The sequence below is a fragment of the Desulfofustis glycolicus DSM 9705 genome, assembly GCF_900130015.1.
GTDB lineage: Bacteria > Desulfobacterota > Desulfobulbia > Desulfobulbales > Desulfocapsaceae > Desulfofustis > Desulfofustis glycolicus.
Genome location: NZ_FQXS01000019.1, coordinates 56445 through 106344, shown reverse-complemented (window position 1 = coordinate 106344; position 49900 = coordinate 56445). Strand labels below are relative to the sequence as shown.

The following is a 49900-nucleotide window of genomic DNA, read 5'->3' as shown; positions in this document are numbered from 1 at the left end:
GAGAATGAGAATCTTGAAGAGGAGAATGGAATCGTAGCCCTTGGCCCCGGCGGGAGATTTGCGCGGCTTCTCCCGAGCTCGCTCGATGAGTTCGCGGAACTGTTCCCAGTCCACTGCTTCGTTAAGTTCGACCAGGGGATCACCGGCTTGATCGATTCGTGAGAGGCGTTTGTGATAATCGAAGAGTCCGAATTGAGTCATGGCGTTATCTCTGAAAGCTGAAGGGATGGAAAAATTTGTTTCAACATATTGATATTAATACATTTTCAGAGAGTTTGTCTGATTTTTTGGGGTAATTGGCCAGTTTTTTACCCGCTATTTTGCAAGGAACCCATAAGATCAACCCCACACAAAATGACGAGGATGCATATATGTTTATATCCTTTGGATAATCATCACTGATCGTTCAACGTTGAAATATCCAAGACTTCATCCATTAAAAAATCAGGTGTGTATTCTGGTATAATATCATGCAATTGCATTTTGATGTTTCGACTGCTATGATTTCCAGCTTCGATCAGTAACCGATTGAAGAGTGATTCCCTATCGAAGCTGTAATCAACATGATTCCTGAGCACCATGATCTTGTGATGCTCGGTCGGGACGATCCCCTCCCCTTCGGTGATCAATTCCTCGTACAGTTTTTCTCCCGGCCGCAGACCCGTGTAGACGATGGGGATGTCGCTATCCGGTTCCCGGCCGGCAAGCAGGATCATTTCCCGGGCCATGGAGTCTATCTTGATCGGGTCGCCCATCCTCAAGATGAAGATCTCGCCGTCACCGCCCATGGAACCGGCCTGGAGAATAAGTTGGGCGGCCTCTTCGATGGACATGAAGTAGCGGGTGATCTCCGGGTGAGTGATGGTTACCGGCCCGCCTCGCTCTATCTGTTGTTTGAACAGTGGGATGACTGAGCCGGAGGAACCGAGCACGTTTCCGAAGCGCACAGCCATGAACCTGGTGGTGTGATGTGGCGGTTCAGGTTGGTAGACGGGGTCGTCCGCCTTGTGGTTCACCTTCTGCCATTGCTTGCAGAACTTCCCGTCCCAGGTATTGCGGGCGTAGGTCAACATGAGCAGTTCGGTGAGCCGCTTGGAGGCGCCCATGACGTTGGTGGGCCGGACAGCCTTGTCGGTGGAGACGAGGACGAAGCGTTCGGCCTGGTGGCGGATGGTTGCTTCGATGAGCAGTTGGGTGGCGAAGATATTGTTGTAGACGGCCTCCCAGGGGTTACGCTCAACCAGAGGGACGTGCTTGTAGGCAGCGGCATGGAAGACCACCTGCGGGCGGTAGCGGTGGAAGACCTCATCGAGGAGGCGCACGTCCTGCACCCTGCCCAGAATCGGCTCCACCTCGCGGAATTGCCGTTCGTAGAGCAGTTCCATCTCCATGTTGTGCAGGTTCTCCTCGCTGCTGTCGAAAATCACCATCTGTGCCGGGGCGAAGCGGATGATCTGCCGGCAGAGCTCGGAGCCGATGGAGCCGCCACCGCCGGTGACGAGGACCGTCTTGTCCTTCAGGTAGTCGCCGATCCTGCTCTGGTCGAGCACCACTTCTTCGCGGCCGAGCAGGTCCTTGATGGAGATATCGCGGATCTTCTTGATGGAGACCTTGCCGTCGATGATCTCGGATAGGCCGGGGATAGCCTTGAAGGGCAGCCCGGTCTTGCGGCAGGTTTCCACGAAACGGTTCATCTGCTCCCGGCTGGCGGTGGCGATGGCGATGAGGATCTCGTCGGCACCGGTGCGCAGGATGTGCTCTTCCAGGTCGGCAACTTCTCCGAGGACCGGCAAGCCATGGATTTTCAGGCCGAATTTTTCCTTGCGGTCGTCAACCAGCCCGACCGGCAGGTAGGGGAGATCCGGGTTCGAACGGAACTCGCGGAGGACCTTCTCCGCCGCGTCGCCGGCCCCGATGACCAGGAGCTTTTTCTTCTTTGTGGGTTTTCTTGCACCAGTCAGCGGCAGCAGGGTTCGGTTCGAACCGTTGAACGAACTGTAGAAATAGCGGATTGCCACGCGATGGCCGCTGATCAACAGAAAGGTGAGAAGGGCATCGAGCACGAAGACCGAGCGGGAGAGCCCCCCCAGGCGATTGATATAGATCAGGGCAACCAGGATGAGGATGAAGGAGACGGTGATCGCCTTGGTGATATTGATCAGATCCTGCGTCGAGGTGTAGCGCCACATGCCGCGATAGAGACCGAACAGGTAAAAGACCGGGAGCTTGATCAGCAGCATCACCGGCAGGATGGCCGCGTAGGGAGCGAAGCTCCCCTTCACCAGGGCCGCGCTCTCGTAGCGTAGAAAATAGGAACAGTATAAGGCGAAGACAAGTAGCAGCAGATCGACGGAGAAGATCATCCAGAACTTGGGGTTGCGCATGAGCAGGCCGCCCAGCTGCAGGTGGTCCTGGACCGCCGCTTTCATAGAGGCAGGCAAGGTTTCCAGGTTGAGGGGAGGTGCTTTGCTGTTCACGATGTTCTCATCTCTTGGCCGGGAACGCTGTTAGTGTTCGAAATGGTAATCGAGCGTCTCTATCAGAAACGACGAGTCTCTTTCCTGCAAGCGAAAGGCTATGGGGCCGCTGCCGCTCACCTGGTGGCCGTCCCGGTAGTGGAGGTTTACCGTAAACCGACCGTTCACCTGAACACCTTGCGGTGTTTCCTGCCAATCCAGCTCCTGCAGTTGCAGGGAAGCGTGATCGGTGCTTTGAAACAGATCCAGGTAGGTCTGGACCATGGTGGCGAACGGCTTGTTGTTTTCCACCGCATAGGTGGTGAAAAAACGGCTGAACGACAGGATGTTACGCTCGGAGTAGGCGGACAGGTAAGAATCGAAAAAGGATTGCAGCCGTTGGTCGAGAGATTTTGCCTTCGTTGTAACTTCCCCGGGCCCGTCGGCGGGCAGGCCGGGTGGCAGGTCAGCAGACCGGGCGAGATCGGAGTGCTGGGAAGCTTCAGTATCTGAGGATATTTTTTCGGTCGGTTCGGGCAGCCTGACCTGAACGACGGTTGGCTCCCGCAGGGACGCTTGTTTTTTCTTAGTGTCAGGTTTTGCTTCTCCTTCGGATCTCCTCGGAGCCTGTACTTGTGGTACTTCTAGCGCAATGGGCTCGGTTTTCCCAGTTTTCGGTACCTCGGTCGATGTTGGTGCTATTGTTGCCATTTGACCGGCAGATTTAAGATCCGCATTTTTTTTCGGGGAGAGAGTTACTTCCGCCTGTTGGCGAACGGGAGTGTTGAATTGGTCGATTTTGGAGTCTACCAGAGAAGCGGTAGTCGCTGCTGCGCGGGATTCGAGCGGAGCATTTTTCGACTTGTATGATTCTGCAACAGGTGTTTCGGCGGGTTCAGGTAACGGTACTGCAGCGAATCGCTCTGAAGTATTCGGCTCACCCACCGACCTGGCTGGTTTCTGTTCCTGGTCACTGACAGTCGTTTTGGGTTCGGCTGTTGGAATGGGGTTACCAGCGGCAGCACTGGCCTTGGTCGGTGGAACGAAAGCACCCCGGCTTTGCTGCAAACCGGCAATCATAGTATTTTTTCGGTAGTTAGTGGCGGCAAAGAATGAAATGACAAGAAGCAGGATGAGCAAACCCAGGCTCCAGGCAAAGAGTTTTTTGCGTGGGGGAGAATGTCTGGCAGCCTGCTTCTTGTGGCGCCAGGTATTGTTTGGCGTTCTCTGCTTGATTGGCTGGAGCGGCTCTGTGTACTTGCCGAGCAGGGTTTGGTAGGCCCTGGTGATTTTTATGAATTGGTCCGGCTCGTTGCGGCTTTGTTCCGGCGCCGTGTCCGGGTGGTGTAGCAGGCTGAGTTTTCGGTAGGCGCGCTTGATCTGTTCGGGGCCGGCTTCCGCTGTCAGTCCGAGTACCTGGTAGGGATCTTCGTCATCGGTATGGGGGGAAAATAGCTCGATGATAGTGCGAATCTCTTGGAGAAAGGCCTGCTCGTCGATGGCTGCCTGTTCGCAGCGATGCTGCAGCCAGGTCTTCAGCTCGGTGGCACCGGCGTCGCGCTTATTCAGCAGGTTTCGACAGGCCCCGAGCATGCCGTCGGTAGTGGTAACGGTACCGATCAACGACTCGGTTGAGGAACCTCGGTAGGCCTTGATCAACCGGCTGATCAGTTCTTTCTGGCTGTCGGTCATTGTTATGGCCCGTCCTGCCAGAGCTGAAAGGGTTGTGGAGCGACGGCGGTGATTGCGGGCTGTTTGATCCAGAGTCGACCGGTGATTTTATTGTCAAGCATGGTGCTTTCCTGGCGCCGCAGGCGGACTACCATGGCCGAGCAGCCGAGCGGGATGTGGAAATCAATGGTGTGCTCGGTCCAGTCCTGGTCGGCGGCGACCATCTCCGAGCTGACACGCGTTGCCTGGCATTTATAGCCGTAGACTTCCCAGAACGGTTTCTGGTCGGTGGTCAGTTTGGCGGATTTCATCTGCACGGTGAAACGGTAGTCGCTCTGCGGCTCGAGCGGGACGATTTGCAGCAGATGGTGGTAGCTCAGGTTCTCCCAGCCTTTGAAGCGAAGGTGGATGGCATGGCTGCCCGGCTGCGGCAGCGGCTCGAAGCGTTGGTCTACACCCTTGTGATCGGAAAGGCGCCAGCCGAAGGCGCGACCGAGCGGGCGGGCCTGGAAATCGGGATTGAAGATGGTGTCTTGGTCGTTGAATCGCTGCCGCCAGATGGGTACCGCGTCGGCGACGTGGTCGGTGCGCAGCAGCATGTCGATAAAGGCCAGAACTTGCTTATCGTCCGGGGAGATCTGTGATTGTGTGATGTGGTACCAGAAGCTCAGTGCCTCTGGGGCACGTTTGGTGCGCACGGCGTGGTTGAACAGGTGGGGCAGGTTTTCCGGGCCGGCTTGGGTCAGCAGATTGGTGGGATCCGGCCAGAGGGTGAAGGCCAGGTTGAGAGCGTCGGTGCGGCTCTTGCCGGGAATCTGGGCGATGATGTAGCGCAACTCGCCGGGCAGCAGGTCGGTCAGGCCAAGCTGGTAGGCGGTCAGGGTTTTGTCCCAGCGCCAGCGATTGATGTTTCTGGTCAGGCTGTCGGCGTAGCTGACGATGGCAACCGCACGCTCTTTGTCGCCCCGGTCATTGAGCAGTTCCGCCAGGCCCAGCCAGGCCGGTACGTAGAGCGGGCTGCTGATCAGGGCCTGCCGGAAGAGGCGCTGGGCGGTGTCGAGGTCGGCCTCGAAGAGGTGCTTTTCTTTGGCAAAATTGAGCAAGACGCGGGGGTTGCGGATGCGCTCATCGGCCAGTCGGTCGGTATTCTCGCTAAACTGCAGCTGCTCCTGGACACCAAAGCGCAGTTGGGCGACGGCTACGATCAGCAGCAGCAGGAAGAGGAAACTTTTCCGATATGGATGCCAGGGAACCGCCACAGTGGTCTATTCCTCGTCCTGTTGTTTGCCGTAGTTGTAGTTATAAGAGTAGTACTTGTAGCTGCCGTAGGAGCTGTACCCCTTCTTTCGTCCTGCTTTATTGATGATGGTGCCGAGTATCCGGCCGCCGACGTTACTCAGCGCCCGCCGGAAATGCTTGACGCCTTCTCGTGGCGTATCGCCTTCCACCGAGATCAGGATGACCCCATCCACCATGTGGGCGAGGACAAGAATTTCGGCAAAGCCCTGGTACGGCGGGCCGTCGATAACGACGCGGTCGTAATGGCCGGCGGCCACTTGCAGCAGCTGCCGCATCCGCTTGGAAGAGAGCAGTTCGGCCGGGTTCGGGGGGAGCGGGCCGCTGCTGATGAAATCAAGACCCGGATAATCGGTTTTATGGACGACTTCGGAGAGTTTGGCCATGCCGCTGAGTACCGAGGAGAGGCCTTTTCCCTTCATGCCTTGCTTGAAGATTTGATGCAGACTTGGTTTGCGCAGGTCGGCATCGATCAGCAGACAGCGCTCATCTTCACTTAAGTAAGAGAGGCAGGAGTTTGACGAAAGTGAACTTTTTCCGGCGCCGGGCAGAATGCTGGTGAACAGGATGGTCTTGGGCGGATCATCGGCCACCGATAGGCGCACCGAGGTCATGGTCGTGCGGAAGGCTTCGGCCACCGGAGAGCGCGGTTCGGCGTAGAACTTCAGGGCCATGTTGCTGCGGTCGTCGACGGCCTGTTTATCATAGGGGACCAGCCCGAGTACCGGGATGCCGAAGCGCTCGCTCATCTCATCGGGGTTTTTGATGGTATTGTCGAAAAATTCGAAGACAAAAGCCAGACCGACCCCTCCGAGCAGTCCGATGGCCAGGCCGAGCGCCAGGTTCAGTGCCACCCGGGGTTTGAATGGATAAAGGGGCGGCCGGGCATAATCGACAACCTGGATATTGGTGACCAGTGCGCCGACGGTGGCTTCGATCTCCTTGGCTCGCTCCAACAGGCTGTTGTAAATGCCCTTGTTGGTGGCCACCTCGCGTTCGAGAATCTTGTACTGGGTGGCCTTTTCTTCCTGGTCCATGGCCCGCTGTTTCTGTTCCTCGGTGCGCTCGGCCAGGTATTGTTCGGTTTTCAGGGCCGTTTCATAGTCGTTTTTGATCGAGTCGATAATGGCCTGCTGCTCTTTATAGATGCTTTCCTGGACTTGATCCATACGCGCTTTGAGCTGCTGCATCTTCGGATAGGCTGGCTTAAAGGTCTTGCCCAGATCCTGGTATTCCGCTTCCAACGTGGCGTATTGGTTCTTCAGGTTCTGGATCAGCTCGTTCTCCACCATCTGGTTGAGGTTTCTCGTATCGGCGGTGAGAATCTGCTGATATTTGGCCTCCTGGGTAATGCGGTGCGAACGGGCCTTGGCCAGCGCCTCGTTGAGTTCCTCGAGCTGCCGGGTGACCAGGTTGGTTTTCGAGTCAAGAGACACCACGCCAATCTTGCGGGCGAACTCTTGTAGCGCTATCTCGGACTGCTCCAGCTTGATCTGGACCGCTTCGATCTGTTTTTGCAAGAATTTACCGGCATCCTGGGAGCTGCGCAGCCGCGAGTCCATGTGCATGTTGATGAACTCGTCCATCGCCGCATTGGCCACATCGGCCGACAGGGCCGGGGACACCGAGGCGAAGCTGATTTCGATGAGTTCGCTGTTACGAACCGGACTGACGGTGAAAACGTTGGAAAATTTAGTCAAGGTGCGATCGACGACGATCCGATTCCGGGCATCTTCGTCGAGCAGGTTGAAGGTGTCGGTATTCTCTTCGGGTCGTATGAACGACTTGATGGTGTCGAATACACCCTGGGCATGGGCTTCACCGGAACCGGAGCGGGCCTGGCTGTTGAAGTCCGGGTTGTTGATCAGGTCCATCCGGTCAATCACCCGGGAAGCGAGCTGCTCGCTTTGCAGCAGTTTGACCTGGGTCTGCTGAAATTCCATGGTTTTTAAGGCTGAGGACTCGACATTCTCGAATTTAGTTAGCTTGTCGTCCTGGGCGGAGACGCGGAGCACGCCTTTGGCCTTGAACTGCGGGGTAACCGTGAAGGTATAGAGGGCGACCAGGGAGAAACAGGCCAGCAGCGTGATCAGCACCACCGATTTGCGGCGGATCAGGGTGTCGATCAGGTCGCGCAGGTCGATCTCGTCGCGAAATTCGGGGGCTACTTCACGGACCTCGGTGCTCGGCAGGTAGTTGGCGTGTTGAGTATGGTCTCGAACCACCATGTGGCGATCATTGGGTTGGTCCATATCCTGGTCGTTGAGGGAGCGCTTCTCTTTCATGGCTGCTGGTTCCTGAAAAGTGATGGGTCATGCGGTGCCTGGTCGTCGGTTGCGAAGATCAAGCGGGCGCTGTTTTGGCAACAGCGGTGCAACAATTCCGGGCCACCAGGCAGCTCAAGAATCTGCTGCCAGTCGGTGGCGGTTAGTGGTCCGCGGCGCGCGGCATCATGGGCATCGGAAGCAAGAAAGTGCAGGTGCCCCTGTTCTTTGAGTTCGGCGGCGATTCTGTGACACGTTGAGCCGAACCGCCCGAGCAGACTGCCGGTGTTGACCTGCAACAGGACGCCCTGCTCGGCCAGTTGCCCGAGCAGGTGCGGGCTCTGCTGAAAGCCCTCGATTCGCTCCGGGTGAGCGAGGATAAAGTGGAAACCGTCCAGTTGGAGTGCGGTGAGGAGGCTTACGCATTCCCCCTGATCGCCCTGGAAAGCGGGTTCTATCAGGTAGTAGGAGGAATCGGCCAGCGGTAATACGTCGCCGGCCCGGAGCCGTTGTTCCAGTTTGCGGTGGAAGGCAATCTCCATGCCCGCCATGACGCGCAGCGGGATAGACAGCTGATTTAAGTGGTGCTGGAGTTCATCGACCAATCGATGGACGGTGGCGGCGGGGGTGGCCCAGGAGGTGCCCGGTAGGAAATGGGGCGTGGCAACGACCGCAGCGATTCCGGCCTGCGTGTAGATCTGGGCCAGGGTGGTGCTCTGGGCCAGATCGGCCGGGCCGTCGTCTACGCCTGGCAGGATATGGCAGTGCATATCTATGAAGTCTGTTATGTGGCAGGTCATGGGGTTTCTCCCCGCTTCTCGGGAGAGAAAAAGGTGACTGGTTCATCAGTTCCCTTTTTCTCCGGGGTGGCCGCGGCATCAATCATTGCCAACAGGGTTACGGCATAGACGAGGTTGGCCGGCAGCCGCCAGCCGAAATCGACCAGGCCGTGAGCGAGAAAGCCGATCACCCCGCAGAAGGCGGCGACAACGACGATGCACCGGCTGCGCTCCTCGGCGGAACGGAGGGCCGGGGTTCTCAGTTTGCCGGCAACCCTGATCAGACCGGCGACCAGCCAGCAAAACAGCAGGATCGCCATCGGGATACCCAATTCCAGTGTCAGTTCCAGGTATTCGTTATGCGCCCGGTCGAAATGGATGTTTGCCGGAAACCCCTTCAGGTACACCGGGGAAAGCAGGGTGTACGACTCCAGACCGATCCCGGCCAGCCAGTGGTCAAACAAGATGGGCAGCGAGGCCAGGTAGAGCTCGAGCCGCGTTCCACCGGAGCCGCCGATGGAGCCGAACCGTGAAACAATGGTGTCCAGCCCGAGCAGGCTGCCGTAACCGCCGAGCACGGCCAGAAAAAGCGCGACGAAGATGATCTTCTTTTTCACGGTGAATGGCAACAACACGATCAACAATAAGGCAACCAGCGTCATAGCCAGGATACCGCCACGGGACAGGGAAAACAAGACCGCAAGCAGCATCGGCACGGTGGCGGCGAAAAATAAAATGGCCTCGGTGCGAGAAACGCTCAGGAAGCGTCGCTGCATTCGCATCTTGCGGGACAGCTGCTGCCCGCCCTTTTCTTCGCTTCGGCCGGCGAAGTGGGCGGCAAACCCGGCCACCGCCAACGGCCAGATCATGTTGAGCAGCGAGGCAAACTGATTTTTATAGATAATGGTGCCGTGCGCCGCCCGCCCGGGGATATCCAGCCAGAGCATGCCGATCGACGGGTTGATGAACTGCATCAGCCCGTAGATCGCCTCGATCAGGCCGACACCAATCATGCTGTAGAGCAGCCAGCGAAACACCCGGCGGTTCTGCCGGATCATCGATCTGACACTGTAATACAATACGAGCAATGCCAGCAGCAGGAAGGAGCGGTACAGTCCGACCGGGCCGTTCTCGCTGAGCGGCAGGAACCTGATATCGATACCGGCCAGTTCGTTTACTTTAATTATCCGATCAGCTCGCTGGGGCGAGATGATCTCGACCCAAGACAGGGGTAGCGGGAGAGCCTGGATCACCAGCCAGACGATCAGGATGAGCGGCACGATGCTCCAGAAATTGCCGATACACAGCTCGCCGGGTTCGGCGGTAAAGACCAGCCAGCCACCGAGGACGACCAGGATCAGCAAGACATAGCTACCCAGCACGATCGGGTGCACCGCCCCGAACAGGAGCGGGATGGTGCCGACAATGGTGCACAACAGCAACCAGACGAGTGTCTGGAGTTTTGCTCTGAGGTTGTTCACGAGCTTCAAGTGGGTAAGGGACGTGTGCGCCTAGTTGCCCGGATTCCTGAAACTGACTCCGGTACCCATGAAACCAAGGGTAAAACCGGCGCCGGAAAACAATTTACCACTGGCACTCGATTCAGCATAGATGATGTCCTGATCCTTCAGCATCAACGTATCACCGACACCGGCCTGCAGATCGGTATAACTGAGACTGACTACCTGCCGCTCCTGGCCCCGTCCCATATAACGGATCAGCTTGATCTTGTCGTCATCGGCCCAGCCGGCCAGGCCGCCGGCCAGCGAGATGGCTTCGGTGATAGTCATATTGCTGGTGATCGGGTAGGTGCCCGGTTTGCGCACGGCGCCGTCGACGAAGCAATTGCCCGACTCGGGGACGAAGATGACGTCACTGCCGAGAATCGGGTAGTTGTAGGCCATGTTGCCGTTTTTTACCAGATCGTCGAGATCGACCATATAGTAAGCGCTCTCGCCACTCCGAGGATCCTCTCTCGTGATATAGGCGATCGAGCCGGCATTGTCGGCCAGGCCGCTGCCCATGGCAAGCACGTCGAGCAGGCGGCGCCGGGAAACATATTCGTAGGTTCCCGGTTTACCGACGGCACCGACCAGGGTGATCTGCTTGCTCATGTGCTCCTTGATATAAATGGAGACATGGGGGTCGTGCAGGTAGTTTTCCCGGTACAGGTCCTCGATTTTCTGCTCCGCTTCGGCGGCGGTCATGTTCAGGACATTGACGTCCTTGAGCAAGGGGAGGTTGACAATACCGCGCGAGGAAACCCGCACCTCGGTGTGCAACTCTTCGGACTCAAACACCTTGATAGACAGCAGATCGCCGGGGCCAAGCAGATAATCGCCGCCTTCCGGTCCGGCCTTGATCACGGGCGGTGCTTCGGAGGCCTTGATCTTGGTCTTTGCCTCTTCCTCTTTCTGGAACTCTGATGACTCGCGGAATTGCTCCAAGCTTGTTGTTTCTTTAAAGCGTTCTTCACCACCGCAGGCCGATAAAACGACAGCGGTCACCAAGCAACAGAACAACAAAAGACTTCGTTTCATACTGTAATGATCTCGTGATCGGGCCGCTGAAACCACGCGGATCAAGGATTGATCATCGGGTCGGCGGCTGATGAACCGGAGTTGACGATACGATTAAAACATAAAAAGGGTTACCCCGCACAAGAATCAGGATAACCCTTCATGGTGTTCAACAACGAGCCAACCAGGAACTCGGGCTGGCCGATAATCAGGAGCTCGGGCTGGCCGTTGTGGTTTTGGTTTTTTTCACCGTCGGTGAAGGAGTCGGTGTTGGCGTCGGGGTCGGGGCCGGTCCCGGAGCGCCACCGCCGGAATCGCCACTGTCATTGGCGATCAGCAAAGCAGTGGCCAAAGCGCCGCCGCCAAGCAGGATCAGTCCCAAGGTCGAGTCACCATCCTGGCTGCCCGGTGCCACTGCCAGTACGATTTTATGATCGGCATCGACGGTTTTCATGCCATCGGCTGTGGCGAAGACCATGCGCCCCTCGGTGACGGAGATCTCTGTCTTGCCGGAAGCATCAACCACGACCGACCCTTTCACAACCGGATTACTGTCGGCGTTGAAAACGACTTCGGCAACGGTGTAAGTGCCCTGGGGGGTATAGAAGGCGATCTTGCGGGCGTTGCTGGTAATGACGTAATCGACACTGCCTTCCTGGACATACAAGTTGAAGGTGCTGTCGTCATTGGTAACTGCCATTTTCGACTGATCCTTAGCTACCAGCGAGATCCCTTCCGACTTGAGCATGCACTTGCCGTCACAGACCAGCAGTGCCCCGTCTTCCACCGGGTTCTGGCCGCTCAGCTTGCCGGCCAGCGTCTCGTTTTTATACACGGAGATATCGCCGTAACCAACGCTGCCACCGGCAAATGCCATCGGGGCCGTTGCCAGCGAGATAACCGCTGCCAGGGCGGCCGCTTTTTTCATGATTTTCTTCATCTCTCACTCCTCAAGTGATTTTATCTGCCGGACCACATACTGCATGTATCATTCTTCTGGCAAGGCTACCTAACCACACTGCTCCAGTCAAGTACTTTTTTGTAATTCTCTGGCTGAATTTCCTTGAAATATCGGGCCACCAGCAAATAATGTCATTAATTTTGCATCGTTCAATACCGTACGGGAGCCAATCATCCCCTGACAAACTATTTGCGGATCGGGCGAAGCAGTTGCGTACTGCCCTTGCGGGGGATGATGACTCTTGACCCGGTAGTCGGTTTGACGACCTGAGGTTGCGGCGGCTGTTCAACGGCTGCAGGCTCGGAGCCGACAGGACGGCCGATCACCTCCTCGATGGTGGTGACCGGCATCACCGGCGGCTCCGGGGGAGGTACGTTAACCTGGCGCGCCTGGGAGATATCGAGCATCTCGTCTCTGCCGTCGATATTGAGGATGACCTTGCCGCGCATGATATCTTTGACAGCCGCCTGCTGTATATAATCACCCTGCTGGTAGAGGTCCTGCCGGCCATTGGTTTTATCGTAGATGATGGCCCGTTGGTCCTCTTCGATACCGGCTGTTACCGTGCCCATCAGGACCACATCGAGTGACGAGAGTTCCATACCCTCAAGCGGGTCCTGCTGCTGAGGATTGGGACCATCGCCTACTCGCGAGCCAAACAGGTTGCGGCTGGTGATGACCGAGATGTCGGGATCGATCGGGGTTTGTTCTAATTCAGTGGTGGTGGGCCCGGTCGGTGGCTGGCTTTGTGGTGTTGGTTGCTCCGGTGCCGGTTGTTCTACGGTTAGGTGCTCTTTTGGGCGTATAGAGGTATCGAGAAGATAGTAAAAGCCCTCCACCGCCCCGATGCACAGCAGGGTGATGATCAGCAGCGTGCTGATTGGGATGATGAAGGAGGTTTTTGTTGCGGTTGGTTTGTTCATACTATTTCAAAAAGCGAGAAAAGCGGGGTCAGGCTTGACTTGTTGACAAATTGCGTGCAATTTGTCAACAAGTCAAGCCTGACCCCAGGTTACGATCGTTACGACAACGTCCAGCAGGTCTGGCTGCTGGCTGCTTTGCTGGATGGCAATTCGTTTGGTGACGACGACGTTTTCCACCGATTCCACCCGGGTCATAAAATCAACCAGTCGTTCCAGGGTTACCATGTCTATTTCCATCTCGACAGCGGACTCTCGGAAACCATCCTCGAATTCCTTGGTCGACGGTTTCATCGAGGTTACTCGGTCCCTGATGCCGGCCTCGGAGGCCTTGGTTTCGAGGTAGCTGAACAGGCTGAACGAGGCGGGACGCTGCTCGATCTGCCGGGTGATGCCGCCCTGGCGAATCTTGAGTTCCCGGTAGTCCTGTTGCAGCAGGGCCATATCGAGCGCTTCCTGTTTCTTTCTGGCCAGCGAACTCTCCAGTGCCGACCGGGCGCCGAGATAGGGCACGATAATACCCTGGATAATGATGAACCCGGCGACGAACACGATACCGGCCAGCAAGAACCATTTCTCCCGTTTCTCCAGGCGGTTAAAACCGCTCTTCAGTCGGAGACGGGACAGCTGAGCGCGAATCGAGCCGGTCATCAGAGCACGTTGAGGTCGAGTTTGAGTTCGAAGCGAACGAGCTGCTCCTTTTGCGACATATTGGCCGAACCGATGCTGACCTCCGAGTAGAGCGGCGATTGCTCCAGCGCCTGCTTCATCACGTCGACGGTGTTGAAGGTGTCGGTGAGGCCACGAATCCTGATGGTCTTGCGGTCATAGACAAAGCGCTCGAACGAGACCTTCAGCGACGGCTCGATCCGCCCGGAGATATCGGCGAGCAGTTTGACAATGCTCACCGAAGGGTCATGCCCGGTGCCGATAGTAGCCGTCTCCCTCAGTTCATTGACTTTGACCTGCAGCTCCTTGAGAGGATCGGGGCCGGGGCGGGCGTCGGGCAGCGTCGCCTCGTAGAGCGAGGCGATGAGCTTGGTCTGCTCTGCCAGTTGCTGCTTTTTGGTCTGATAGTCAAATACCTGGGAGAAGACGGCCACGCAGAGCAGCGCCGCCACAGCCAGCGCTCCGAACTTAAGCGGTCGCGACAGCCCGCCGCCCTGCCGGGCAAACTCGCCGGTCCTCAGATTGAGCCGCTCCCGATCTTTCGGCAGGCAACAGGCGAGCGCCAGGGCCTGATCGAGGGACCCCTGCGGCCACGGGCCGTCCAGTTTATTCTGATTGTCGATCTCGACAAAGGGCAGCCAGGCGGTGTCGAAGACATCGGCTTGGAGTTCCTGGGCGAGGACATAGCGCAGTTGCTGCTGGGCGGGTGTCGAACCGATCAAGCCGATCGACGGTTCGCGTCGCTGTGTATCAGGGACCTGGAGCGCTAGCAGGGTGTTGGCGATGTCGATGGCTAGGCGTTTGGCGGCGGATGGAAAAGCGGGGTCAGGCTTGACAAGTGGACTTTCTCCTTGAGAAAGTCCACTTGTCAAGCCTGACCCCTTGGTTGCTCCCAAGCCTGACCCCAAGATCCGGATGGCGCGGATGGTGCGTTTTTGCAGCAGGATCAGCAGCGAGCGATGGGAGGTTAGGTGGAGCAGGACGCCGTCGTCCGGGGCGGTCTGGTGTTTACGGCAGATCAGCTGTGCTGCGGGAATGCCGGTTACCGTGACCAGTTCCGGGTCGAGGCCGTGGGTAAGCAGCAGATCGAGCCAGGTGCGCATCGTCTCTTTCTTGACCAGGACCGCGACGACATCGGTACCCCCGTCTTCAGCGGCTTCGAGCAAGCAGTCGAAGACGAAATCTTCGTCGCTGGTGGAGCTGCTGTCTTCAAGCTCGTAGGGCAGGACGCTGCGCACCTTTTTCTGATCGCTAAACGGCAGGTGCAACAGGCGGTAATGAAAATGCGACGCGCCGAAGGATACCAGGCACCGTTTGCCGCGTGCCCCGCAACGGTCGAGCACTTCGGCCAGGGCCGTCCCCAGGTCGGTATCACCATTAAGCTGCCGGAAATGCGTTGCCAGGATCGCCGGCGCCGAGCGCTTGCCTTCGCTGTAGAGCACACCACCAACAGCGTCATCGCTGATATCGAGAGCCAGTATCGATGTGTCGGCCATGAATTAGTCGATCCTGAAAGAGAGAATTTCCATTTCCTGCTCGTTTTCTCGCCGGATGACCGTCTCGGCTATCATCCGCGCATCCCGGTAGACGGCCTCGGAGATGATCCGGAAAAAGCTGCCGCCGGTCGTCAACAATTGCTGATCGAGGACGATATCTCCAGGCCAGCCGGGTATCGTTTGGTACCAGGAGACATCGGCCAAAAGTTCTTCGTTTTCCGGCTCTCGCCGGAAGGCCTCGATCAGTTCCGCCTCCATATCGCCGAGGCGCTCGTCCAGGGCGAGCAGTAGCTCGACCGGGGCGGTATTGATATTAATCTGCCGGCCGTCACCATGCACTGTAATATACTCTGCCAGCGCGCTCATTTCATCATTTCCGTAGAGCAGCTCGGCGGTGATTCCTTTGACCAACAGCAACTCGTCGATGAATTCGACTTCGGTGTTGGCGGCCCCGTAAGGTTTCTCCAGCGACTCGTAGTAACTGCTTTCTGCCCCATAAGGTGACTCGTTGTCATCGCTGTCCAGCCAGTCAACCAGGCTGTCGACGATTTCCCGGGCCTGGCCTTCGTCCTCGATGGCAAAGCGACCGCTGAGCAGCAGCCGCTGCAGCATGTCGCGCAAGTGCTCCGGCGTGCTCCCCTGCCCTTCACCACCGCCGCCGGAAGGCACGAGGCCGTTGATCGGTAATCGGCCGTCGAGGTTTTCAATGGTCAACTGCAACTCGGTATCGCCGCCGAGGATGGTCAGCGATTCCGCACCGATCAGGGCCCACGGCTCGAGGAGCGAATCGACCTCACCGCCCACCCGGTCGGCCCGCAGCACCGCGATGCCGATATCGGTGCCGGACTGGACGGCCGCTGCGAGCACGGCGCGATCCTGATAATGGGACGACTCGACCAGGGCAGTGCGCATCGACCGCCCGAACTGGACGATAACAACCGTCAGCAGACTGATCACCGAAACGACGAGCAGCAGCGCGATCCCCCGGTTGCTTCGGGGCGGATATGTCAGCGCGGAACGGCCGACCATCTTACGTCCCCTCGAAGGTCAGCTGCGCCGGGCGCAGATAGACCGCGGCCGGGTAGCGCTCACCCTCGACCCCCTCGCCGGCCGGGTCGGCAAAGACCAGTTCCAGCTTGACCATCTCCGGGAACCGTTCGTCTTTTTCCTGCTGCTCGGCGGTACCGGAACTGCTGTCCCATTCGTCTCGCTCTTCCATGCCCCGGAAATAGCTAACCTCGACATCGCCAAGCCCCCGGCACAGCACTGTCTTGACACCTTCAACGTCATCATATTCATCCTGGCCCGGTAGGATCGGCGATTCCGATCGGAGCAAAACAGCCGTGTCCTCATCATCGTCCTGTAGATAAAAACGAATCAGGGTCAACGGCAGCGGCGGTTGCGAGGGATCGAACACGAGCCGGGTGGTCGACAGAAATTCGAGAAACGGCTCGTCACCTCGGTAATCGATGGATCGGCCGATCAGATAGCCGCGTTCGCCGCGATACAGACCCGCCAGATCGTGGTTGATCCGCTCCAGGGCCACCTGGATCCGATCGTTGTGCGCCATCTTCTCTTCGACCCGATCAACCACGGAGATCATCGCCCCGTAGAGAGCGTAAACGATGGAGACGGCAATGGCAAACAGGCTGATGGCAATCAGCACCTCGAGCAGCGTAAAGCCGGTTGGCCGGCCGATGGCGCCGCTTCTCATAGCCGCCCGCCTTTGACGACAACGCGCTGCAAGGTAAAGATCCGGTTATCGTCCGTCCGCTGCACCGTCACCGCGATGCGCCGCAGCTGCCCTGTGGTATCGGCCAGCAACTCCGTGTCGCCGACGTCGAGATCATCGATTTCCACGTCCCAGCTATAGCCGGGAAACTGCTCGCCGAAGTCGCCGGAAGAGACGGCCGGCAGGTCATCTTCGGCAATGATTTCTGCTAATTTCACGCGGGCCAGCAACGCCGATCGGGCAGAAAAATCGGCCTGCTCGGCGGCCAGCATGCTCTGGCTCTGACTGCCGAGCAAGGTGGTCAAGGCAATGGCCAGGATGGCGATGGCCACCATCACCTCGAGCAAGGTGAACCCTCTGTTCGGCAGGGTACAGCCGCGGCTCATTGGAACTCCCTGTCGTCCGGAACGATGACCTGGTCGGTCACCTCAACCGCCGGCAGAAACGGCGAAACCCGCAAGCCGACGGCCTCGTCGCCGTCGCTCAGATTGATGATCGACGGCTCCATCAGGCCGCGCCGATTGATCCAGAGGACCGCTGTTCCGGTCGTCACCCGTTCATCGTCGGCAGCGAAGATGGATTCGATCGCCACCGGTTCCGACACGGTGATCGACAAAACCGGCCCGTCCTCGGTATCGTCTGCATCCCCGTCTGTCTCTTCCCCCTCGGTGGTTCGGGTCGGAACGGGGCAGAACAGCTTGATCGCTCCACCTTCGATGTCAAGCTCGAGATAGCAGCCGAGATCACTGACGGCGGCGCGCTGCCGCGCCTCTCGGATCAGGGTGATCAGCTGGCGGGCCGCCTTTTTGAGAGGGTCGTCGAGAATCGTAGCCCGGAAGCGCGGGATGGAAAAGGCCAGCATGATCGACAACAACACCAACACGACCATCAGCTCGATCAACGTAAAGCCTCGCCGGCAATCATCTGCGCTGTCGGCGTGGCCGGGATGCAACAAGATCGGCAAAGCGGGTTATTCCAACTCCCAGTTGTTGATGTCGGCGTTATCCCCCTCGCCGCCGGCCACCCCGTCCGCCCCGTAGGAGCTGAGGTCGAAATCGCCGTTGAGACCGGGGCTGAGATAGACGAAATCGTTCCCCCACGGGTCCTTGGGTACCCGTCGCGCGTCGAGGTAGCCGCCGTCGCGCCATTTCGGCGGCAGTCTGCCGCTGGATGGCGGTTCGACCAGGGCCTGGAGTCCCTGTTCGGTGGTCGGGTAGACACTGTTATCGAGTTTGTACATCTTCAAACCGGTCTCCAGTCCGCCGATCTGCAGCGCCGCTTTGGTCCGCCGCGCCTCTTCCGGCCGGCCCATGATCTTTGGTCCGACATAGCCGGCCAGGATGCCGATGATGATCAGCACCACCAGCAACTCGATCAGGGTAAAACCCTTCGAGGGCCCGACCAACAACCGGCGGTGAAACCGGGAACACTCTTTTTTAACGCTTTCTTTCATGGCATCCAGATGCGCACACGATTGCGTGCGGGTTGATAGGAACGATGCAGCCACCAGGCAACGAGCAGATACGGCCCGACCACCGGCAGATATACAAGCAGCAGCGCGCCGGCCGCCAGCGGCAGCAGCAGCCATAGTGCGGCAAGGCGCAGCAGCGGTATGGCGGCGACCAACTCGGCAAGCGGCGGCGAGACTTGGTAGTAAACAGTAATCAGGGACTGTCCCCAGGCAAAGGGCTTGAGGTAGCGATCCCGAAACAGGCGCAGCGCCCTGACCGCGACATGATCGATCGAACCGAAGGCCGCCGTGGCGATAAAACAGGCGTCGTCGGTCTTGAAAAACAGCTCGTTGCCGTAGATAACCGATCCGTCGGACAGCACAGCATAGGCGCGGACGTAGTAGACGGTCTGCGGATTGACCTGCTCGATCTCGCTGGTAAAGACGCCAGCACCGCTACCGTCCTCGGTCTGCCCTTTCTTGACCAGGTAATCGTCGAACAACAGCAGGTTGCCGGAACCAAGTGGATTGGCGTCGGTCAGGTCCCCTGTTGCGTCTCCACCATCCTGATCATCGCCGGAAGTGTCACCGGCATCGACGCCATCTCCATCATCGTCTCCGCCACTATCTTCACCATCCGACGTGGCGTCCCCATCGGTGTAGACAGGGCCGGGCGTGACCGAATAGACCACGCCGCGCTGCGTTACCGTTGGGATCGCACAACTCTCGACACAAGCATCGGCGCAACTGACAGTCTCGGTTGTCGACTCGGTACCGGGATCGGTATCATCATCGACAGTGGGATCGCTGTCCGTTCCGGCATCAGTCCCGGCGTCGGTGCCGGAGTCTGTTGTCCCGTCTTCGGGGCAGGCGGCCTGGCAGACGGCAATGCACGTTTCGGTATCGACTGCCAATTGGGTGATGGCACCGCCGGTCAGCGCGCCGACCCGTGTGATAACGGTGATCGGTGTGGTCTCGATGGCATAATAGGTGGAATAGACCGGTGCCGTCTCCCGGGCATCGTCGGCGGTCTGATCGTCTGCGGCGGCATAACCGGCAACCATGATGGCCGTTTCGCCTTCGGTGCCGGAGGAGCCGGCCGTGTAGACGGTGCCATCGGCCTGGGCAGTGATCGCATAGCTGACCTCGTCGCTGCCTGCGACCGCGGTGGTCAACAGATCGGCCTGTTGCGGAGAGCGAGCGGAGAGGGCCGCTGCTTCGGAAAAGGCGCCCTCCTCCACTGCCAACTGAGAGACGACAATCGGTGTCTCATCCTTGGGAGCCGTGGGCGACTCAGGCGTCGCCAGCAGCGCGAGACTGGTATCAAAGGTCAGAATAATCGTGTCCTTTTCACCTTCGAGTTGGCGATATCCGGCCGCAACTACGGTATTGTCGGGCATTACGGCAACCGCATAAGCGGCGCTATCCTGGCCGAGGTCATGGACGAGCAGCCCATCGTCGGATAAGGTTAGGTCCGGCTGGCCGTCGGCGGAAAACCGGCCGATCAGAACGCTCCACCGGCCATCAACCGCACCCACCTCACCGGCGATCACCAGAGAGCCGTCCTGCTGCAGCGCCAGATCGTGGCCGATGATCTGTTCCTCGCTGTTAAAGACAACGACCATGCCCTCGCTACCAAACGTGGCGTCCGGCTGTCCGTTAGTCAGACGAAGCAGCAGCAAGCCGTTTCTCTGCCCGTCATCCGTGGCAAAGCCGCAGGCCAGCAGGTTGCCGGCATCGTCCGCCGTCACCGCGTGCAGAACTCCGGAAACCGTCTCGACGCGTTGCAGACCACCATCGCCGAACTCCTGATCTGGCGAACCGTCCGGTGAAAAGCGTGCAACCAGCGGCTGGGCGGTCTCGCCGGATACGACGGAACCGACGGCGGCGATCTTCCCGTCGGTCATCAGGTGGATATCCTGAAACTGCGTATCCACTCCGCCGACCGGGGCAACGGCAACACCCTGCTCACCGAAGCGGTAATCGAGCTGCCCGTTGGCCAGAAGCTTGACCAGCACCGCCGATGTACGGTCATATTCGGTGATAAATCCGGCCAGGATCAGTGTGCCGTCGTCCAGCACCGTCAGAGCCTTGACACCATCATCACCGAGTTCCGGGCCGATCAGGCGGCCTGCCGAAAAGAGAAAATCGGGATCGACCTCGCCGCTGGGCAGATACCGCACCACGGCCATATCCCTATCGATACCGGTATCGGTCGAGCCGGCGACGACAATCCGGCCATCCTCCTGCACCGCTATCGCCGCCGCTTCGTCGCTGCCGAGACCAAGTTTGGTCAGGACCATGCCGTTTTGCCCGAAGTCACCATTGGGCGCCAGGTCTGCAAAAACCAAACCGGGCATACCGAGGACCGCACAGACCGTCATCGTCACCATCAACCGGCAGATTCTCATCATGGCTGGTTACCTCTCAACGGGGTTAAAAACCCCGTGATCTTATGTATATGAAAATCGGTTTCCTAAACCGGTTATGATTAAGATGCGCATTGTTCGGTTCGATTGCCCGCCCAGGAAGCGAGTTTCTGTTAGCCGATCATCTGATTCATTTCGAAGATCGGCAGTAGGATCGACAACACGATAAAGCCGACCGCAACGCCCATCGAGACGATCATCACCGGCTCGATCAGCGAGGTCATGCCGAGCACCGCCGACTCGACGTCGCGCTCGCTCGCTTCGGCCACCTTGCCCAGCATCTCCTCGAGTTGACCACTCGACTCACCGACAGCGACCATCTGCACGAACATCGGCGGGAACCAGGCCGAACCGGACAAGGCGGTGGCCATGCTCTTGCCCCTGTTGATATCCTCGATGGCCCGGTCAATCGTCGCGGAAACGTGGGTATTGTCGATGATCCGCTTGACGATCTCCAGTGACTGGATGATCTCCACACCGCTGCCGAGCAGGCTTTCCATGGTCGAAGAAAAGCGCGCCACCACGGCCTTGCGCACCACCGGGCCGAATACCGGAACTCTTAATTTTACCATATCCCAGATAGATTTGCCCGTTTTCCGCCGAACCAGCATTTTACCAGCGAAAAAAGTGCCAAGCAGCGCCACCACGAGCAGCCACCAATAATCTCGCAGCATTGAGCTCAGGCCGATCAACACCACCGTGGGCAGCGGCAAGACCTGGCCCATCTCATCGAATACCCGGGTAATATTGGGTACGATATAGGTGATCAGGATAAAGAGGATGCCGGCCCCGATCACGGCCATGAACAGCGGATAGATCAACGCCGCCCGCAGGCGCGCCTTGAGCGCTTCCTGCTTCTCGCTGAAATCGGCCAGCCGGGACAACACCCGGTCGAGCCCGCCCGAGGCCTCGCCGGCTCGCACCATATTGATATACATGTTGGGAAAAAGCCGGTTGAAACGCTGCATCGCCCGGCTCAGCGGCTCGCCCTCGCTCACCGACTCCTTGAGCTGCACCGTGACCCGCTTCAAGGCCGGGTTCTCGCACTGCTCGACGATGCTGCCGAGCGCCGCATCAAGCGGAATTCCGGCGCCGATCAAGGTGGCCAGCTGCCGGGTGAACAGGTGAATCTCGACCGGCTTGACCCGTTCGAACAAGTGCAGCCGGCCAAGCCCGCCGCCGTCCGCCTGGTCGATCCGTGCCTTGGTCAGCCGAATCGATACCGGATACTTCCCCTCACCGCGCAAACGTACACGTACCGCGGTCTCACTTTCGGCATCGACCACCCCTTTGCTCTTCTTCCCGTTTTCGAGCAGCGCTTCGTATTCGTAAACCGGCATAGACCAGCCTGGCAGGCACGATAACCGACAGGCACCGCGCCTCTATGAATGAATTGATGTATCGATCGGAAGCAGCCATGAACATAAGGCCACCTCATCTTAAAGCCTACCGGGGACCACCTGGAATTGCAAAGAAAAAAGCGGAGTTGAACAAGGAGAGGCGCCGCAGCAAAGCACCAGGAAGAATCTGGCCGGAGCAACCGGATAGAAACGTTTTTCATGACAAGAGGCAATTTACCCTTGATGAGCATTAACATGATCATTACAATGTAATTATAAGCAAGCGCCAACAACCAAGGAGATACAGCCATGACGGCAACTGCAGCTAAGACTGAGCGAATTACTATTTTGGGGACCCCACAATTCAAGGCGTTTCTGACCGGCGAAGCGAAACGAGAAGGGATCAGCGTTTCCGAGTTGATTCGCCGCCGATGCCAGCACAGGCAGCAGGAGCGAGACGAAGATCTGCTGCTGTCGTTGGCCGCAGAAGTGCGTACCGCCACCAAAAAGGCACAAAGTGCCTTGGACAAAGGGTTGCTCGATGCCGAGCAGGCACTTGCCGAACTGAGAAGAGGCGCGCCATGACGGCCATCAAAGACGTCATGACGGCTTTGAAAGAGGTGCTACTGCTGACCGAAAAAGTCACCAGGACCGGCGAAACGCTCTCCGAGGTCGCCCGGGAATTGCGGGAACACGATCGGCGACTGATCCGACTCGAGACGCTGGTAGACCTGGCTCGGTCGAAGAACAACCGACTCATCTCCGACTGAATGGCAGAAACGCTTTCGGGCTACCTCACAAAATGTCATTCCCGGCCGGCCTCTGGCCGCACCAGGGTGCGGAGCTTCAACTCCGTCTTTCAGTCAAGCACCACCTCAGCGCCGTTGAGGTAAAGTGCGCCATCACGAGTCTCCGCCCGGTGCACCAGCAGATCGCCGTCCCGCACGAAAAAACCGGTGGACATGGCCGGATGGAGCGGTGCCGTCAGCGGTGCCGGATCTTCGATGAGTGTGGCCGGCATGGTCAGGGCAGACTCCAGATCAAAGAACTGCAGAGCAAGGGACGGCTCGTTGGCCAGCGGCACGAGTTGCATGAAGCTCAGGTCGTCGCGCAGCCGGAAGGTCAGGTTGCCGTTGATATCGCCGGCGGGCATGGTGGCGGATAGCTCGGCTACCCGGATTTGAAGATCCTTTTTCAGCAATTGCTCGCCGGCGGCCAGCAACTGCATGCCGGTCATGGTCACCTTGTTTTTCAGGGCCTCGTTGTGATCGTCCCCGTGCGCTCCGAAATCGCTCAGCATACTGCCGGCCAACTCGCTGTAGGCTTCCATATAGCGCTCGTAACCGGCGGCATCGAGGTTGGTAACATCGAAGCGCAGCCGTGGACGCTTAATCGGCAGGTCTGCGTTACTCAACTCGTCGGCACTGAATTCGGTGTCAATGGCGATGAGCTGCTGCTTCTTGTCGAAATCGAGCCGGTAGGAGGCGCGCATCGCCTGGAAACCAACCGTCTCAGTCTGCTCCTCCATACGCCCTTGCTCGATTTCCAGCAGGAAATCACCCTCCCAGATATAGGTGGAGATCTTTTCCAGATCCGAAGTGAGGCGGACTCCAGTCAGATGAAAGAAATTTCCGGCGTTTATCTCCTGCAATGTCCCCGTGGTTTTAAACGAGACAAAAGAACTGTCGCTGGTCACGACCAGGTTGCCCGGCCCAATCCTGATGCGCTCCTCTTCGATAACCATGTCCACCGATGCCAGCGCGATGGTCGATTCGATGGCGCCACTGAGATGATAACGACTGGTGATGGTCAGCGGATCACCGCCGGCCTGGTTGGCGGCTACCAGCTCATCGTACCAGTGATTTTTTTCCAGACTCGTTTCGGAGACGATACCGGTCAACCGGTGCTTGGCCCGATCGATGAACCGTATCTCATCGATGCCGTAGACCGTGCTGAGCTGACCGAGCTTGAGTACCCACTCGATCTCCGATTTCAGGTAGCCCCGATGATAACGAACGATTTCCAGAGTGACGTCGGACCCCGAATCGGCATACAGGGCATTGGCCTGATCGTGGGCATCGCGGATAACCCGTTCCATGAGCAACCCGTTCACCAACGGGGCTGCGAGGATGACGACAACCACGATGACGAGTGCTATTCCGGTAAGTTTTTTCATTATTTTTCCCCTCAATAGTTGCAACACATAGCCGCGGATGATACCCCATTTCCGTCTCTCTTGCCATGGGAAAGCGGGAAAAGCGGGGTCAGAAGGAAAAGCGGGGTCAGGCTTGACTTGTTGACTTATTGCGTGCAATAAGTCAACAAGTCAAGCCTGACCCCATCGATTAACGTGACCCCATCGAGACCCCATTGACAAACGGCGGTTGGGGTACTAAAAGAGAATAAACCGCTTTGCGTGCAGGGGTGGCCGTGAGGGCCTGAGATAATACCCATTGAACCTGATCTGGTTAACACCAGCGTAGGGAATTGCAGCGTTCTTCGCTTTATCTCGCCTCATTTTCCCGTCTTGTTGTTTTCTTTTTGGCTTCCCCTTGCTCGTCGTTATTGAAAAAGCGGGGTCAGGCTTGACTTGTTGACTTGTTGCGCGCAACAAGTCAACAAGTCAAGCCTGACCCCGGGAGGTGTTTATGAACTTCAGTGAGCAGGCCGCAGAGAATCTGCGCAGAATCCAGGAAAACAAACCGCTTATTCACAATATCACCAATTTCGTGGTGATGAACTACACCGCTAACGTATTGCTGGCGGCCGGCGCCTCGCCGGTCATGGCGCACGCCGAGAACGAAGTCGAGGAGATGGTCGGCTTTGCCGGCGCGCTGGTGCTCAATATCGGCACATTGAGTGATGCTTGGCTGGCCTCGATGATCACGGCCGGCAAGGAGGCCACCAGGCGTGGCACACCGATCGTGCTCGACCCGGTCGGCTCGGGCGCCACTCGGCTGAGGACCGACGCGGCCAAGGCCATCCTGGCGCAGACTCGGGTGCGCATCGTCAGGGGCAATGCCTCGGAAATTTTATCGCTTGGCGACGCCGATGCCCAGACCAAGGGAGTCGACAGCGCCCACGGCGTCGACCAGGCCGCCGCCGGGGCCGCCGACTTGGCCCGCAGCCTCGATACCACACTGGCCATCACCGGACCGATCGACCTGGTGACCGATGGCCGGCGCATCATCCGGGTGGCCAACGGGCATCCGCTGATGCCCTTTGTCACCGGCACCGGCTGCAGCGCCTCGACCCTGGTCGGTGCCTTTGCCGCCGTCGACGACGACCCGGTCAGCGCGGCGGCAACGGCACTGGCCTTCTTCGGTCTCGCGGGCGAAAAGGCCGGCGCTGCGAGCAGCGGGCCGGGCTCTTTCATGATCGCCCTGCTCGACGCACTCTACCTGATCAGCCCGGACGAGTTGGAGGCGGGCTGCCGGATCAGCGACGAATCATGAAGAGCATTGATTATTCGCTTTACCTGGTGCTGGACCGGTCCCTGAGCCGCGGCCGGTCGCATGGCGACATCGTTGCCGCCGCCGTTGCCGGCGGCGTGAGTTGCGTGCAGCTACGCGAAAAGCAGTGCTCGACCCGGGAGTTTCTCGAACAGGCCCGAACCCTGATCTCCGTGCTGCGCCCCCGGGGCATCCCCCTGATCATCAACGATCGGCTCGATATCGCGCTGGCCGTCGGCGCCGACGGCGTCCATCTCGGCCAGGAAGACCTGCCGATCGATATGGCCCGCCGGCTGGCAGGAGAACAGATGATCATCGGCATCTCCGCCGAGACAGTGGAACACGCCGTCGCCGCCGAGCGGGCCGGCGCCGATTACATCGGCATCAGCCCGGTCTTTGCCACCGCCACCAAACAGGATCACTCGGCGCCGCTCGGGCTGGCCGGCATTGGCGTTATTCGTGCCCGCACGACCATCCCGTTGGTCGGGATCGGCGGCATCAACGCCGCCAACGCGGCCGCGATCCTGGCCGCCGGCGCTGACGGCGTCGCCGTGGTCTCGGCTATTGTCGCCGCCGACGATCCGGCTGCGGCCGCTCGTGCATTGCGGCGCTCCTGCAGGCCGGCCGAGTCCTGCCGATGATTCCGTCGGCCATCCATCTCGACGCTGTTTCCCTGACCTTTCGTGACGGCAGCCGCCTGTTCGACGGCCTGACGATGAATGTTGCCGCCGGCCGCTGCACCTGCCTGCTCGGTCCGAGCGGCTGCGGCAAGTCGACCCTGCTGCGTCTCATTTCCGGGGCAGCCGATTGTCATCTGGACGGGAGGTTGCGCTTCGATCCCGATCCGCCGGCTTCGGTGCGTTGTGCCTGGATGGGCCAGGACGACCTGCTGCTCCCCTGGTTTTCACTGCTCGATAACGTGCTGCTCGGCGCCCGGCTGCGGGGCACTCTCGATCGGGACCATACCGAACGGGCCCGAGAGCTGATCGCCGAGGCCGGACTGGCCGGCTACGAGCAGGCACTGCCCGCCGCCCTGTCGGGCGGTATGCGCCAGCGCGGCGCACTGCTGCGCACCCTGCTCGAAGAGCGGCCGATCATGCTGATGGACGAGCCGTTCTCGGCCCTGGACGCCCTGACCAGGATGCGGCTGCAAAATCTCTCCTGCCGCCTGACGACCGGCGCCACCGTAATGCTGGTAACCCACGATGTAATGGAGGCGCTTCGCATGGCCGACCGGATCATCGTGCTTGGCGGCACACCGGTCGCCATCAAGACCCAACTCGACTTGGCCGGCACGCCGCCACGGCGCCCCGGCGACCCGGAGATCATCCGTCATTACGAACCGTTGCTCGAGATTCTGCTCAGCGAGGCGCCATGATTACCGCCCGGCGCCTGATCATTATCGCTGCCGGCCTGATCGGGCTGTGGCAATTGGTGGTACTGGCAACCAAAGCGCCCCCATACATTCTTCCCGGGCCATGGCCGGTGCTACAGGCCGCCATCGCAAACGGTTCAACCCTGCTGCACCATCTGCAGACCACCGGCATCGAGATGGTCGCCGGCCTGCTGGTCGGCACCCTGCTCGGCACCTCCTGCGCGCTGGTCATGATCATCGCACCGCTGCTCAGGCGCTGGCTGTTGCCGGTGCTGGTGATCAGCCAGGCGGTGCCGGTCTTTGCCCTGGCCCCGCTGCTCGTGCTCTGGCTGGGATACGGCATGGCCTCGAAAATCGCGATGGCCGTGTTGATCATCTTTTTCCCGGTCGCCTCGTCATTCTACCAGGGAATGCGGCGCACCAACCGGGACCTGCTCGAGCTGGCCCGGATCATGGGCGCCCGGCCGGTCAACGTGCTGCGTTTTATCGTCATTCCGGCCGCGCTGCCGGCCTTTGCTTCAGGCTTACGGGTCGCCACCGCCGTCGCGCCGATCGGCGCCGTAGTCGGCGAGTGGGTCGGCTCCAGCGCCGGTCTCGGTTTCTACATGCTGCACGCCAATGCCCGGATGCAGGTCGATGTGATGTTTGCCGCGCTAGCCCTGCTTTCCGCCGTTTCCCTGGTCCTCTATTTTTCCGTCGATTATTTGCTCGACAAACTCATTTACTGGCAACCAACCCAAGGAGTTACCCATGAATAAACCACGACTGCTGATCATCGCCATCATCTGCCTGCTCTGGCCCGCCATAGCCGCCGGCCAGGACCGGGAAAAACTGACCGTCCTGCTGGACTGGTTCGTCAACCCCGATCACGCCCCGCTCTTCGTCGCTCAGGAGAAAGGTTTTTTCAGCAAACGCGGGCTTGACGTCCAGCTGATCGCCCCGTCCAACCCCAATGATCCGCCCAAACTGGTAGCCGCCGGCAAGGCCGATCTGGCCGTCTCCTACCAACACCAGCACCAGATGCAGGTCGACCAGGGGCTACCGCTGGTCCGCGTGGCCACCCTCATCGCCACCCCGCTCAACAGCCTGGTCGTGCTGGCCGACAGCGGTATAGACGATATCGCCGATCTGCGCGGCAAGACGGTGGGCTATTCGGTCGGCGGTTTTGAAACGGTGCTGCTTACGGTGATGCTCCAGCAGGTCGGCCTGCAGCTGAGTGATGTCAACCTGGTCAACGTCAACTTCTCGCTGTCTCCGTCCCTGCTTTCCGGCAAAGTGGACGGGGTGATCGGTGCTTTTCGCAACTTCGAGCTCAACCAGCTGGATCTCGAAGGACACCCGGGGCGGGCCTTTTTCGTCGAGGAGTTCGGCGTCCCCGCCTACGACGAGTTGATCGTCGTGGCCAATCGTGACGATTTGGACCGCCCGGAGTTGCGGGCCTTTGTCGATGCCCTCGAAGAGGGTGTTCAATACCTGGTCAACCATCCCGACGACAGCTGGCGACTCTTTATCGGCGAAGATCGGGGCGATCTCGACGACGAGCTCAATCGCCGAGCCTGGCGCGACACCCTGCCCCGCTTCGCCTTGCGGCCGGGCGCACTGGATCGATCACGCTACCTCCGCTTTGCCGCTTTTTTGCACGAACAAGAAATTATCGACGGGATTGCACCGCTGGCCGACTGGGCCGTTGAACTGGAGTGAGACCAGGCGCACCGTACCGAGAACCGACCTAAGGGGACCTTGAAAACGCTGGAGCGCTAATTAAGCTCTTGCTAAAAAGCTCATGATTTTGTAAAAAAGTCGGAAGGTTGTCGGAACAAGAAGAGTGAGGATTCTATGCGACCCGAAATCATTGAAGCAATTACGGCCAGCTGGAACGAAACCAGCAGCGATCGGCAGAAGACTTTGATCCGCAGCTACCTCGAGCAATACGGTACCGGCGAGAGCAGCTGCCCGTGGATGGAATACCTCTTTGACCAGCTGGAGATTACCGAACCGCAGATTTCCGTGGGCTGACAGCCCTCTTCCCGCATGACAGCACACGGCAGGTGATGTCGACAATCACCTGCCGCGCGTTCCGCCGATCCACCGCCTGATCAGGCGACGCGGTCTTTCGGCACTTTTCCGCCGAAATAGGCATCCAGGTTATCGAGTGCACGAAAGCCCATGGCGTCGCGGGTTTCTTTCGTGGCGCTGCCGATATGCGGCATCAGGAAGACATTATCCAGGTCCCGGTAGGCGGGATTGATATCGGGTTCATTGTTGAAGACATCGAGGCCGGCTGCATTGAGTTTGCCGGACTTCAGTGCGGCGATCAGCGCCTCGTCGTCGACCACCACGCCGCGGCTGGCGTTGACGACGATCGCCCCATCCGGCAGCAGCGCGATCCGCTCGGCGTTAAGCAGCTTTTCCGTCTGAGGCGAGGCGACGCAATGCAGTGCCAGAAAGTCGCAGTGCGGTAGCAACCCTTCAGGGGTATCGTGATAGATGGCCCCTTCTTCCACCTCAGGGGCGACCCGGTGCCGATTATGGTAGTGGATCTCCATATCGAACGCCCGAGCCCGCCGGGCGACCACCTGACCGACCCGGCCGAATCCGATGATGCCGAGCCGCCTGCCGGTCATCTGCACGCCGACCATGAAACTCGGACTCCAGTCCCGCCACCCTCTGTTGCGCACCAAACGCTCACCCTCGCTGGCCCGCCGGGCGGCACCGAGCATCAGCAGAATGGTCAGCTCGGCGGTGGCATCAGAGAGCACCTCGGGCGTGTTGGTCACCACCAGTCCCCGTTTTTTTGCGGCGGCGATGTCGACATGATCATAACCGACGGAGAAATTGGCGATGATCTTGACCCGCTCAGGCAGCCGCTCAATGACGGCGGCGGTGAATTTCTCGGTATGACAGGGCAGGATAGCGTCCGCAGCGGCCGCCTCCTTGATGATCCGATCGCCGTCGTAGAGCTCGTCGGCGGGGTTGAGAATCGGCTCATAGTCCCGCCGCAACCGGGCTTCGACCGCTTCGGGTAATTTTCTGGTTACCAGAACGACAGGTTTCATAGGCTATCCTCACTGTTTGGCAGGCATCTGCCGGCACCGGTCAAAGACAACCGCCGGGGCTTTTCCGCATCGCCTGCTCGCACCAATTGCTCAGATATGATCTTCGCCCACGGTGACCGATTTATAGAAATCGTAGAGCAGTGCGGCAAGGTTGACGCCGATGATCAGCCACAGGACAACGGATTGCAATCTGACCGCGTAATAAAGAAAGAAAACGACGGCCATCAGAACGGCGATTCCGCCGGTAATAATATTGCTCATATGCGTGTCTCTCCCTGGTACACGTTAACCGTTCAACTCCTCAACCAGCCAGCGGGCGGTGCGCAGCAGGGCTGCGTCGTCGCCGCGCGGCCCGACCAGTTGCACGCCGAGCGGCAGCCCCTGCTCGCCGACCAGCAACGGCAGGGTGATCGCCGGCATGCCGCAGAGGGTCCAGATGGTGCAGAACATCGGGCTCCCGGTGGAATCCAGGCCCAGCGGCGCCTCACCGACGGTCGCCGGCGTGATGATCGCGTCGTGCCATTCGAACACCTTGTCCAGCTCCTGGTTGTAGCCGGGAATGGTGGCAACCGCGTTATTGTAGGCAACGGCCAACTCCCGCTGCCCCCGCTCGATCATCTCCCGCAGCACCCCGCTCAATTGTTCCCGCCCGGTCTCGTATTCCTTGGCAAAACTTCGGGCCAGGTCGGCCTCCATGATGATACGGTGCTGCTCATGGGCATGGTTGAACGAAGCCGGCAGATCGATCTCGGCCACTTTGTCGCCGAGCGCCTCAGCCAGCTCGGCAAAAGCGGCGCGAGTCGACTCGTCGGCCCGATCCCAAACCGGGGTCTTTACCAGGGCCAGTTTTGGCGTCACCGGCGGTTCTTCGGACTGGATTTGCAGCAGGTGCGGCGTGGCCGCCAACCGGGTATCGGGGTCGTTGGGGTCATGGCCAATGATGGCTTCGGCTAGCACGGCACAATCTTCGATACTGCGGGCAAAGACCCCCACCTGATCGAGCGGCCGGGACTGCTGCAGCACCAGGTGCCGGGAAATCAGGCCAAAAGTCGGTTTGTAGCCATAGACGCCGCAAAACGATGCCGGCCGGATCATCGACCCGTTAGTCTGGGTGCCAATCGCCAGCGGCACCATGCCGGCGGCCACGGCAGCGGCGCTGCCGCTCGACGAACCGCCCGGTGTTCGCTGCGGGTCATGGGGGTTACGGGTTTTTGCCGGTGCAAAGACCGCCAGCTCGGTGGTCACCGTCTTACCCATGATCACCGCACCGGCCGTCCGCAGCCGGTTGACTACGGTCGCATCGGAGAGCGGCTGCCGGCCCCGGTGCAGGACCGTTCCGTCTTCGGTCGGCATGTCCATCGTATCGAAAATATCCTTGATTCCGACCGGCACGCCGTGCAGCGGACCGAGCCGCTGACCGGTCCGCTTGGCCTGATCGGCCTGGACGGCCTGATTGACGGCCAGTTCCGGGTCGAGGAAGGCCCAGGCCTGCACCGTCTCTTCGAGCTGGTCGATCCGGGCCAGACAGGAGCGCACCAGTTCTTCGGAACTAAGCCGTCCTTCGCGAATCTCGCGCGCCGCCTGCACAGCCCCCATCAACGCCGGTTCCATAACGCCTCCATTCGTCATCTATCACCCACTTTACCGGGCACCGCCATAGACCAGATCCGGCAGCCAGGTAGTCAAAAATTGGAAATTATACAGCAGAATCATAGCCAGGATAACGATCGCCAGAAACGGCATCGACCCCCGGAAAATCGCGGTAAGCTGGATATGCGGTGGAGCAATGCCTTTCAGGTAATAGCAGGACATGGCCATCGGCGGTGTCAGAAAGGACGTCTGCAGGTTGAACGCGACGAGGATGCCGAAGAACAGCGGATCGATGCCGAAGGCGTCGAGCAGCGGCAGGAAGATCGGCACGAAGATGATGATGATCTCGCTCCATTCCAGCGGCCAGCCGAGCAGGAAGATGATCACCTGGGCTAGGATCAAAAAAGCCACCGGCGGCAGGTTGAGACCGATGACAAAATGCTCGATGACGCTATGCCCGCCGAGATAGGAAAAAACCGAGGAAAACGTCCAGGAACCGACAAACAGCCAGCAGACCATCGCCGAGGTGCGGGTCGTCAGGTAGACCGAGTCGCGCAGTCTGTGCCAGGTCAGCTCACGATAGCCGGCCGCCAGCGCGATGCTGCCGAAAGCGCCTACCGAGGCGGCTTCGGTCGGGGTGGCCAAGCCGAACAGGATTGAGCCGAGCACCGCGAGGATCAGCAGGGTCAACGGAATGACCGAGGTCAGCAGCATCATGAACAATTCCCTGGCTGGAATATCGGTCTGCTCCTTTGGTGGTTTGGGTGCCAGTTTCGGGTTGAGCGTCGCCCGCATGACTACGTAAATGATATACATACCGGCTAGCATGAAACCGGGCAGCAATGCGCCGGCGTAGAGTCTGACGACCGAGACGCCGGAGATGGCGCCATAGACGATCAGCATGATGCTGGGCGGTATCAGAATGCCGAGACAGCCGCCGGCACAGACCACACCGGCCGAGAGCTTCTCATCGTAGCCGGCTTTGAGCAGGGCCGGAAAGGCGAGCAAGCCCATCAGCGTGACCACGGCGCCGACGATACCGACGGCAGTGGCGAAGATCGCACAGGTGATCAGCGCGGCAACAGCCATCGCCCCGGGGATAAACCGGGCGGCGATATTGAGGCTGAAAAAAAGGCGCTCGACGATATTGGCCCGCTCAACGATATAGCCCATAAACAGGAAGAGCGGCACGGCAACCAGCACATCGTTGGTCATAACCGAATAGGTTTGGTTGACGAGCAGGTCAAAAATGGTGTTTTGCAGCGGATGGTCCATCCAGGTCGGTGTCGCGTAAGCGTAGTAACCGAACCCGACGCCCATCGCGACCAGCGTGAAGCAGATCGGAAATCCGAGCAGGATCGAGGCCACGAACGACCCCATCATCAACATGGCTACCTGGGGATCTGTCATTGTGCGCCCTCCTCTCGCTTGGCGGCCAGCTCACGCTCGGCCTTGGCGGCCTCGCGCTTGTGCTGTTCGATCAACACCTTCTCCATCTCCTCGACATCGTGCATACGCGCCGGCCAGCTGCCGTTTTTCAGACAGAGCACGCAGCGAATAGTCTCGGCAATGCCCTGCAACAGCAGGATTGCCGAAGCGATCGGCAAAATGGTCTTGAGCGGCGCAATCGGTACACCGGCAGGACTGTTGACGCTGATTTCCCCCTTTGGTCCGGTAAACCCGTACGGCATATAGCCCCAAGACTCAATCGCATAGCCAGTACCGGCATAGATCAGGGCGAGTATGCCGGGGTAGAAGAAAATAAAGTAGAGCACCAGCTCAATTCCGGCCTGGATTCGTGGCGGCCAGAGTCGATAGACAAAATCGCCGCGGACATGAGCATTGCGCGACAGGGCATAGCCGCCGGCCATCATGAACAGTGTTCCGTACATGATATAGCTGACATCAAACGCCCAGTCGGTTGGGTTTCTCAGCGCATAGCGGACAAAAACTTCATAGCTTGTCGCAAAGGTCAAAATCAGGATGCACCAGGCAAACGATTTGCCCACCCATGCACTCAAGCGGTCGATAAAATTCAGGAAATGATTCATACTCGCATCCTCGGCTGAAAATCGGCGACGTTTGAAGAGGCGGACGCCGCACCTGGCGGCGTCCGCTGGAAAAGAAACAACAAGCCGTTACATCATCAATAACCGAGTTCTCCCGGAAAATGATGGTCGTAGGCGAGTTTGTAGTCCGCCGTATTGAGCAGCTCGTAGTAGGCTACCCGGTGGGCGAATTCTTTCTGAGATTTGACGACTTTGGCAAAGAACGGATCTTTCTCGAGATCGGGCAGCAGAGCATCCCAGGCATCGAGCTGTTTCTTCAGAATCGATTCCGGGGTACGGACCACCTTGACTCCGGCCTCGTCCCTGAGCCACAGCAGATCCTTGGAATACTGATCCTGGCCACGCCAGAAGTTGGCTGAGGAAGCGGCCTCGGCACCATACTTGATGATCGCCTTGTGCTCATCCGGCAGCGCGTTGAACTTATCCTTGTTGAACATGATTTCGAAGAACTCGGCAGCCTGATGATAGCTACTGAGCATGTAGATCTTTGCCACATCCTGAGCGCCGAAGCTCCTATCCGAGGTCGGGTTGTTGAACTCGAACGCCTCGATAACGCCACGCTCCAGGGCCGGTACGATCTCGCCGCCCGGCAGCTGGGTGACCTTGACGCCCATCGACTGGAAGAGGTCCGCGGCCAGACCGACGGTCCGGTACTTCAGGCCGACCAGATCATCGGCCGATTTAACTTCTTTCTTGAACCAGCCGAGTGGCTGAGCAGGCATCGGCATCGCAAAGAAACTTACGATATTCAGGCCGAGCGCCTCCATCAGCTCGTGATACAACTCGTTGCCGCCGCCATGGTGCATCCAGGCCAGTCCCTGATGGGCGTTCTGGCCGAAAACCGGGCCGGTGCCGAACAGGGAAGCGACCTTGCTCTTGCCGTACCAGTAAACGGCAACCTCATGTGCAGCATCCAAGACGCCCTTATGAACGGCATCCTGGACCTGGAATGCCTTGACGACTGCGCCGGCGATCAAATACTCGATCTTCAGCCGTCCGCCGGCCATCTCGTTGACCCGCTTGACATAGTCCGTCGCGAAGTCGTTGAAGATATCCTTGGCACCCCAGGCACCCTGCATCTTCAAAACCACTGTTTCAGCGCGGGAAACCATCGGGAAACCCATGGTAGCGACTGTTGCCGCACCAGCGGCAGCGGCAGCGGTTTTCAAGAATTTACGGCGGCCGGTCTTCACGTCGTCCTGCTTGGTTACACTGGTGTTCATCTCTTCTTTCTTCATCAACGGTACCTCCTCACTGAGCTTTGATAGTTTGTAAAACTGATCAGCAGCAAAAATCACGTCCGATACTCCGGCAAGATTCCGCCGCCCGCTCCTTTTACGACATCACAGCAGAGGAGCCGCGTTGCCGTAAAACCTGGTTACCACGTTGCGCAATTACCTCCCGCGACACTGTCGCAGCGTTACTGCCCGATTCGTGGCCGGCCGCCGGTCGGACGGTCGGCAGAAACTGGTATTACCAAGATCACAATCGGGAAATTTATTGAAAAAAAGAGACAAACTACCGTATAAAAATAGACCAAGTTCCGGAATAGGCAGGTCGTTGGTGTGATGATGCGGGGAACAATGAGACGAGTGTCTATGAAGAAAAGAGTCGATGGGGTTCGCCACGAGTCTTGTCGAGCAAAATTTCGAATATACACGCCGTCTGGAATAGCGGTGCATATCGTTTACCGCTGCTGAGAATCTGTCATGACAACTGTTTTTTCTGAGCCGGACACGGCTTGGGGACGCAAAATAATGCCTGGCAAAGAATACGACAATCGGCCAATCTGCAACGGGAGCATCAATTTATCTTCTATTAACTTTCACAAATTTTGCAAGGAAAATCAAGTGCGACCGTCGAAAGAAATTATCGCGTCCTGCCATCTCTCTATTTCCATGTAGTAATTCGTCATACCGGAGACTGGTAATTCAGTTTCGTTTTAGTAATCAATCCGTGCTAACTGTGGACATACCATTTGTTGGTTTAACCACAAAAATACCTCCAATGATTTGCCTGCGGCCTGCCACCAGGCGGTCGGCCGCAGACCTCAGCGAACTCGAAAATTACACATATTTAACCATATATGCAGCAACCTGCTGCAATCCAGAATGGCTCCGCCAAGCAACGCCCGCAAGCCGGTGACGCAGGCGGCAGAAAGGGAGAAAATATTTTTTAAAATGGAATGATATTTGCTTGTACAAAAGTACCCCTCTTGAAAAGCTGTTTATCCAATAAACAGCCCCCCCGAATCGGGTAGAACCTTTGTACTGGGTCAGGTTCTACCCGATCTTTTCTTTTATTCTTCCTCACCATCAGCGTGCAAGCTGCAGGTTACAGACGCCTTGCGCTCCGGCACGGTTGCGAAAAATTCCCCCCCGACCCGGCCGACGTTGCCGAAGGTTACTCTCCGCCGACCCTGCGGGCTGCAGCATCAAGCTTATGCAAGCGGGCAACAACAGCCGCACGTAAGGAAGCATTCACCAGCCGGCCAGCCGCGGCGAATCCCGTCGTTGAGTGCTACGGCCTCCGACAGTAAGAACTAGAAGAGGATGATCTCCGAAGTTTTCATAAAGAAGATGAAAAGGATCGTAAAACCGGCCAGGAAGCTATAAGGCAGGATCAAATCCCGGGTGGTGACCCCGCCCCCCTTGAGACGGTCGATAATACGATGGGTCGCATAGAGTGAGGCGAAAAAGCCGCCGGCCACGGTGAAGACCTGCAACAAGGCCGAGGCATCCGGCGAGATCAGTCGCGCGCCCGCCTCGATCGGTGCCATCGCCAGGATTTCCCGTATATTGGCAACCAGCCGCCAGGATTGACTGACGAAAATTTCAAAGTGAACCGCAAGATAGACGCCGAGGATGATCGGAATAAAGCCGTAGCCGAGCAGCGGTAGCAGCATGGTGCGATCAACCCGGGTGAGCTTAGCCTGGACCTGTACCATCAAGTAGTAGCCAAGCTGGAAGAGAAAAATTAGCCCGAAGAAGATCAGCGAGCCGATCAGTGCGAACGGCAACCGGCCGAACCCGTGCGGATAGGTCTGTTGCAGCCAATATATCCATTGATAAAGATCCTGGTGCAGCGCAAACGGGAAGAAGATTGCGCCGAGCGCCACGATCAGGAAACTATCGGCCTGCCGCGGCGCCTCGATGTCCCATAACTCCTGGGGCGCCATACGAACGTTGAGGTGGATGGAGTGTTTCTTACACTGCTTGATACACTGGCCGCAGACGATGCAGTCCCGATTGTTGTCGACCATGAACGGGTGGCGAAACATCGGGCACCCTTCCTGATCTTCCAGTCCGGTATAACACGCGTGATCGGTGCAACGGTTGAGACAGAGATGCCGGTTGGAACGGAGCTCGAGAATGGACGGCATGGCGAAGATGGCATTGATCGCCCCGAGCGGGCAGAGATACCGGCACCAGGTTCGCCGCTTGTAAAAAATACTGAAGAAGATCGAGCCAATGGTGATGCCAAGGATAATCCAGCCGGAAAGGATCGGCCGTTCGTAGGCGTTGAAGACGATCTCCACCCAGAATACCAGGATGCACAAGGCCGACATCAGCCAGCCCGAGTAGTTCTTGATAAACTGCGGCGTCGGACGCTTCGGTTTGATCGCGTATTGCAAGAGCGTACCCGGCATGGCCAGCGTGCAGACCGAGCACCAGGTGCGGGCCAGGAAGAAAAACGAGAAAAACAACAGCGGCCAACCGATGACCCAGCTCAGAGTGATACCGATATTTTTTTCGGGATCGGTCGGACCGAAAAACAGCGTCGCCACCGCGATGAGCAACACAATACCGACCACGGCCCGCGGTAGGGCCGGATAAAGTCTGCTCTCGAACAGCGAGCGGACCCAGCCGATGCGCAGCAGGTTGAATTCCCATTTCCCTTCACTCTTCGGCAGCCCGAGCAGGATGTGATCGCTGTGCAGTTCATCGTCCCTGGCCAGCATCACCGCGCGCTGGATCACCGCAGAGAGCTCGGTGAGATTACCGGGCCAGTCGTAATTCATCAGGATGCCGAGCGTCTCCGGCGAGACCTGGGAGATATCCTTGCCGTACTCCCGGCTGAAGCGATGCACGAAATAATCGATAAACGCGGGTAGATCGCGTTTGTGGAAACGCAGCGGCGCGACATGGAAACTGTGCGGCGCCAAAATGTCATCCAGCGTTTTGCTGATCGATTCGTTTTCCTTCAGCTTTTCCGGTGACAGATCGCTGGTAAAAATGAGCCGGGCCTGCAGCGCGATCTGCCGGTCCTCACCGATCCGTGAAAAGGTCATGGTTTTGATCGCCTCGGCCAGCCGCTCCTGGACCGAAGGCGGAATCCTCTCCAGATGGCGCAGCACGATGGTCCCCAGACAGAACTGCTCGAGCAGACCGGTCTGCCGAACCCGGCTGAACGGAAACGGATCGTTCTTCACGCCGAAAAGCTTCTCGGCCAGTTCGTCGCCGTTGTAATCCCGGACATCGATTTCGATATACGGTCCCTGGGCCTGCTTGCCTTGCAGGTGAATGTGCTTGGCCATCATCCGCCGCCCAGTGCCGGACTCACCGGTCAGCAGGATCGGCTCGTCGATCTTGGCAAATGTCTTGATGGCGGCCTGGATTTCCCGCGCACATTGCGAGCGCATTACCCGCTCCTGATCGCTGCCGTTTGCCGCGCCATTGTCCTGGCCCATACCGACGATGGGCATCATGTCGGCGACGCGAATCTCTTCCCGGGTTGAGATGTCGCAGGCCAGCGCGCCGGCCGCTTGATTCTGAAAAGCGATCCGCAGCCGCTCGGCCAGGGCCGCCTCGATGCGTTCCTGAACGATCCGGTGCTTGCGCAGCAATTTTTTGAAAAACGGAGCCTTGAAACAGATCAGTACCGATTCGCAGAGGGAACGGATGGTCAACGCCTGCGGTTTATTGGTGAGCAGCGAGGTCTCCCCGAAGTGACCGCCGGCGCCGACCCGGCCGACGATAGTCTTGACCCCGTCTTCACCTTCGATGAGCAGTTCCATCTCCCCGACGCCAACCACATAGAAGGTATCGGCCTCATCTCCGGCGCGATGAACGACCTCTCCCTCGGCTACGTGCTTGACCGTTGCCTGCGAGGCAATCGCGGCCAACTGCTCGGCGTCGAGATTGCGAAACAGCAAGGACTGTTCTAGGTAGACCTGAATGTCGTCCGCTTTCATCGCATTATCGTAGGACCGCCGCCCGTTGGTTCAATAGTTGAAATGCGACGATAGAATCTCGGCGACGAGCGGTGCCACCGAATAGACATCGAGCAGATCGTCGGATTCGACACCGGGGTAGGTGTCCGAACCGATCACTTTTTTGATTGGCGATGCAGCGAACCGGCGACGTGACTCGCCGGCCAGCACCAGATGGGTCGCCATCACGTAGACCTCGGTAGCGCCGGCATCGAGGCAGCGGCAGGCGGTCTGAATGATCGAACCGCCGGTCCTTATCATGTCGTCACAGACAATTGCCGTCCGCCCCCTGACCACGCTGGACACCTGGCCGACAATGGTCTTGTCCGTGTCGTAACGATCCTTGTCCGCCGCGGTATGCGGGCACTGCAGCAGGCTGGCCAGCCTAGCGACCCGTTTGGAAAAACCGTAATCGGGCGATACCAGCACGTAGTCGTCGATGCCCAGGCTGTTGATTTTTTCGACGACGAGGCGATCGGTCCAGATATGCAACGTGCCGATCTCTCCCGAGTGGGCATGGAGGACGGCCTCGGAATGCAGATCGATAAAGGCGACGAAACCGGGTCGGGCGAGAAATATCTGGCGGGTCCTGGTGATGCCTTTCGGAATCTCCCGGGAGAACGGCTTGACCCGTTCCATTGTCGAGTAGCCGAGAAACGGGATCACCACATTGATCGATGCGGCGTTCCAGAAACCGCCACCGGCGATCAGATCGAGCACCTCCTGGTGCGATGCATCATCGTGCGTCGCACCGACAATAATCAGGTGCCGGCCGGCCACATTGCAGGGAAAGGCGTGGAAGACCTCGCCGTCGGCAAAGCGTTTACGGACCATCTCGGAAAATTCAACGCCGAGCTGTGCGGCTACTTTCCGTGCCAACGGCGCAGACGCCTCGGTGGCGACGAGCACCAGTTCCCGTTGCTTTTCCATCACCCGATCCCTCCTGCCAACAGCCGGTTATGAACCCGCCGTCAACTCGCCGACGATGGCATCGCCCATCGCTGCGGTACCGACCGGTTGTCGGCCGCCGGCGGCGATATCACCGGTGCGGATCCCGTTTTCCAGCGTCTTTTCGACAGCCTGATCGATGGCGGCCGCCGCCTCCTCGAGACCGAAGCTGTAGCGCAGCATCATCGCCGCGGACAGGATTTCGGCGATCGGGTTGGCGATCCCCTGGCCGGCGATATCGGGAGCGGAGCCGCCGGCCGGCTCATAGAGTCCGAACTTGTCGCTGTTGAGGCTGGCCGAGGCGAGCATCCCCATGGAGCCGGTGAGCATCGCCGCCTCGTCGGAGATGATATCGCCGAACATGTTGCCGCATAGCATCACGTCGAATTGATGGGGATCGCGGACCAGCTGCATCGTCGCATTATCGACATAGATATGGCGCAGCTCGACATCCGGATAGTCACGGGCCACCTCGCTCACCACCTCGCGCCAGAGCACCATGGTGGTCAGCACGTTGGCCTTGTCCACCGAGGTGACCCGCTTGCGGCGCAGACGGGCGGCGTCGAAGGCCATCCGGCTGATTCTCTCGATTTCCCGCCGGGTATAGCTCATCGTGTCGAAGCCGCGCTCTTCCGGACCGCTGCCTTCACGACCCTTCGGCGTGCCGAAATAGATGTCCGAGGTCAATTCGCGAACGACCAGGACATCAAAACCGTCACCGACGATATCGGGGCGCAGCGGGCAGGCCGCGGCCAGCGGCGGGAAGACCCGGGCCGGCCGGAGATTGCAGAACAGGTCGAAATGTTTGCGCAGCGGCAGCAGGGAGGCGCGTTCCGGCTGTCGTTCGGGCGACAGCCCCTCCCACTTCGGCCCGCCCACCGAGCCGAACAGGATCGCATCGCTCTGTTCGCACAACTGTAAGGTGGCCGCGGGTAGCGCCTCACCGTGACGGTCGATGGCCACGCCGCCGACGTCGGCATATTCAAAATGCAGGGTGAAACCGAATCGGCGTTGGGCAGCGGCCAGCACCTTGATCGCCTCCGCCATCACTTCCGGGCCGATTCCGTCTCCGGCCAATACAGCAACCTGTTTCATGATCTCTCCTCAGTATCGAATTCTCGACCAACAATGTACACAACTCAACCAACGGTGGAAAACGTCTTTCAACTAAAAGGGGGACACCTCTCAACTATCGGCGGGACAGGTTTTAACCTGTCCTCCGCTCACTTCTGTCCTCCGCTCACCCCCATTACTGACTGAAGCCCACAACGAACAATGAAAATCGGCATCGGGATCGGCAGGGCTGGCCGGTCCTGCTTCCAGCTGCTGCGCTGCGGCCTGATCGGCTTGCCTCCGAGGCCGGCAGACAGGCCATCCATGGCCTGGCCGCCGGTGGCTGACGTCCTGTCAGCCACACTACGGGCCTGATTCTCCGGCCCGCCGGGCCTTCGCGATGCAGCCTCCAGCAGAACCGGCCAGCCCGGGAAGTTCAGCCTGTGGAACTGATTTTCATATAAAAACCTCCTGTCGTCCGCTAGCTGATTACTGAGCGGTCCGGAAGACGAGCAACACCCGCTCGGCACCGGAGACGGGCAACCGATACTCATGGCGTTGCTCCAGATGCCACGGTTCCGGCAGCGTGGCAACAGCCGCCAATTCCTCCTTATAACGAGGCCCCTTCATGCAGACGATGCGGCAATCCGGACGACGAAATGACGAACACCGGGTCAGGAAATCACTGATGCTGGTCACCGCCCGGCTGACCACCCACCGATACGCCGCCTCGCCATCGACCGGAGCACCCGGCTCGAGCCGGCAGGCCAGCACATCGATATCATCGAGCCCCTGCGAGCGGATGACCTGGCGAAGAAAAGAGACCCGCTTGAGTCGCGGTTCCATCAAGCGCACCGGTCGCCGCGGCTCGACAAGCTTGCAGACCAGCCCGGGAAACCCGGCACCGCTGCCGACATCGAGCAGTGCGGCGGCCGGATCGCCAAGCACACCAGCCAGAGCCAAAGAATCGACAAAGTGCTTGTCGACCAGCTCCTCATCGGCCATCTCCTTTGAGATCAGGTTGACCTTGGCTGCCCGGCGCCGCAGCTCGGTAAAATAGTCAAACAACCCGGCGACCGCGGCCGGATCCGGCCGGTAACCGACAACCGCCCCGCCGGCGGAGACCTGCTCGCTGAAAGCCTGAAAGTGCATCAACTCTACTCTATCCGCGCTCAGCCGAGTCTCCTGGTGACCGAGGCGGCGTGTGCCGTCAATCCTTCGAGTCGGGCAAGGGCCCGGATGTGGTCGGCATCGCCGGCCAGCGCCGCCGCCGAGTAGGAGATAATCGAGCTTTTCTTGAGAAAAGTCTCCACGCCAAGCGCCGAGGCAAATCGGGCGGTGCCCATGGTCGGCAGCACATGGTTCGGTCCGGCCAGATAATCACCGGCGGCTTCCGGGGTATGGCTGCCCAGGAAAATGGCGCCGGCATGGCGGATGTGCGGCAGCTGCGACCACGGATCACCGATCTGCAGTTCGAGATGCTCGGCGGCAATGTCGTTGGCCAACTCGATTGCCTCCTCCAAGGAGGTCGCGACGAAGATCCGGCCGTGTTCGGCCAGCGCCGCACGGGCTGTTTCGGCCCGGCTCAACTCACCGAGCTGACGGTTCAACTCGGCGAGGATACGCTGCGGCAGCAGCGCGTCGATGGTGATCACCACGGCCAGCGCCTGCGTGTCGTGTTCGGCCTGGGCCAGCATGTCGGCGGCGATATAGGCCGGATTGGCAGTCTCATCGGCGACGATCAGCACCTCAGACGGGCCGGCGATCATGTCAATGCGCACCAGTCCGGCGACCTGCCGTTTGGCCTCGGCGACGAAACGGTTCCCCGGCCCGACGATGACATCCACCGGCGCAATGGTTTCACTGCCGTAGGCGAGCGCCCCGATGGCCCAGGCGGAACCGGCCTTGTAGATCTCGGAGATGCCGATCTCCCGGGCAGCGACCAGCAGATGCGGGCTAACGGAGCCGTCCGGTGACGGCGGCGTCACCATAACCCGGCGCGCCACCCCGGCGATGCCGGCCGGAATGCCGTTCATCAGCACCGACGAGACGAGCGGCGTCGAGCCGCCCTGTCCGCCGGGCACATAGAGCCCGGCGCTGTCCACCGGCCGCACCAGACGACCGACAATACTGCCGTCCGGCCGGGTCTGCAGCCAGGAGTCTTCCATCTCCCGCTCGTGAAATTCGCGGATCCGGTCGATGGCTACTTCCAGCGTCTCCAAAAACGACGTATCTACGGTACGATATGCTGCCTCCATCTCGGCCGACGAGATCACCAATTCGGCGAGTGTCAGCTCCGGCGCGTCAAACCGTCGAGAATAGTCGAGGATGGCATCGTCTCCGCGACGCCGGACATCGGCAAGAATGGCGGCCACCTGGTCCCGGCAATCGTCATCGACCGACTGGATCCGGGAGTAAAGCCCTTCAAGAGCAGCCCGTCCGGCCGGACTGCCTGTTGTCAAGATTGTGATCATCAGTACATCCCATCGTCCGTTATCGCCGTAGACCGGCTGAAAAAAGTAGTACTTCCACGCACACGGCGACGCATTATACGCTATTTGCCCGGCTTTAGAAAGGGTAACCGGCGATGGCACAAGCAGTGTTCCGGGGGGATCGCCGGTGGTGTCCAGGCCCGCTTAACGAATGCCGGCACCACCCCGCCGGAGACCGGCGGGGTGGACTATCTGCCGCTTTTCCTTTGAAGTTGCCGGAAAAAGAAATATAGTTACGCCTCAAGCAACAAAACGCCAAAGGGGCGCTTGAAAAAATCGAAATTTCGTTCAAGATCTTGGCGCGCAAGGAAATTTTACCGCAGGCATAGTTGATATTCCGAGGATAAAATTTGATTGCGCACCGATGATTGTGGACGAAATGGCGACTTTCAAGGTTCCCCAAAGACGCATCAGCCAACGGCACGGTCATGGAATTCGAACCGAAATGGATCGCCTGGGAAACCACCCGGCGCTGCAACCTCTCCTGTGTACACTGCAGGTCGTCATCAGAGCTTGAGATACAGGGACACCCTGATTTCACCCTGGACCAGGCGAAAACAATCATCGACGATATCGCCTCTTACGCCAGCCCGGTCCTCGTCCTTTCCGGCGGTGAGCCGCTATTGCGTCCGGACATCTTCGATATCGCCCGGTACGGCACCGATCAGGGACTACGCATGTGCCTGGCAACCAACGGTACCCTGGTTACCGAAGAGATTTGCCACCAGATCAAGGAGGCCCAGATAAAAATGGTCTCCCTCAGCCTCGACGGGGCCAATGCGGCCACCCACGACAATTTCCGCAACCAGCCCGGCGCCTTTGCCGGCACAATGCGGGCTATCGAATTGTTCAACCGCCACCAGATCCCCTTTCTCGTCAACTCTTCATTCACCGTGCGCAACAAGGACGAGATTCCGCAGATCTTCCAACTGGTCAAGGAACTGGGCGCCGTCGCCTGGTACATGTTCATGATCGTGCCGACCGGCCGCGGCGAGGACGTGGTCGACGAGCTAATACCGGAATCGCTGTACAACGAGATCCTCGAATGGCATTACCGGGTGGAAAAAGAAGAGACAAAGATCCTGATGCGGCCCACCTGCGCACCCCACTATTACCGAATTGTCCGGCAGAAGGCCAAGGAGGACGGCGAACGCTTCACAAGGCGCAACTTGAACTTTTCCACCGGCGGCTCCAAAGGCTGCCTGGCGGGCCAGTTGATCTGCCTGATCGATGTCGATGGCGAGGTGCTGCCCTGCAGCTATTTCCCCAAATCGGCCGGCAATATCAACCAGGTTCCGTTCAAAAAAATCTGGGAAGAGTCGGAGCTCTTCCTGCAGCTGCGCGACTTTTCCAGCTACAAGGACAATTGCGGCCGCTGCGAATACGTCAATGTCTGCGGCGGCTGCCGGGCCCGGGCCTATGCGATGACCGGCGACTACCTGGCCCAGGAACCGTTCTGCAGCTACCAGCCGGCCACCCGGCGTCACCTTTCCCAAACCAGTCAACACTCATGAACGATACCTTCCTGAAGGCCTGCCGCGGCGAGGCCACCGACTACACGCCGGTCTGGATGATGCGCCAGGCCGGCCGCTATCTACCGGAGTACCGGCAAGTGCGCGGCTCCATCTCTTTTCTCGAGTTGTGCAAGACACCGGAACTCTGTGTCCAGGTGACCCTGCAGCCGGTCGAGAGGCTCGACGTCGACGCCGCCATCCTCTTCTCCGACATCCTCATCCCGATGGAGGCGATGGGATTGCCACTGGAGTTTCACGACGGGCGCGGCCCGATCTTCCCGGAAACGGTGCGCGACCGGGCCGGTGTCGAGAAACTGATCGTCCCCAACCCTGAAGAGACCATGGGCTTCGTGATGGAGACCATCCGGCTGCTGCGCCGCGAGCTGAAGGTGCCGCTCATCGGTTTTGCCGGAGCGCCGTTCACCTGCGCCACCTACCTGATCGAAGGCGGCTCGTCCAAGGCGTTCTGGGAAACGAAGAAAATGATGTTCACCGCGCCGGAGCTGTTCCACCAGCTGATGGACAAGATCAGCCGCTGTACTACCGCCTACCTGCTCGCCCAGGCCCGGGCCGGCGCCCAGGCCCTGCAGCTGTTCGACTCTTGGGCCGGCATCCTGGCGCCGTGCGATTTCGAGCAATACGCCGCCCCCTATGCCGCACGCATCATCTCCGAACTACAGTCGACCGGTCTGCCGATAATCTATTTCGCCAATAACGGCGCCACGCTGCTCGAGCAGTCGGCGGCCACCGGTGCCAACGTGATCGGCATCGATTGGCGGATCAATATCGGCGAGGCGATCAAACGTATCGGACCACGGGCCATCCAGGGCAATATCGATCCGGCGGCCCTGCTGCTGCCGGCCGAAAAACTGCGCGAGCGGATCAAAAACCTGCTCGACGGCGCACGTGCGGCCCGGGGCCATATCTTCAACCTGGGGCACGGCATCCATCAGTTCACCCCGCCCGAGCAGGCTCGCATCGCTGTCGACGCAGTGCATGAGCTGAGCCGCCGGTGACGCTGTCATCCGCCATGGCTATCGCCATCCCCAGTCGCCCCACCTGCCTGGCCCTGATGGAGCAATACGACATGCTGGACAACATCCGGCAACACTCGCTGCTGGTCGCCCGGGTGGCCGAGACCTTGGTGCGTTATCTCCATGCCCCCGATGTCGAGACGGCCGATGTCGCCGGCGTTGAACTGGTCATTGCCGGAGCCCTGCTGCACGATATCGCCAAAACTCGCTGCCTGGACGGCAGTTGCCGCCATGCCGAGGAAGGCCAGTTGATCTGCGAGGAACACGGCTACCCGGAAATCGGACGAATCGTTCGGGAACACGTGATCCTCAGCAGTTTTAAGCCGGATCGCTACCGCAACGGCATCTTCCCGGCCCGGGAAATTGTCTACTACGCGGACAAACGGGTTCGTCACGACCAGATCGTCTCTTTACAGGATCGGCTCGACTATATCATCGAGCGCTATTCCGACCACAACCCGCTGATCGAACAGCGGATCAAGGACAACTTCCTGACCTGCCAGGAACTGGAGGGGTATCTCTTTTCCTTCCTGCCGTTCTCGGCTGACCGGTTGGCGGATCACGTGCCGGCCGACAGCGACTAAGCAACGCCGGCCTACCTCATGCCGCTATTGCCGCACCCACCGTACCTGCCCCCCTTTCCGTTCACCAGCGGCCACCTGCAGACCATTTTCCCGACTGCCTGCCGACCAACGCCGCAAACCACTCCCCTGGCCGAGCGCATCACCACTCCGGACGGGGACTTCCTCGATCTCGACCGCCACCGCTGCCGAAACGGATCGACAGACCGACTGGCGGTGATCAGCCACGGGCTTGAGGGCCACGCCCGGAAGAAATACCCCCTCGGTATGGCCCGTCACCTGACTAACCATGGCTGGGATGTCATCTGCTGGAGTTTTCGCGGCTGCTCCGGTGAGCCGAACCGCTTGCCACGTTTCTATCATTCCGGTGTTACCGACGATCTGCACACGGTAGTGACCCACGGGCTTACCGGTGGCCGGTATACAACGGCGGCACTGATCGGTTTCAGCATGGGCGGCAACCAGACCTTGAAATACCTCGGCGAGGATCCGGCGCTGGTACCGCCGGAAGTACAGGCCGCCGTGGTCTTTTCGGTGCCCTGCCACCTGGCCGATGCGGCGGCGGTGATGAACGGCCGGAAAAATCGTATCTACATGCGCTACTTCATGAAGAGTCTCAAGGAAAAGATCAAACAGAAAGCGAAACTCTATCCGGAGCTGTTCGATTTGCGCGGCTTGGATGAAGTGACCACCTTCGAACCGTTCGACAATCGCTATACCGCGCCGCTGCACGGTTTTCGCGACGCTGCCGATTACTACCAACAAAGCTCCTGCCTACCCGTGCTGCCGCAGATCGGCGTGGCCACGCTGATCATTCAGGCTATGGATGATCCGTTCCTGGCCGCTTCATGCTACCCGGTGCGCGTCGCTGAGGCCAGTGCCCATCTGCATCTGGAGATACCGCACTTCGGCGGTCATGTCGGCTTTATGGGAGGATGGCGGGATACTGTCTATTGGTCGGAACAGCGAGCGGAAGCCTTCTTGAGAGAAACGGCCGGGTTGCGGTGAAAGCAGGTGTCTGTATTTACCATGACAGGGATCACAATGAACTTTGAAATCGTCATCGTGGTCGGCAGGGCTGGCCGGCCCTACCTCCGGCTGCTGCGCTGCGGCCTGATCGGCTGGCCTACGAGGCCGGCAGACAGGCCATCCATGGCCTGGCCGCCGGCTGCGGACGTCCTGTCCGCAGCCCTACGGGCCTGATTCTCCGGCCCGCCGGGCCTTCGCGATGCAGCCTCCGGCAGGACCGGCCATCCCGGGGGACTGTTTTTCCATACCGCCATGACAGGGCTCACAGCGAAGCAAAAAACGTCACTACAGCTCTTTAGCAGAGCTCGGCCGGGCGTCGCTCCGGGACAAAGACGTGCTCGATCGAACCCTCATTCCAGGCTGCCGACACGTAGAGCCCGCAGTAGCAGCTGCCGTATTCCCGGACATCGGGTTCGCGATAGTCGCAGGGGCAGATGATATCCCGGTCTGCCTTCCGGTCTTCCCTGGCCAGGCGGCAGGGGCAGCACATGTAGCCGTAGCGCTCGCGGTTGGTCAACAGCCCTTCGAGAAGAAACAGGGTCTGTTCCCGATCGCGGTTGAAAAAGTAGCCTTTCGGTTCGTTAACCGTCTTGAGTTGGTCATAGAGTTGTTCGGCGTTCATTGGTTCACTCCGAGTTCTTCCATGATGAGCTTCCTCTGGAAGCCGATGATGGCCTTGTCGCCGATGAAAATCACCGGAAAGGCCTTTTTTTCGTTATATGGAGCCATTTTCTTGAATAATTCCGAGCGTTCGTCCTTGGGCATCAGGTCAACGTGCGTGACGTCATAGTCGATCTCGTGGGTTTTCAGCAATTCCATCAGGGCCTTGCATTGCAAACAGGTGGACAGGACCAGGAGACTCACTTTCTTGTCGGTCATGGCACTTCTCCTTGTATTTCCGTTGTATCACGCTTCGTGATCTTTGGTTTGCAGAGATAACAGATATGACCGCAAGTTTCTACCGGTACCTGTCATCCCGAGTTTCTTCCTGATCTGTTTGCGGTGGAAATCGACAGCCGCCGTCGAAACCAGCAGCACATCGGCGATCTCGGCGCTGCTGCGCCCTTCCCGAACCATGGTCGCCACCTTGATCTCCTGCGGCGTCAGCTGTTGGTACAGAGCGGTCAGCCGGTTGAGAAACGGAGCTGTCACTTCGCCGAGTCGCTGCTCGATAATCTCGACCATGGTCCTCTCCCGCTTCGCTAATGGCCGATCCATGAGTTCCTGGACGTATGGCAGGATCAAGGTCCTGACATTGGCCAACATGTTGTCCTCGAGTTGCAGCCGATCCTTTTGCCGATGATCGAGCAAGACCTTGAGAGCGATATTGCTCTCCGTCAATTTTTCCGTCTGCTCCCTGAGATCGCTTTCTCGCTCGGCCAACTCCCGCTGGATATGCATCAACGGAGTGATATTCTCGTGCGACATGATCACCTTGTGAGCACCCGGCTCGCGAAAGCGCACCACCCGGAGCGCGAACCAGCGCTCTTCCTCCGGTGAATGACAGGGATAGTTGATAAAAACCTCCTCGATCTCCCCCTTGATGACCTGCCTGATGCCGGCGGCAATGACGGCCGGCTCATCGTAGGGCTCGCTGCTTGCCCGGTCACAGGTGTCCAGGTAATTCAGACCAATACAAGATGCCTCGATAGTGATGCCGTTATCCCTGCCGAATTCCCTCCAGGCCCGGTTCGTCTCAACAATCAAGCCGGTATGGTCAAGGATCGCGACGTGCGCGGAGATCGAATCAAGCGCCACCTGGTAGATATTGAGCATTGTCTCTTCCATCGTCCTCTCTCCAAATGTTTTTCATCGACCGGCCAACGCGGAAAAACCGGTAATCAGGCGAAACCATGTACGCCACATTATGCCGCCACCGGTTTTATGGTAGCATAAACTATCATAAAACTACCTTTTTTCATCCATTGTAGCAAGAGATGTCCGGACTTATCTTTGAGTCAACGCCAACCAAAGAACAGGAGGATGTCATGAAAGGCGGATATGAATCAATAGTCTGGATCAAAGATAAAGACGGCAAAGAGTACGCTTGCTACATCGATGATATCAACCAAGACGCCCATGTCATACAGGCGTTAAGCAGGGAAGAACAGGCACGGTGCCTGGATGTCAACGAACTGGTCGGCACCGAACGCTGGTAAGCATACATCCAAACATATCATACAAGGAGACAGGTCATGAAAGGTGGATACGAATCACTCGTCTGGATCAGGGACAAAAATGGTAAAGAGTACGCCTGCTACGCCGACGATCTGAAAGGCAAGATCCGAACCAAGGAAGAGTTGACCGAAGAAGAAAAAGCACAGTGCACCGATGTCAGTGAACTGGTCGGCACCGAACGCTGGTAAGCACACATCCCAACACACTGCATAAGGAGACAGGTCATGAAAGGTGGATACGAATCACTCGTCTGGATCAGAGACAAAAACGGTAAAGAGTACGCCTGCTACGCCGACGATCTGAAAGGCAAGATCCGGACCAAGGAAGAGTTGACC

The 49900-nt window shown here is 58.9% G+C and carries 50 protein-coding genes and 1 riboswitch (1 of these 51 running past the window's edge); of the genes, 16 read left to right on the top strand and 34 right to left on the bottom strand.

What is annotated here, in order from left to right; translation table 11 throughout:
* The 19 genes from BUC26_RS15125 to gspF form a co-directional block, all read right to left on the bottom strand.
* Positions 1-201: transposase (locus BUC26_RS15125; RefSeq protein ID WP_482764213.1), on the bottom strand; the 201-nt coding region annotated here is incomplete at its 3' end.
* Between the two features lie 194 nt (positions 202-395).
* Positions 396-2477 (bottom strand): polysaccharide biosynthesis protein, encoded by a 2082-nt coding sequence (locus BUC26_RS15120; protein ID WP_244155871.1) that lies wholly within the window; start codon positions 2475-2477, stop codon positions 396-398.
* Positions 2478-2507: 30 nt separating this feature from the next.
* Positions 2508-4148, bottom strand: coding sequence for a J domain-containing protein (locus BUC26_RS15115; protein WP_073377439.1), 1641 nt, complete (start codon positions 4146-4148; stop codon positions 2508-2510).
* A 2-nt stretch (positions 4149-4150) separates the two neighbouring features.
* Complete coding sequence (locus BUC26_RS15110) at positions 4151-5386, bottom strand: tetratricopeptide repeat protein (RefSeq protein WP_073377438.1); 1236 nt, start codon at positions 5384-5386, stop codon at positions 4151-4153.
* A gap of 6 nt (positions 5387-5392) precedes the next feature.
* Positions 5393-7708: a GumC family protein gene (locus BUC26_RS15105; RefSeq protein WP_073377437.1), complete on the bottom strand. Its 2316-nt coding sequence runs from the start codon at positions 7706-7708 to the stop codon at positions 5393-5395.
* Positions 7705-8487 carry a tyrosine-protein phosphatase gene (locus tag BUC26_RS15100; RefSeq protein WP_073377435.1) on the bottom strand — a complete coding sequence of 261 codons (783 nt, stop codon included), beginning with the start codon at positions 8485-8487 and terminating at the stop codon, positions 7705-7707. The genes BUC26_RS15105 and BUC26_RS15100 overlap by 4 nt, the downstream gene beginning before the upstream one ends.
* Positions 8484-9947, bottom strand: coding sequence for an O-antigen ligase family protein (locus tag BUC26_RS15095; protein WP_143166035.1), 1464 nt, complete (start codon positions 9945-9947; stop codon positions 8484-8486). Before BUC26_RS15095 ends, BUC26_RS15100 begins: the two co-directional genes overlap by 4 nt.
* Positions 9948-9977: 30 nt before the next feature.
* Positions 9978-11006, bottom strand: coding sequence for a polysaccharide biosynthesis/export family protein (locus BUC26_RS15090; protein WP_073377433.1), 1029 nt, complete (start codon positions 11004-11006; stop codon positions 9978-9980).
* Positions 11007-11193: 187 nt separating this feature from the next.
* Complete coding sequence (locus tag BUC26_RS15085) at positions 11194-11925, bottom strand: hypothetical protein (protein WP_073377431.1); 732 nt, start codon at positions 11923-11925, stop codon at positions 11194-11196.
* A gap of 206 nt (positions 11926-12131) precedes the next feature.
* Positions 12132-12869 (bottom strand): type II secretion system protein N, encoded by a 738-nt coding sequence (locus BUC26_RS15080; protein ID WP_073377430.1) that lies wholly within the window; start codon positions 12867-12869, stop codon positions 12132-12134.
* A 72-nt stretch (positions 12870-12941) separates the two neighbouring features.
* Positions 12942-13517, bottom strand: coding sequence for a type II secretion system protein GspM (gene gspM / locus BUC26_RS15075; RefSeq protein ID WP_073377429.1), 576 nt, complete (start codon positions 13515-13517; stop codon positions 12942-12944).
* Entirely contained in the window at positions 13517-15031 is a 1515-nt protein-coding gene (gspL, locus tag BUC26_RS15070; protein WP_073377427.1) for a type II secretion system protein GspL, read from the bottom strand. Before gspL ends, gspM begins: the two co-directional genes overlap by 1 nt.
* A 3-nt stretch (positions 15032-15034) precedes the next feature.
* The gene (gene gspK / locus BUC26_RS15065; RefSeq protein ID WP_073377426.1) at positions 15035-16060 is read right to left on the bottom strand and encodes a type II secretion system minor pseudopilin GspK; all 1026 of its coding nucleotides are present in this window, start codon (positions 16058-16060) and stop codon (positions 15035-15037) included.
* 1 nt (position 16061) lies between these two features.
* The gene (locus BUC26_RS15060) at positions 16062-16745 is read right to left on the bottom strand and encodes a PulJ/GspJ family protein (protein ID WP_073377425.1); all 684 of its coding nucleotides are present in this window, start codon (positions 16743-16745) and stop codon (positions 16062-16064) included.
* Positions 16742-17149: a type IV pilus modification PilV family protein gene (locus BUC26_RS15055; RefSeq protein WP_073377423.1), complete on the bottom strand. Its 408-nt coding sequence runs from the start codon at positions 17147-17149 to the stop codon at positions 16742-16744. The genes BUC26_RS15060 and BUC26_RS15055 overlap by 4 nt, the downstream gene beginning before the upstream one ends.
* Positions 17146-17727 carry a pilus assembly FimT family protein gene (locus BUC26_RS15050; RefSeq protein WP_073377422.1) on the bottom strand — a complete coding sequence of 194 codons (582 nt, stop codon included), beginning with the start codon at positions 17725-17727 and terminating at the stop codon, positions 17146-17148. Before BUC26_RS15050 ends, BUC26_RS15055 begins: the two co-directional genes overlap by 4 nt.
* 6 nt (positions 17728-17733) lie before the next feature.
* Positions 17734-18216: a type II secretion system major pseudopilin GspG gene (gene gspG, locus BUC26_RS15045; protein WP_073377421.1), complete on the bottom strand. Its 483-nt coding sequence runs from the start codon at positions 18214-18216 to the stop codon at positions 17734-17736.
* Positions 18213-20627: a delta-60 repeat domain-containing protein gene (locus BUC26_RS15040; RefSeq protein WP_073377419.1), complete on the bottom strand. Its 2415-nt coding sequence runs from the start codon at positions 20625-20627 to the stop codon at positions 18213-18215. Before BUC26_RS15040 ends, gspG begins: the two co-directional genes overlap by 4 nt.
* 128 nt (positions 20628-20755) lie before the next feature.
* The gene (gspF, locus tag BUC26_RS15035; RefSeq protein ID WP_073377418.1) at positions 20756-21982 is read right to left on the bottom strand and encodes a type II secretion system inner membrane protein GspF; all 1227 of its coding nucleotides are present in this window, start codon (positions 21980-21982) and stop codon (positions 20756-20758) included.
* 309 nt (positions 21983-22291) lie between these two features.
* On the opposite strand from gspF, the gene BUC26_RS15030 reads away from it, so the two are divergent.
* Entirely contained in the window at positions 22292-22567 is a 276-nt protein-coding gene (locus BUC26_RS15030) for a hypothetical protein (RefSeq protein ID WP_073377417.1), read from the top strand.
* Positions 22564-22752: a hypothetical protein gene (locus BUC26_RS15025; RefSeq protein WP_073377416.1), complete on the top strand. Its 189-nt coding sequence runs from the start codon at positions 22564-22566 to the stop codon at positions 22750-22752. The genes BUC26_RS15030 and BUC26_RS15025 overlap by 4 nt, the downstream gene beginning before the upstream one ends.
* Before the next feature lie 89 nt (positions 22753-22841).
* Here the strand turns inward: BUC26_RS15025 and BUC26_RS15020 are convergent, their stop codons facing one another.
* Entirely contained in the window at positions 22842-24158 is a 1317-nt protein-coding gene (locus tag BUC26_RS15020; RefSeq protein ID WP_073377414.1) for a DUF945 family protein, read from the bottom strand.
* A gap of 234 nt (positions 24159-24392) precedes the next feature.
* Positions 24393-24486, top strand: a riboswitch (TPP riboswitch).
* Between the two features lie 144 nt (positions 24487-24630).
* Here BUC26_RS15020 and thiM point away from each other — a divergent pair.
* The 6 genes from thiM (at position 24631) to BUC26_RS14990 (ending at position 28825) form a co-directional block, all read left to right on the top strand.
* Positions 24631-25437 carry a hydroxyethylthiazole kinase gene (gene thiM / locus BUC26_RS15015; RefSeq protein WP_073377413.1) on the top strand — a complete coding sequence of 269 codons (807 nt, stop codon included), beginning with the start codon at positions 24631-24633 and terminating at the stop codon, positions 25435-25437.
* Positions 25434-26075 carry a thiamine phosphate synthase gene (gene thiE / locus BUC26_RS15010; protein WP_073377411.1) on the top strand — a complete coding sequence of 214 codons (642 nt, stop codon included), beginning with the start codon at positions 25434-25436 and terminating at the stop codon, positions 26073-26075. The genes thiM and thiE overlap by 4 nt, the downstream gene beginning before the upstream one ends.
* Entirely contained in the window at positions 26072-26812 is a 741-nt protein-coding gene (locus tag BUC26_RS15005) for an ABC transporter ATP-binding protein (RefSeq protein ID WP_143166034.1), read from the top strand. The genes thiE and BUC26_RS15005 overlap by 4 nt, the downstream gene beginning before the upstream one ends.
* The gene (locus tag BUC26_RS15000) at positions 26809-27567 is read left to right on the top strand and encodes an ABC transporter permease (RefSeq protein WP_073377409.1); all 759 of its coding nucleotides are present in this window, start codon (positions 26809-26811) and stop codon (positions 27565-27567) included. Before BUC26_RS15005 ends, BUC26_RS15000 begins: the two co-directional genes overlap by 4 nt.
* Positions 27560-28510: an ABC transporter substrate-binding protein gene (locus BUC26_RS14995; protein WP_073377407.1), complete on the top strand. Its 951-nt coding sequence runs from the start codon at positions 27560-27562 to the stop codon at positions 28508-28510. The genes BUC26_RS15000 and BUC26_RS14995 overlap by 8 nt, the downstream gene beginning before the upstream one ends.
* 135 nt (positions 28511-28645) lie before the next feature.
* The gene (locus tag BUC26_RS14990) at positions 28646-28825 is read left to right on the top strand and encodes a hypothetical protein (RefSeq protein ID WP_073377406.1); all 180 of its coding nucleotides are present in this window, start codon (positions 28646-28648) and stop codon (positions 28823-28825) included.
* 80 nt (positions 28826-28905) lie between these two features.
* Here the strand turns inward: BUC26_RS14990 and BUC26_RS14985 are convergent, their stop codons facing one another.
* From BUC26_RS14985 to hisD, 11 genes are all read right to left on the bottom strand, one after another.
* Positions 28906-29865 (bottom strand): 2-hydroxyacid dehydrogenase, encoded by a 960-nt coding sequence (locus BUC26_RS14985; protein ID WP_073377405.1) that lies wholly within the window; start codon positions 29863-29865, stop codon positions 28906-28908.
* A 90-nt stretch (positions 29866-29955) separates the two neighbouring features.
* Entirely contained in the window at positions 29956-30126 is a 171-nt protein-coding gene (locus tag BUC26_RS23435; RefSeq protein WP_153307086.1) for a hypothetical protein, read from the bottom strand.
* Between the two features lie 24 nt (positions 30127-30150).
* Entirely contained in the window at positions 30151-31476 is a 1326-nt protein-coding gene (locus BUC26_RS14980) for an amidase (protein ID WP_073377404.1), read from the bottom strand.
* 30 nt (positions 31477-31506) lie between these two features.
* Positions 31507-32865, bottom strand: coding sequence for a TRAP transporter large permease (locus BUC26_RS14975; RefSeq protein ID WP_073377402.1), 1359 nt, complete (start codon positions 32863-32865; stop codon positions 31507-31509).
* Entirely contained in the window at positions 32862-33506 is a 645-nt protein-coding gene (locus BUC26_RS14970) for a TRAP transporter small permease subunit (protein WP_073377401.1), read from the bottom strand. The genes BUC26_RS14975 and BUC26_RS14970 overlap by 4 nt, the downstream gene beginning before the upstream one ends.
* A gap of 95 nt (positions 33507-33601) precedes the next feature.
* Positions 33602-34762: a TRAP transporter substrate-binding protein gene (locus BUC26_RS14965; RefSeq protein ID WP_208609804.1), complete on the bottom strand. Its 1161-nt coding sequence runs from the start codon at positions 34760-34762 to the stop codon at positions 33602-33604.
* Between the two features lie 1304 nt (positions 34763-36066).
* Positions 36067-38718: a sigma 54-interacting transcriptional regulator gene (locus BUC26_RS14960; RefSeq protein ID WP_073377399.1), complete on the bottom strand. Its 2652-nt coding sequence runs from the start codon at positions 38716-38718 to the stop codon at positions 36067-36069.
* A 30-nt stretch (positions 38719-38748) separates the two neighbouring features.
* Entirely contained in the window at positions 38749-39666 is a 918-nt protein-coding gene (gene prs, locus BUC26_RS14955; RefSeq protein ID WP_073377398.1) for a ribose-phosphate diphosphokinase, read from the bottom strand.
* Between the two features lie 27 nt (positions 39667-39693).
* Complete coding sequence (leuB, locus tag BUC26_RS14950) at positions 39694-40779, bottom strand: 3-isopropylmalate dehydrogenase (RefSeq protein ID WP_073377396.1); 1086 nt, start codon at positions 40777-40779, stop codon at positions 39694-39696.
* 447 nt (positions 40780-41226) lie between these two features.
* Positions 41227-41889 (bottom strand): 16S rRNA (guanine(527)-N(7))-methyltransferase RsmG, encoded by a 663-nt coding sequence (gene rsmG / locus BUC26_RS14945; protein ID WP_073377395.1) that lies wholly within the window; start codon positions 41887-41889, stop codon positions 41227-41229.
* Between the two features lie 20 nt (positions 41890-41909).
* Positions 41910-43214: a histidinol dehydrogenase gene (hisD, locus tag BUC26_RS14940; protein ID WP_425267084.1), complete on the bottom strand. Its 1305-nt coding sequence runs from the start codon at positions 43212-43214 to the stop codon at positions 41910-41912.
* 443 nt (positions 43215-43657) lie between these two features.
* Here hisD and BUC26_RS14935 point away from each other — a divergent pair, with 443 nt between their 5' ends.
* Genes BUC26_RS14935 through BUC26_RS23430 form a run of 5 tightly spaced genes read left to right on the top strand, consistent with a single transcriptional unit; the run spans position 43658 to position 47561 of the window.
* Positions 43658-44743, top strand: coding sequence for a radical SAM/SPASM domain-containing protein (locus BUC26_RS14935; protein ID WP_073377392.1), 1086 nt, complete (start codon positions 43658-43660; stop codon positions 44741-44743).
* Positions 44740-45759 (top strand): uroporphyrinogen decarboxylase, encoded by a 1020-nt coding sequence (gene hemE / locus BUC26_RS14930; RefSeq protein WP_073377390.1) that lies wholly within the window; start codon positions 44740-44742, stop codon positions 45757-45759. The genes BUC26_RS14935 and hemE overlap by 4 nt, the downstream gene beginning before the upstream one ends.
* Positions 45756-46361, top strand: a complete 606-nt coding sequence (locus BUC26_RS14925) for an HD domain-containing protein (RefSeq protein WP_244155870.1) — start codon at positions 45756-45758, stop codon at positions 46359-46361. Before hemE ends, BUC26_RS14925 begins: the two co-directional genes overlap by 4 nt.
* 18 nt (positions 46362-46379) lie before the next feature.
* Positions 46380-47366, top strand: a complete 987-nt coding sequence (locus BUC26_RS14920) for a YheT family hydrolase (protein WP_073377384.1) — start codon at positions 46380-46382, stop codon at positions 47364-47366.
* A gap of 21 nt (positions 47367-47387) precedes the next feature.
* Positions 47388-47561 carry a hypothetical protein gene (locus tag BUC26_RS23430; RefSeq protein WP_153307085.1) on the top strand — a complete coding sequence of 58 codons (174 nt, stop codon included), beginning with the start codon at positions 47388-47390 and terminating at the stop codon, positions 47559-47561.
* A 121-nt stretch (positions 47562-47682) separates the two neighbouring features.
* Here the strand turns inward: BUC26_RS23430 and BUC26_RS14915 are convergent, their stop codons facing one another.
* Genes BUC26_RS14915 through BUC26_RS14905 form a run of 3 tightly spaced genes read right to left on the bottom strand, consistent with a single transcriptional unit; the run spans position 47683 to position 49175 of the window.
* The gene (locus BUC26_RS14915) at positions 47683-48009 is read right to left on the bottom strand and encodes a ferredoxin-thioredoxin reductase catalytic domain-containing protein (RefSeq protein ID WP_073377383.1); all 327 of its coding nucleotides are present in this window, start codon (positions 48007-48009) and stop codon (positions 47683-47685) included.
* Positions 48006-48266, bottom strand: a complete 261-nt coding sequence (locus tag BUC26_RS14910) for a glutaredoxin family protein (RefSeq protein ID WP_073377382.1) — start codon at positions 48264-48266, stop codon at positions 48006-48008. The genes BUC26_RS14915 and BUC26_RS14910 overlap by 4 nt, the downstream gene beginning before the upstream one ends.
* Before the next feature lie 27 nt (positions 48267-48293).
* A complete protein-coding gene (locus BUC26_RS14905) occupies positions 48294-49175 on the bottom strand; it encodes a helix-turn-helix transcriptional regulator (protein WP_244155869.1) in 882 nt (293 codons plus the stop codon).
* Positions 49176-49375: 200 nt separating this feature from the next.
* Between BUC26_RS14905 and BUC26_RS23790 the strand changes: the two genes are divergently transcribed.
* The 3 genes in view from BUC26_RS23790 to BUC26_RS23780 are tightly spaced (at most 36 nt apart) and all read left to right on the top strand, a layout consistent with a single transcriptional unit that may run on beyond the window.
* Positions 49376-49546: a hypothetical protein gene (locus BUC26_RS23790; protein ID WP_167369264.1), complete on the top strand. Its 171-nt coding sequence runs from the start codon at positions 49376-49378 to the stop codon at positions 49544-49546.
* Positions 49547-49582: 36 nt separating this feature from the next.
* Entirely contained in the window at positions 49583-49753 is a 171-nt protein-coding gene (locus tag BUC26_RS23785; protein ID WP_167369263.1) for a hypothetical protein, read from the top strand.
* A 36-nt stretch (positions 49754-49789) separates the two neighbouring features.
* Positions 49790-49900, top strand: partial view of a hypothetical protein gene (locus tag BUC26_RS23780; RefSeq protein WP_167369263.1) — the 5' portion only. 60 nt of this gene lie beyond the right edge of the window; the window shows 111 of its 171 coding nt (coding positions 1-111); it begins with the start codon at positions 49790-49792; the stop codon falls past the right edge of the window.

What these genes read in the sequence shown, in the direction of transcription:
- BUC26_RS15115 (WP_073377439.1), bottom strand. Translation starts at nt 4,148, where the DNA reads ATGACCGACAGCCAGAAAGAACTGATCAGCCGGTTGATCAAGGCCTAC.
- BUC26_RS15105 (WP_073377437.1), bottom strand. Translation starts at nt 7,708, where the DNA reads ATGAAAGAGAAGCGCTCCCTCAACGACCAGGATATGGACCAACCCAAT.
- BUC26_RS15100 (WP_073377435.1), bottom strand. Translation starts at nt 8,487, where the DNA reads ATGACCTGCCACATAACAGACTTCATAGATATGCACTGCCATATCCTG.
- BUC26_RS15090 (WP_073377433.1), bottom strand. Translation starts at nt 11,006, where the DNA reads ATGAAACGAAGTCTTTTGTTGTTCTGTTGCTTGGTGACCGCTGTCGTT.
- BUC26_RS15085 (WP_073377431.1), bottom strand. Translation starts at nt 11,925, where the DNA reads ATGAAGAAAATCATGAAAAAAGCGGCCGCCCTGGCAGCGGTTATCTCG.
- BUC26_RS15080 (WP_073377430.1), bottom strand. Translation starts at nt 12,869, where the DNA reads ATGAACAAACCAACCGCAACAAAAACCTCCTTCATCATCCCAATCAGC.
- gspM (WP_073377429.1), bottom strand. Translation starts at nt 13,517, where the DNA reads ATGACCGGCTCGATTCGCGCTCAGCTGTCCCGTCTCCGACTGAAGAGC.
- gspL (WP_073377427.1), bottom strand. Translation starts at nt 15,031, where the DNA reads ATGGCCGACACATCGATACTGGCTCTCGATATCAGCGATGACGCTGTT.
- gspK (WP_073377426.1), bottom strand. Translation starts at nt 16,060, where the DNA reads ATGGTCGGCCGTTCCGCGCTGACATATCCGCCCCGAAGCAACCGGGGG.
- BUC26_RS15060 (WP_073377425.1), bottom strand. Translation starts at nt 16,745, where the DNA reads ATGAGAAGCGGCGCCATCGGCCGGCCAACCGGCTTTACGCTGCTCGAG.
- BUC26_RS15055 (WP_073377423.1), bottom strand. Translation starts at nt 17,149, where the DNA reads ATGAGCCGCGGCTGTACCCTGCCGAACAGAGGGTTCACCTTGCTCGAG.
- gspG (WP_073377421.1), bottom strand. Translation starts at nt 18,216, where the DNA reads ATGAAAGAAAGCGTTAAAAAAGAGTGTTCCCGGTTTCACCGCCGGTTG.
- BUC26_RS15040 (WP_073377419.1), bottom strand. Translation starts at nt 20,627, where the DNA reads ATGATGAGAATCTGCCGGTTGATGGTGACGATGACGGTCTGTGCGGTC.
- gspF (WP_073377418.1), bottom strand. Translation starts at nt 21,982, where the DNA reads ATGCCGGTTTACGAATACGAAGCGCTGCTCGAAAACGGGAAGAAGAGC.
- BUC26_RS15030 (WP_073377417.1), top strand. Translation starts at nt 22,292, where the DNA reads ATGACGGCAACTGCAGCTAAGACTGAGCGAATTACTATTTTGGGGACC.
- BUC26_RS15025 (WP_073377416.1), top strand. Translation starts at nt 22,564, where the DNA reads ATGACGGCCATCAAAGACGTCATGACGGCTTTGAAAGAGGTGCTACTG.
- BUC26_RS15020 (WP_073377414.1), bottom strand. Translation starts at nt 24,158, where the DNA reads ATGAAAAAACTTACCGGAATAGCACTCGTCATCGTGGTTGTCGTCATC.
- thiM (WP_073377413.1), top strand. Translation starts at nt 24,631, where the DNA reads ATGAACTTCAGTGAGCAGGCCGCAGAGAATCTGCGCAGAATCCAGGAA.
- thiE (WP_073377411.1), top strand. Translation starts at nt 25,434, where the DNA reads ATGAAGAGCATTGATTATTCGCTTTACCTGGTGCTGGACCGGTCCCTG.
- BUC26_RS15005 (WP_143166034.1), top strand. Translation starts at nt 26,072, where the DNA reads ATGATTCCGTCGGCCATCCATCTCGACGCTGTTTCCCTGACCTTTCGT.
- BUC26_RS15000 (WP_073377409.1), top strand. Translation starts at nt 26,809, where the DNA reads ATGATTACCGCCCGGCGCCTGATCATTATCGCTGCCGGCCTGATCGGG.
- BUC26_RS14995 (WP_073377407.1), top strand. Translation starts at nt 27,560, where the DNA reads ATGAATAAACCACGACTGCTGATCATCGCCATCATCTGCCTGCTCTGG.
- BUC26_RS14990 (WP_073377406.1), top strand. Translation starts at nt 28,646, where the DNA reads ATGCGACCCGAAATCATTGAAGCAATTACGGCCAGCTGGAACGAAACC.
- BUC26_RS14985 (WP_073377405.1), bottom strand. Translation starts at nt 29,865, where the DNA reads ATGAAACCTGTCGTTCTGGTAACCAGAAAATTACCCGAAGCGGTCGAA.
- BUC26_RS23435 (WP_153307086.1), bottom strand. Translation starts at nt 30,126, where the DNA reads ATGAGCAATATTATTACCGGCGGAATCGCCGTTCTGATGGCCGTCGTT.
- BUC26_RS14980 (WP_073377404.1), bottom strand. Translation starts at nt 31,476, where the DNA reads ATGGAACCGGCGTTGATGGGGGCTGTGCAGGCGGCGCGCGAGATTCGC.
- BUC26_RS14975 (WP_073377402.1), bottom strand. Translation starts at nt 32,865, where the DNA reads ATGACAGATCCCCAGGTAGCCATGTTGATGATGGGGTCGTTCGTGGCC.
- BUC26_RS14970 (WP_073377401.1), bottom strand. Translation starts at nt 33,506, where the DNA reads ATGAATCATTTCCTGAATTTTATCGACCGCTTGAGTGCATGGGTGGGC.
- BUC26_RS14965 (WP_208609804.1), bottom strand. Translation starts at nt 34,762, where the DNA reads ATGAAGAAAGAAGAGATGAACACCAGTGTAACCAAGCAGGACGACGTG.
- BUC26_RS14960 (WP_073377399.1), bottom strand. Translation starts at nt 38,718, where the DNA reads ATGAAAGCGGACGACATTCAGGTCTACCTAGAACAGTCCTTGCTGTTT.
- prs (WP_073377398.1), bottom strand. Translation starts at nt 39,666, where the DNA reads ATGGAAAAGCAACGGGAACTGGTGCTCGTCGCCACCGAGGCGTCTGCG.
- leuB (WP_073377396.1), bottom strand. Translation starts at nt 40,779, where the DNA reads ATGAAACAGGTTGCTGTATTGGCCGGAGACGGAATCGGCCCGGAAGTG.
- rsmG (WP_073377395.1), bottom strand. Translation starts at nt 41,889, where the DNA reads ATGCACTTTCAGGCTTTCAGCGAGCAGGTCTCCGCCGGCGGGGCGGTT.
- BUC26_RS14935 (WP_073377392.1), top strand. Translation starts at nt 43,658, where the DNA reads ATGGAATTCGAACCGAAATGGATCGCCTGGGAAACCACCCGGCGCTGC.
- hemE (WP_073377390.1), top strand. Translation starts at nt 44,740, where the DNA reads ATGAACGATACCTTCCTGAAGGCCTGCCGCGGCGAGGCCACCGACTAC.
- BUC26_RS14920 (WP_073377384.1), top strand. Translation starts at nt 46,380, where the DNA reads ATGCCGCTATTGCCGCACCCACCGTACCTGCCCCCCTTTCCGTTCACC.
- BUC26_RS23430 (WP_153307085.1), top strand. Translation starts at nt 47,388, where the DNA reads ATGACAGGGATCACAATGAACTTTGAAATCGTCATCGTGGTCGGCAGG.
- BUC26_RS14915 (WP_073377383.1), bottom strand. Translation starts at nt 48,009, where the DNA reads ATGAACGCCGAACAACTCTATGACCAACTCAAGACGGTTAACGAACCG.
- BUC26_RS14910 (WP_073377382.1), bottom strand. Translation starts at nt 48,266, where the DNA reads ATGACCGACAAGAAAGTGAGTCTCCTGGTCCTGTCCACCTGTTTGCAA.
- BUC26_RS14905 (WP_244155869.1), bottom strand. Translation starts at nt 49,175, where the DNA reads ATGGAAGAGACAATGCTCAATATCTACCAGGTGGCGCTTGATTCGATC.
- BUC26_RS23790 (WP_167369264.1), top strand. Translation starts at nt 49,376, where the DNA reads ATGAAAGGCGGATATGAATCAATAGTCTGGATCAAAGATAAAGACGGC.
- BUC26_RS23785 (WP_167369263.1), top strand. Translation starts at nt 49,583, where the DNA reads ATGAAAGGTGGATACGAATCACTCGTCTGGATCAGGGACAAAAATGGT.